Source organism: Klebsiella sp. K47 (assembly GCF_051858335.1).
Lineage (GTDB): Bacteria > Pseudomonadota > Gammaproteobacteria > Enterobacterales > Enterobacteriaceae > Klebsiella > Klebsiella pneumoniae.
On the sequence record NZ_JBPYUI010000012.1, the window covers coordinates 110,558 to 157,640 of the forward strand.

Consider the following 47,083-nt stretch of genomic DNA (forward strand, 5'->3'; position numbering starts at 1 on the left):
CACGCTATTGCTGTTATCAAGGATATAGCGGGCGACCTGTTTCAGGCGTTTGCTTAATGTATCGTAGCGACGCCTGATTTCATCCTGCAGGATGGTCAGCTGTGTTGGGTTATTGGCCATAGAGTGCGCTCTGAGAAAATGGAAGGAATATGGCTTCCAGTGTACCAAATGAAGCGAATTTTTCATTTATTGCGACGAAATACGCGATTCATTTCACGAAGAAACAGAAAAACGCCCGCTCCGCAAGGTGACGGAGACGGGCGTCGGGGGATCAGCGGCGGGCTTCGCGCCAGTAGCCAATGAGCGTCAGGTAGTTGCGTTTCACTTCCTCTATCAGGGCCTCATCGCTGAGCTCACCCTGCATCCAGCGCCGCGACGGCTGGCCAAAGATGGTGCGCCCGACGGCGAAACCTTTGATCATCGGGTGTGCGGCCGCCTCGGCGAAACCGGCGCGCAGTTTGTCGGAAGGCGCGTCAAGCCCGAGGATCAGGATCCCGCGGCTCCACGGATCTTCACGCTCGATAAGCGCGGTGATCTGCTGCCAGCTGGCGCTGGAGAGCGGCGGCAGCTTCCACCAGTCCGGTTTGATCCCCAGCTGATAAAAGTGTTCCAGCATAGTGTGGTAATGGCGCTCGTCTTTGTCCGGGCCATTTTCCGGCAGGATCACCTCCAGCAGCAGTTCATGGCCTGACTTGTTACAGGCCTGCCAGACCTCGAGCAGCAGGGCGTCCTGCTCTGCACGCAGCGCCGCCGGGTCGTCCGGGTGATAGAAGACCAGGCATTTGACGACATGCTCCAGCGGCCAGTCGATCAGCTGCGAGCCGATGTTGCCATGCTCCAGACGCAGCGGTCGCGAGCTGGGCAGTTCGATAGGGCGGCCGATCCACCAGCCCTTGCCGGTAATGGCGTTGAGCGCACGCTGGCCGTAGGTGCCGTCGGCCAGAATGCCGCTGCGCTGATCGAGACCGGCCTCCTGCGCCGCCGCTTCGGCCGCGGCCAACAACAGCAGCTTGAGCTGCGGAATGCAGGCTTCGTCGCGCCCGGTCTCCCGCGCCAGATCGGCCAGCTGTTTGCGATGGTCAAAGGCGAAAATGCACAGCTCCGGCCACTGCTGACGGCGGCCGGTGACCCGGTGCAGGTGGTTGAGGCGCTCGTCGACGTCCGGGCGCGGCACCGATTCGGCGCGCTGCAGGTAGTCATCAAGTTCGACTTTGGTCGGCATCGCCGGCGCGCAGCCGTGGCGGGAGACTACCAGCGCCCCGCAGGCGTTGGCATAACGGCAAGCCTGCTCCCAGCCTTCGTCGTTGAGCCAGCCGCGCAGCAGACCCGACATAAAGGCATCTCCGGCGCCCAGCACGTTGAGAACCTCCACGCGCACGCCCTGCTGCAGCGGCACCTGGTCCCAGCTGTCCGGGATGTCGCCTTCCAGCACCACGCAGCCCATCGGCCCGCGCTTGCAGACGAGGGTGGCTTTGGTGGCATTGCGCACATTTTTCAGCGCGGTCAGGGTATCGGTGCTGCCCCCGGCAATATGAAACTCTTCTTCGGTTCCCACCACCAAATCGAACAGATGCAGCACTTCCTGCAGCTGGCTGGTGACCGGTCCGGACTCAATGAAACGGGTTTCGCCATCGCCGAGCGAGGTGAGCCCCCACAGCACCGGACGGTAATCGATATCCAGCGCGGTGCGCAGGCCGTGACGGCGGGCGTACTCCAGCGCCTTCAGCACCGCGGCGCGGGTGTTGGCGTGCGACAGGTGGGTGCCAGTCACCGCCAGCGCCCGGGAGGAGGCAATATACTCCTCGCTAATGTCGTCAGGCGTTAAGGCCATATCGGCGCAGTTATCGCGGTAGAAAATCAGGGGGAAGGTCTCCTGATCCTTAATCCCCAGCATCACCAGCGCGGTCAGGCGAGATTTGTCGGTAATCAGATACTCGGTATCCACCCCGGCGCGGTTGAGCGTTTCGCGCAGGAAACGGCCGTTGTGTTCATCGCCAACGCGCGCCAGCATGGCCGATTTCAGCCCCTGAATCGCGGTGCCAAAGGCCACGTTGCCGGAGGAGCCGCCCAGATATTTCGCGAAACTGGCAACGTCTTCTAGCCGCGAACCAATCTGCTGGGCATAGAGGTCGACGGCCACCCGACCTATACAGATGACGTCGAGCCGCTTTACTGCTGCATTCATAGCTAGGATTTCCTTTTTGGTGTCTGCTGCCTGGAAGGGTCGGGATCCCGACGTCGACTCCGTGAACAGCCTGAGGGTTATTGGTTACCCTTAGTTTGAGAAATAAATATTTCATTTGCAAACTCGTTCGAAATTAAAAAACCAAAAGTGTGAGGGATCTACCACTCTGCCGCACTGAGCCTCGCGCGAGCGCGGATCGCCCCCTCTGTCGACCCGGGGGAAAATGAAACGCCAAATGGCATCCATTTACCTATGATTTTTAAGGGGATATTGCCGTCTGGTGCGGCAAAAAAGGGCCCGAAAACGTGTCTGGAATGTAAGTGAAACGTATGAAATGGGTAGAGAGTTTGATCCTTCTCGCAAAATGAAATATTTCTTCTGTATTTGTATTTAATGAAAAAAATGTTTGCCTATAATCCACAGGTATTCCAGTGACGTGAACGACGGCCCCGGCGGCATCGGCGCGACGCCACACACAAATACTGAACAATAAGGATTGTGCATCATGGGCAAACTGAGACTGACAACGGCGCAGGCGCTGGTGAAGTTCCTCGATAACCAGTACCTGGAAGTGGATGGCGTAGAGCTGAAGTTCGTGAAAGGCATTTTCGCGATTTTCGGCCATGGCAACGTCCTGGGGCTGGGGCAGGCGCTGGAGCAGGACAGCGGCGATATGCGCGTCTATCAGGGGCGCAACGAGCAGGGGATGGCCCACGCGGCCACCGGTTTTGCCCGCCAGGCCCTGCGCCGGCAGATTATCGCCTGCACCTCCTCCATCGGTCCGGGAGCGGCCAACATGATCACCGCCGCCGGCACCGCCAGCGCCAACCGCATCCCACTGCTGCTGCTGCCGGGCGATGTCTTCGCCACCCGCCAGCCGGATCCGGTGCTCCAGCAGATTGAACAGAGCTACGATCTCAGCATCAGCACCAATGACGCTTTCCGCGCAGTCAGCAAATACTGGGACCGTATTACCCGGCCGGAACAGCTGATGAGCGCCTGCATCAACGCCATGCGCGTCCTGACCGACCCAGCGGAAACCGGCGCGGTAACGCTGTGCCTGCCGCAGGACGTGCAGGGCGAAGCCTGGGATTACCCGGAATCCTTCTTTGCGCACCGCGTGCACCGTCTCGACCGCCGCCCGGCCAGCGCCGCGCAGCTGGCGGACGCCGTGGCGGCCATCAAAGGCAGCCGTAAACCGCTGATCGTCTGCGGCGGCGGGGTGAAATACTCCGGCGCGGGCGAAGCGCTGTCCCGTTTCGCCGAGCGCTACGGGGTGCCTTTCGCCGAAACCCAGGCCGGGAAGGGGACGGTGGTCTCTTCTCACCCCCTGAACGTCGGCGGCGTCGGCGAGACGGGCTGCCTGGCGGCGAACCTGCTGGCGAAAGAGGCCGACCTAGTGATCGGCGTCGGCACCCGCTTCAGCGATTTTACCACCGCCTCGAAATGGATTTTCCAGCACCCGGAGGTGCGTTTCCTGAATATTAACGTCAGCAACTTCGACGCCTGGAAGCTGGACGGCATTGCCATGCTGGCGGACGCCCGGGAAGCGATGACCGCTCTCGACGCGGCGCTGGCGGACAGCGGCTGGCAGGCCGGCTGGGGCGCGCAGATCGAGAGCGTGCAGAGCCGTCAGTTAAAAGAGACCCAGCGCGTCTACCAGGCGGTGTGGCAGGAGAAATCCTTTGTGCCGGAGATCGACGATCATCTCGATCGCGAATCGGTGTATCGCGAGTTCCGCCAGATCACCGACTCCACCCTGACCCAGAGCAGCGTTCTTGGGGTACTGAATGAAACGCTGCCGGCCGAGGCGGTGATCGTCGCGGCGGCGGGCAGCCTGCCAGGCGATCTGCAGCGCGTCTGGCGCAACCGCGCGGAAAACACCTACCACGTGGAGTACGGCTACTCCTGCATGGGATACGAAGTCAACGCCGCGCTGGGCGTGAAGCTGGCGCAGCCGCAGAGCGAAGTCTACTCCCTGGTCGGCGATGGCTCGTTCATGATGCTGCACTCTGAGCTGGTCACCTCCCTGCAGGAGCGGGCGAAGATCAACGTCGTGCTGTTCGACAACATGGCCAACGGCTGCATCAACAACCTGCAGATGGAGCACGGGATGGACAGCTTCGGCACCGAGTTCCGCTACCGTCAGCCGGAAACCGGCCAGCTGCAGGGCGGCCTGGTGCCGGTGGACTTCGCCACCATCGCCGCCGGCTACGGCTGCAAAACCTGGCGCGTCACTACCCTGGACGAACTGCGCCATGCGCTGGACGCCGCCCGTCGCGAAACGGTCAGCACCCTGATTGATATTAAAGTGCTACCGAAGACCATGGTGCACAAATACGGCAGCTGGTGGAACGTTGGGGTCGCCCAGACGGCGCTCTCTGAGCGGATCCGCAAGGTGGCGCAAATGATTAATGAAAAGCGCGCCCAGGCGCGTGATTACTAAAACGAACATCCACTCTGAATCCTACAGACTTACGGAGAAAACCATTATGTCGCTCAAATTAGGTGTCATCGGCGCTGGCGCTATCGGTAAAGAACACATCCGTCGCTGCACCCAGGTTCTGCAGGGGGCCACCGTTGTGGCGGTGTCTGATATCAATGCCGACAACGCCCGCGCGGCGGTCGCGCTGCCGGGCGTGCAGGCGGAAGTCTACGCCGACGGCCACGACGTGATTAACGCCAGCGATGTCGATGCCATCCTGGTCACCTCCTGGGACCCGACCCACGAAGAATACACCCTGGCCGCCATCGCCGCCGGTAAGCCGGTGTTCTGCGAAAAACCGCTGGCGATGACCGCGGAAGGCTGCCGCCGCATCGTCGATGCCGAAATGAAGGCCGGCCGCCGTCTGGTGCAGGTTGGCTTTATGCGCCCGTACGACGAAGGCTATCTGGCGCTGAAAAAAGTGATCGACGATGGCGATATCGGCGCACCGCTGATGCTGCGCTGCGCCCACCGCAACCAGTCGGTCGGCGAGAACTACACCACCGATATGGCGATTACCAACACCCTGATCCACGAGCTGGACGTGCTGCGCTGGCTGCTGAACGATGACTACCGTTCCGTGCAGGTGCGCTTCCCGCGCTCCACCTCGCACACCCATGCGCGCCTGAAAGATCCGCAGATCGTCTCCTTTGAAACCAAAAAAGGCACTCTGATCGACGTCGAGGTGTTCGTGAACTGCCAGTACGGGTATGACATCCAGTGCGAAGTGGTCGGCGAGACCGGAATTGCCCGTCTGCCGGAGCCGTCTGCCGTCCAGATGCGCAAGTCCGCCAGCCTGTCGACCGCCATTCTGACCGACTGGAAAGACCGCTTTATCAAAGCCTACGACGTCGAGCTGCAGGCCTTTATCAACGACGTCAAAGCCGGCCAGCTGCACGGCCCGTCGGCCTGGGACGGCTACGCGGCGTCGGTGGCGGCGGATGCCTGCATTAAAGCGCAGGGAACCAGCGAGCCGGTTGAAGTGACGCTGCCTGAGTGCCCGGCATTCTACAAACGTTAAGCGCGTTTTGCTGACGGAACTTCTTTGCACAGGTAACGACGATGAAAATTGCCTTTGATGTGGATGTCATTAAGGACCTCGGGATCACCCGCATGGTCCATCAGGTAGCGGAGTGGGGCTACAAGTACATTGAACAGTCGCCGCACCCGCAGATTAACCCGTTCTACAAGCACCCGCGCGCCAGCCGGGAGATCATGGCGGAGTACAAGCAGGCGCTGCGCGATACCGGCCTTGAGCTGTCGTCGTTTATCTGCGTCTACCGCTGGTCCGGCCCGGACGAACTGCGCCGTCAGGCGGCGGTGAAAAACTGGAAACGGCTGGTGGAAATTGCGGTGGAGATGGGCGTTCAGGTGATCAACACCGAGTTCTCCGGCGATCCGAATCAGCCTGAGATCTGCGATGAAATGTTCTATCGCTCAATGGAAGAGCTGTTGCCGATTTTTGAGCGGGAAGGCATCCGCGTGGAGATCCAGGCGCATCCCTGGGATTTCTGCGAAGAGAACAATGAAACCGTCGATATCGTGAAGTCGTTCCGCAGCGATAACGTGAAGTACGTCTACAGCGTGCCGCACACCTTTTTCTACGACAAAGGCGTCGGCGACGTGGCGAGCATGCTGCGCTATGCCGGGAGCGATCTCTCCCATGTCCTGATTGCGGACACCCGCAACCATACGAAACATTGCCGCTATATCGTTAACCCGCCGGGCGTGGATGCCGTGGTGCACCAGCACGTAGGCGTCGGGGAAGGGGATGTGGATTTCGACGCGCTATTCCGCACCCTGCGCGAAATGAAATTCGCCGAGCAGACCTTCAAGGTCGGCGGGGAGCCGATTGTCGCCACCTCGCTGTTTGGCTACCCGGAAAAAATGAAATACCAGGCAGTGGAAACCCGTGAACTTATTGAACGTGAATTGCTGCGCCAGTAAGGCGCAGCGGCAGGAGCCCTACTATGAACAAAGATAACGTCAAACTGGCTATCGCCCCGATCGGCTGGACTAACGATGATATGCCGGAGCTCGGCAGCGAAAACACTTTCCAGCAGATCGTCAGCGAAATGGCGCTGGCCGGCTTTACCGGCAGCGAAGTCGGCAGCAAATATCCGCGCGACCCGGCGGTCCTCAAGCCGATGCTGGACATCCGCGGCATTCAGATCTGCAACGCCTGGTTCAGTACCTTTTTCGCCAACGGCCAGCGGGAAAAAACCATTGATGAATTCGTCAATCACATGAACTTCCTTCATGCGATGGGGGCGAAAGTGATTGGCTGCTCCGAGCAGAGCGGCAGCATCCAGGGGCTGGATAAACCGATCCTCGGCGATGCGAAGCCGTGCTTCAGCGACGAAGAGTGGCAGCGGGTGACGGAAGGCTATAACACCCTCGGCCGCCTGGCGGCGGAGAAGGGGATGCAGGTCTGTCTGCACCACCACATGGGCACCGGCATTCAGACCACCGCGGAAATCGACAAATTTATGTCGCTGGTGGACGAGCGCGTCTTCCTGCTGTTCGACACCGGCCACGCCTGGTATTCCGAAGGCGGCGAAGCTCCGATGCTTGCGATCCTCAAAAAGTATCTGCCGCGCATCAACCACGTTCACCTGAAAGACGTCCGTCCGCCGGTGATCGACCAGGTGCGCCGCGACGGCCTGTCGTTCCTCGACGGCGTGAAAAAAGGCACCTTCACCGTCCCGGGCGACGGGGTGATCGATTTCCGTCCGGTGTTCAAGCTGCTGGACGATTTTGGCTATAAAGGCTGGATGGTGGTGGAAGCCGAGCAGGATCCTGCCCTGGCCAATCCTTTCGAATACGCCGTCAAAGCGCGCAAATATATCCGCGAAACGGCAGGGATCTAATCGTTGTGACATTTTCAGGCCATACCGGGTATGGCCTGCTTTTTTCCTTTCACAACCGGACTCAGGGCTTAACCACAGCGCCGGACAGTTCCCTCTCCCTCAGGGATAGGGCCAGGGTGAGGATGACGGGTAAAGCGTCACTTCACTTCCGCCAGCGCGGTCTTATCCACATACGGTTTCATCAGCGCGTCGGCTTCCTTCTGTGCCGCCTGCACCGCCGCTTCCGGCGTCACTTTGGCATCGTTAACCACCGCCGCCAGCTGGTTCTCCATCGCCTTACGCACCGCCACGGTCTCCCAGGTGGAGTACCACGGATGGGCGTACTTCAGCTGCTCAAGGGCGATCGCCGCCCGCGGATCCTGCTGCAGATAGGCCTTCATCTCCGGCGTATCGTATGACGCCTTGCGCGGCGAGAAGTAGCCGGTGAAGCGGCTCCACGCGCCGTTCACCTCGGGGCTCACCAGATAGGTCAGGAACTGATACGCCGCTTTCTTCTGCGCCTCGCTGATGCCTTTAAAGCTCACCAGGCTGGCGCCGCCGATCGGCACCGCGCGCTGCTCTTTGGCCGGCAGCATCGCCACCCCAAGCTCAAAGTCTTTGCTGTTCTCGCGCATAAAGCCCAGCGCGCCAGTGCTGAGCATCGCCATCCCGAGCTTGCCGGAGAAGAACGCGGCGCTGATCTGCTTCGAGTTCAGCACCCCGGACGGCATCACCTTGTCCTTGTAGATCAGATCCTGCCAGAAGCGCAGAGCGCCGATGGCGGTCGGCGAGTTGTAATAGACCTCGCCCGGATAGTCTTCGTTAAAGTATTTCCCGCCGTTGGCGCGCACCAGCGCCGAGAAGATCCAGCCGCCGTAGTCGTCGTTGGTCGACGGCAGCATGATCCCCCACTGGCCTGTGCTCTCGTCGGTCAGCTTTTTGGCATCGGCCAGCAGCTCGGCCCAGGTCTGCGGCGGCTGTTTGATCCCGGCCCGATCGAACATCGTCTTGTTGTAGTAGAGGATCGGCGTCGAGTTATGGAACGGGATCGCATAGGTGGTGCCCATCACCTGGGCGTTCTTATGCATCGCGGGCCAGAATTCCTTGTGCAGAAAATCGCCAGCCTTTTGATCGCCATATTTAAACAGCTCGTCCATCGGCAGGATCTCATCCTTCAGCGCCAGATCGGTGGTGAAGTTAGCGGACATGATCACCAGCGCCGGCGGCTGGCCGGCCTTCTGCGCCGATTCGGCTTTGATCTTGGTGGTGTCGTAGTTGCCGGTGAAGATCCCGCGTACTTCGACATCCTGCTGTGAGTCGTTGAATTGCTTAATGACGCGGGTCATCTCCATGGTCAGCTTGCCGTCCACCGGCGCCGGGAACATGAAGTCTATTTTCTCTTTTGCCAGCGCCGCGCCGCTCAGGGCAAGGCTGAGGCCAACCGCGACTACCGTAAGAGGTTTAAACATGATTACACTCCATCAGTAAATTATGCTGGGTCTCAGCATGAAAAAGATGCACATCGGCAGGCGAAAAGCCGATCGGTAGCGACTCGCCTTTCTCCGGCACCGTGCCGCGGTGGCGGCGGCTAAAGCGCAGGGTGCCGATCGGGGTGCTGACGTGGAGCAGGTAGTCGGCCCCCATCAGTTCTCGTTGCAGAACGGTGGCCGGCAGGCGCAGATGGCCCTCCTCCACGCGGTCGGTAATATGTTCCGGGCGAACACCCAGCCAGACGCGGGTCTGATCCCGGTGGCGCGGCGGCAGCGGATGGCGCTGTTCTCCCAACAGTACTTCACCGTTGGCGCAGGGCAGCGACAGGAGGTTCATTGCCGGCGAACCGATAAACCCGGCGACGAACAGGTTGGCCGGGTTGGCGTACAGATACTCCGGGCACCCGACCTGCTGCACGTGGCCGCCGTTCATCACCACGATGCGGTCGGCCATCGACATCGCCTCGGTCTGATCGTGGGTCACATAGATGGTGCTGGTTTTCAGCTGCTGGTGGAGGGCCATAATGCTGTCGCGCACTTCGCTGCGCAGGCGGGCGTCGAGGTTGGAGAGCGGCTCGTCCATCAGGAACAGCCGCGGATTGCGCACAATCGCCCGGGCCATCGCCACCCGCTGGCGCTGGCCGCCGGAGAGCTTAGCCGGTTTGCGGTCAAGCAGCGCCTCCAGCTGCAGCATCTGCGCCACTTTATCCACCCGCGGCTGCCAGCTGCTTTTCTCTTCCTTGCGCACCTTCATGCCGAAGGTGATGTTGTCGCGCACCGACAGATGGGGGAACAGGGCATAGTTCTGGAAGATCATTGCGAAGTTGCGCTCGCGCGGCGTGGTGGCGGTGATGTTCTCATCATGCAGCCAGATTTGGCCTTCGCTGACCGGCTCCAGCCCGGCGAGCAGGCGTAGCAGGGTGCTTTTCCCGCAGCCCGACGGGCCGACCAGCACCACGAATTCGCCTTCGTGAATATCCAGCGACAGGGCGCTGAGCGCCGGTTTGCCGTCGAAACGTTTACTGATGTTTTGCAGACTGAGCATGGCGGTTAGCGCTCTTCCGTTGGGCAACTGATGTTTTCGTCGTACAGCCACGGCCCGGCGTAGTGGGCCAGCGAGTGCTGGTAGCTCACCCACTGCTCGCCGACCTGGCGGTGCATCAGACACGAGGCAGGAGAAAGGTCGTAATAGGGCCGGGTATCTTCGTGGCAGTACGGCACCTGATGGACGGTGCCAGGGATAGTGGAGATCAGCGCCTGGCGATACTGGGTCATGGTCAGGCTGTGGTTATGGCCGCAGAAGATGCGCGTCAGCGACGGGAAACGCTCCACCAGCGCCAGCAGACGGTGGCCGTTTTCGCAGGCGATCGGGTCCATCTGCGCATTGCCCAGCGGCAGCGGCGGGTGGTGCATAAAGATCGTTGCCGGTTTGTCGCCGCCCTCGAACAGCTGGGCCTCCAGCCAGCCGATGGTCTCGTCGGTCAGCCAGCCTTTTGACGTGCCGGCGTGGCTGGAGTCAATAAACAGCAGGCGGGTGGCGAAGTCATCCACCGCATAGCGCATATTTTGCGGATCGTTGCCCAGCTGCGGGCACAGCGGGTGAAGATGCTCGAGAAAATGGGCTTTGTCGTCGTGGTTGCCGGGGATCAGATACAGCGGATAGTTCAGGCTGCCGAGGATCTGGCGGGCCACCTGATACTCCTCCGGGCGGCCGCAGTTGACGATATCCCCGCTCACCACCACCGCGTCCGGGCGCTCGCGCAGCGCGTTAAGCTGGGAGACCACGTCGGCGTTGGCGGCATTGACGTCGATAAAGCCGTACAGCTTCTCGCCGCGGCTGCGGAAATGGGTATCGGAAATGTGCGCTAACAGCATGAATCACTCCTTATTTGATCCCGGAGAAGCCGAAGCTCCGCAGGAACTGTTTCTGAAAAAGGATGAACGCCAGCATCAGCGGCAGACAGACCATCAGCGTCCCGGCGCCGATGGTGCCCCACTGGCCGCCGGATTCGGCGCCCATGGCGAAGGAGACCAGCCCGACGGTCAGCACCTGCTTATCGGGATCGTTGAGCATCATCAGCGGCCACAGGTACTCGTTCCAGTGGTAGGTAATGCTGACGGTGGCGAAGGCCAGCACCGACGGCCAGGACATCGGCAGCAGCACGCGGAACAGCACCTGCCACCAGCGGCAGCCCTCCATCAGCGCCGCCTCTTCCAGCTCTTTCGGAATGGCGAGGAACGCCTGACGCATCAGGAACACGCCGAACGCCGAGGTGAAGTAGGGCATCATCACCCCGGTGAGGGTGTTGAGCAGGCCGAAGGTTTTCAGGGTCAGCATGTTCGGCACCATCATCACCACCGGCATGATCATCAGCTGCACCAGGAACAGGAGAAACAGCGTCTGCTTGCCGCGAAACTCGTGGCAGGCGAAGACGTAGCCGGCGGTGGTGATGGTCAACAGCTGCACGAAGAAGGTGCCAAAGGTGAAGATAATGGTGTTGGCGTACAGGCTCAGCCAGTCGGCGCTGTTCCAGGCGTCGCGGAAGTTATCGAGAGTCAGCGGCAGGCGGGGCAGCAGCGACGCCATATCGTCGCCGAAGGTGGTAGCGCTGAACGAGGTCGCCAGCATCCAGATAAACGGGCTGACCCACAGCAGCGCCAGGCAGCACATTAATACCGTCAGGGTAAAGGGCGACGAGCGGCGCAGGCGCAGCCACAGCGGACGGGCAGCGGCGGGCGTGCGGACCAGCAGCGGCGAGATGTCAGCGCTCATAGTGGGCTCCTTTCTCCAGCAGTTTCAGGTTAATCAGCGAGAAGGCGAACAGCCCGGCCAGGGTCAGGAAGGTGGCGGCGGAGGCTTTGCCGAGGTCGTGGGTATCCCAGGCGAGATTCTGGATGTAATAGAGCAGCACGGTGGTGGCGTTGTCCGGCCCGCCGCGGGTCATCACCGCCACGTGGTCAATCTGGGTGATGGAGTAGATCAGCGCGGTGGTGATCACAAAGCTCAGGGTCGGGCGCAGCAGCGGTAGCGTGACCTTAAAAAAGACCTGCGTGCGGGTAGCCCCCTCCATCAGCGCCGCTTCCCGCGTCGAGGCCGGAATGCTCTGCAGCCCGGCGAGGAAAAACAGCATGTAATAGCCGGCGAACTTCCATACGCCGATCAGCGCCAGGGCCAGCAGCGCGCTGTTGCTGCGCCCCAGCCAGTTGTTGTTCATCGGCCCGAACAGCTTCGCCAGATAGTGATCGAGCAGGCCGAGGCCGGGCATAAAGATAAACAGCCACAGCGCGGCGGCGCTGACCATCGGAATAATCATCGGGAAGAAGAAGGCGGTGCGAAGCCAGCGGTTGACGCGATGGTTCTCGCTCAGCGCCACCGCCAGCAGCAGGGCGAGGGTCACCCCGGGCACCACCGTCAGCAGGATATAGAGCAGGTTATTGCCCAGCGACTGCCAGAAGACGTTATCGGCAAACAGGCGGGCGAAGTTATCCAGCCCGACGTACTGCGCGCCGTCGCTGGCCATGCGGGTATCAAACAGGCTGTCATACACCGAACGCCCCAGCGGGAACCAGGTAAACAGCAGTAAAAACAGCAGGGAAGGCGACAGGATCAGCCAGGGAAGCCAGGTCTTTCTCATGGTGACGCGCATCTCGTTCAGCCATTTATCGAAGCCCGGATTGTGGGAAGCAATGACTACAGAGGCATGGCGGGGAGATGACGGTTTGATGAAGCGACGGGGAAAACGCCGGGCGAGCGGGCCGCCCGGCGGGAGAGAAGGATCAGAAGTCGGCTTTCAGCACCGCGCGGTAGCGGGCTTTGCCTTCACGAACGTGCTTCAGCGCTTCGTTAATCTGCGACATCGGGAACAGCTCGGTGGTCGGAGCCACTTTGCTGCGCCCGGCAAACTTCATCAGCGTGCGCAGTTCGGACGGGTTACCGGTCGCCGAGCCGGAGATGCTGCGGTCGCCGCCGATCAGGGTAAAGGCCGGTACCGGGAACGGCTTCATCACCGCGCCGACGGTGTGGAAGTTGCCGCCGTAAGCCAGGGCTTCGAAGTACGGCTGCCAGTCGAGGTCCACCGCCACGGTGTTGATGATCAGGTCGAACTGACCGGCCAGCGCTTTTAAGGCTTCCGGATCGCGGCTGTTGACCACGCGATCGGCGCCCATCGCCAGCACTTCCTGCTCTTTGGCCGGGTTGGAGCTGAAGGCGGTCACTTCCGCGCCCATCGCCCGCAGCAGCTTAATGGCGATATGGCCGAGGCCGCCGATGCCGATCACCCCGACGCGGCTGGTGGCGGTCACGTGGTGGGTCAGCAGCGGTTTAAAGACGGTGATGCCGCCGCACAGCATCGGGCCGGCGGACGCCAGATCGATGCTCTCCGGCAGGGGGATCACCCACTGCCAGTCGGCGCGCAGCTTATTGGCGAAGCCGCCGCGGTTGAGAATGGTCGGCACCGAGCCTTCCAGACAGTTGATCTGGTTGCCGCTGATGCAGGCGTCGCAATGGCCGCAGCTGCGCGCCGTCCAGCCGATGCCGACCTTCTGGCCAATCTTCAGCCCTTTATCCTGCGCCGCGCTGCCCAGCGCCGCCACCCGGCCAATCACCTCGTGACCGGCCACCAGCGGGTAGCTCGACATCCCCCATTCGTTGTCGATCATCGACAGGTCCGAATGGCAGATCCCGCAGTACTCCACTTCAACTTCGACATCTTCCGGCTGCAGCTCGCCGGCATCGTATTCCCACAGTGACAGATCGGCGCCCGCTTCTTTGGCGGCGTAGCTTTTAATGATGCTCATGTTCATTTCCTTGGGGTTGGCGTGATAACCCAGAAAGTGTAGAGCATGGTATTCCCCGGCGCTTGGCAATCGGAGGGGTCGCGAAGCGGGCGGACCAGCCGCCCGTTAAGGTCAGCGGCTGGCCAGCGGCCACTGATTAAGGCGGATGCCGCGCTGCGGGGCGTTCTCGGCAAAATCATCCAGCACCGCCCGCACGTCCGGGTCGAGATAGCCGACGCTGTCGTGCTCGACGATCACCACGCTCTTTTCCGGAATCTTCGCCAGCAGGGCCAGCAGATGCGGATTGTGCATAAAGGTCAGATTCTGCTGGATGCGCAGCACGTAGTGGTCATCGTAGCGCGCCAGCTGCAGCGAGTGGCGATGGCTGCGCCAGAGGCTGAACGCCATCTGGGTGGCAAGACCAATCCCGATCCCCGCCAGCATGCCGAAGGCAATAATCCCGCCGATGGTGGCGAGGAACGGGACGTACTGCGCCGCACCCTGGCGGAACTGCTCGATGAACAGCCGCGGCGTCGCCAGCTTATAGCCGGTATACAGCAGCACGGCGGCGAGGCTGGCGAGCGGGATTAAGGTCAGCAGGCCGCTGAACCACAGGCCGCAGATTAACAGCAGGACGCCGTGGATAAAGATCGACAGCTTGCTCTGCGCGCCATTGCTGACGTTCACCGAGCTGCGGACGATCACCGCGGTGATCGGCATCGCCCCCAGCACGCCGGAGAGCAGATTGCCGACGCCCTGGGCGACCATTTCGCGGTTCGGCGAAGGCGGCGGATTTTGCGGACGCAGCTTTTTCAGCGCCTCCTGGCTGAGCAAGGTTTCGAGGCTGGCGACCAGCGCCAGGGTTACCGCCACCACCCACACCGACGGATTGCGCCACGCGCTCCATGCGGGAGACTCCAGCTCGCCCAGCAGATCGCCGAGGCTGCCGAACGCCGGCAGGGTAATACGCGGCAGAGCGGCCAGCTGCTGCGGCGCAAAATGGGTCAGCAGCAGGGTGGTCACGCAGCCGAGCAGGACGGCGATCAGCGGCCCGGGGATCCAGCGCAGGCTCTTCACCCGGCGGATAAGCGGCGAGCCCCACAGCCAGAGCACGAGCAGGCCGCCCGCGGCGACGGCAAACGCAGTGACGGAGAAAGCGGCGTTGCCCTGAACCACTTCGGCAAGTCCGGTCTCTTCCGCCGTGCCGAGCGCAACGGGGATCTGCTGCATAATCAGCAGGATGCCGATCGCCGCCAGCATGCCTTTGATGACGCTGGCGGGAACCAGCGAGATAAAGCGCCCGGCCCGCAGAATGCCGAACAGCAGCTGCAGCACGCCGGCCAGCACCAGCGCCATCAGGAAGAGGGAGAAGGAACCCAGGGATTCAATAGCGGCGACGACGATGGTGACCAGTCCGGCGGCGGGGCCGCTGACGGCGAAGCGGGAGGGGCTGAGGGCGGTGACGACCAGGCCGCCGATGATGCCGGTCAGCAGGCCGACGAAAGGCGGTAAGCCGCTGGCCTGGGCGATGCCGAGGCACAGCGGCAGGGCGACAAGGAAGACGACGATGCCGGCGAGAGAGTCCTGACGAAGCGTGTTCATGGGGCATGCTCCTGCGGTGAGAGGTGTTCGACGAGGGTGGTTAAATGGCCGGAAGCCAGATCGTAGACGCAGCCGTGCAGGCTGATCGGTCGCCCGCTGGCGAGCACCGTCTGCACCGGTTCACTCTCCAGCAGACGGGCGAACTGGGCGCGAACGTTGGCTTCCACCAGGGCGTCCAGCGCATGACGAGAGCGCTCCGCGTCGGTGCTGGCTCTGGCACTGGCGCCGGGGGAGGCCGCAACACAACATTCATCAGCGATCTGCGCAATTTCGTGATGCAGGGTGTGGCGCAGCTGGCCGATGCGGCGAGCCAGCGCCGAGGACTCCTGCGCCAGCGGCAGGGTGGGCAGAGAGAGCGCCGCCTGCACGCCGCCGCAGCCGTAGTGGCCGCAGAGCACCACCCGCTCCACCTCAAGGTAGTGGAGGGCATACTGCAGGACGCTCATGACGTTGTCGTCGGCGGGATCGAGCATGTTGGCGATATTGCGGTGGACAAAGAGCTCGCCGGGCTGACTGCCGGTGAGCACCTCGGCGGGCACGCGGCTGTCGGAGCAGCCGATCCACAGCGAATGGGGCCTCTGCCCGTCGATCCATTTTTCGAAATAGTCCGGATCATGCTGACACTTCTGCAGCGCCCAGCTGCGGTTGCGGGCCAGCAAAGGTTTTAACGTCGTCACAAGTATTCTCCTGAGTTAATTCATCGAGTGAATATGTCCATCAAGACTCGTACAGCGACTAGTAAAAATAGTGTTTACCGGAACCCTTCACGCCTGAGGAAAATCCTGGAATAAACGGCAAAAAGAAAACTTTTCATTAATGTAAAGTTATAAAAATATTTATGAAATTAATATTTGGCTGCGGAGTGGGTGAATAACAAAAAGGCATTGGCTAAAACTTTCTGGAATATATGGGAATTGTGGTGGGTGGGGTTGGGGTCGCGGGGTTGTGAGAGGAGGGTTGCCGGTGGCAGTCGCGCCCCGGAACGGCGGTAAAAGCTGACGCCGCGCAGGATAGCGCTGTTTTTTTCAACACTTAGCGCATTGACGACACGCTGTCGCTTGCATGGCCGCCACCGACAGGTATAATCCAGAACGTTTCCGCATCCCCTTCAGTGCCGAAGTGGCGAAATCGGTAGACGCAGTTGATTCAAAATCAACCGTAGAAATACGTGCCGGTTCGAGTCCGGCCTTCGGCACCATTAGTACTTCCAATACCATCCGAGAAAGTCAAATTATCCCTTAAAAATCAATGATTGCAGCGTTTTTTACGTCCTGAGTCGTCCGAGGTTGTCCGTTGTAATCCGGATGCCATTGGGGGCATTTTAACTTCGATTAGAAATGTGTCCCAAGTAAAGCTCAACGCCAGACAGGTCGAGACCGTAAAACCAAAAGACAAAAACTACAAAATGGCCGATGGCGGTGGTTGTATCTCGAGGTTTCGGCCAAGGGTTCTAAATACTGGCGCATGAAATAAAGACGCCCCTCAGACAAAAAAGAGGATCGCCTCGCTTTTGGTGTTTGGTCTACTGTGACGCTTGCTCAGGCAAGAGCAAAGCGCGATGAAGCTAAAAAGCTGTTAGTGCAGGGCATTGATCCAAAAGCCGAACAGAAAGAAGCTCAGGCCGAGAATTCGGATGCATATACTTTCGAAACCATTGCTCGCGAATGGCATGCCAGTAACAAGCGATGGAGTGAAGATCATCGATCGCGTGTTCTTCGCTATCTTGAGCTTTATATCTTCCCTCATATCGGTTCGTCCGACATTCGCCAGCTCAAAACCAGTCACCTGTTAGCCCCGATTAAAAAAGTTGATGCCAGTGGTAAATAAGATGTCGCTCAGCGCCTACAACAGCGCGTCACGGCCATTAGGCGTTATGCCGTACAGAACGATTACATCGACTCAAATCCAGCAAGTGATATGGCCGGTGCGCTATCGACAACCAAAGCGCGACATTACCCCGCTTTACCTTCAAGCCGGTTCCCTGAGTTTCTTGCTCGTCTTGCTGCATATCGCGGTCGGGTAATGACGCGGATCGCGGTCGAGCTTTCCTTACTAACTTTTGTGCGTTCCAGTGAGTTACGTTTCGCGCGTTGGGATGAGTTTGACTTCGATAAATCTCTCTGGCGAGTACCTGCAAAACGAGAAGAAATTAAAGGTGTGCGTTACTCGTATCGTGGCATGAAGATGGAAGAGGAGCATATCGTTCCGCTTAGTCGGCAGGCTATGGTGTTGTTGGAACAGCTTAAGCAAATCAGTGGTGATAAAGAGCTTCTTTTCCATGGAGATCATGACGCAACTAAGGTCATGAGTGAAAACACGGTAAACAGTGCTTTACGGGCTATGGGTTATGACACAAAAACTGAAGTTTGTGGACATGGGTTTAGAACAATGGCTCGTGGTACGTTGGGTGAGTCAGGGTTATGGAGCGATGATGCGATTGAAAGACAATTAAGCCACACTGAACGTAATAATGTCAGAGCGGCTTACGTTCATACTTCTTTTTATCTTGATGAACGGCGTATTATGATCCAATGGTGGGTCGATTATCTTGATTATATTAAGGGTAAATATGAAGCCCCTTCTGAATATGCTAAATCGCACAAAGTAGTCTTGAATTTATTTTTTATGTCATGACGATTTATTAACTGCGTACATAACTAATCGTCATGACAAATCTTTAGTGTGGCTCACTCTTCCTTCATCGATAAAATTTCATCATGAAACTCATCTGTTAATAATTGTAGTGGAATAGGGAACCTGTTTCTTCTACAGCCGTTTATAATTAAAGGCCAATAGCCTCTATTGTAACAAGAGATGTCATTTATGAAATTGTGACTCTCGAGTTCACAAAAGAAAGAATTGTAAGTCCCACTAAATGTTTTATCTAATATACAGTTAATTATAGTGTAACCATTATGATTTCTCTTGCTGTAAATAGTGCTTTCAGAATCGCTTTCTAGATAAAAGTATTGCATATTGCAATGTTCTAAAGCATGGCTTTGAATTTCTCCAATCGCGTCAACCTTATCTTCAAATCGATGAATTGATGAAAAAATAACAAGTGTAGGATAAAGGATTGATGCTAAAGTGATTTTTTTAAACTCATCGTCATTAATATTGTTAACTGTAGTGTGTAGATCATCATAGTCTTCTGTATTACTAGGGTAGTACCTTTTCATTACTAGGGAATATTGTATTCTATCTATCATGTTATATAGCCAGAAATTGATAAATGTTTTATTATTATCATCTAGTGAAAGTGCGAAGAGACAAATTCCTATTTCAATAGCTTGGCTATCTTTTAATGGAGAATACAATGTGCTATTGTTTTCGATGAGGTCCTTAATAACTTTTTGTAGTAAGCGAAAATCTTCAACTTCTTTTATGGTGTCATCTTCATTCTGCCATTTTTTTCTAATGGACCAACATAGCCAAGATCCATATGCTGATAATCTTCCAACTAAATCATATAATTTAAGGTTGACTGAAACTGATGATGAAGGATATACACCCGCACTCAAGATCCTATCTTTTTTTGCCGGGATACTAATTTTTTTTGTAAATTCTTTATGGATATCAAGATAGGTTGAAATTAATTTTTCAAATATTTCTTCATATTCTTTATATTTCTTGCTTTTTACTTTTGTTTTTCGAATTAGGTCCCATGAAGTGAGCAGGATATCTTCTGAAGCCATCAGTGCGGGTAATAAATTATTTTGCATTCGGCACCATGATGTAACAATCCAAAGAGAAATGCTCATTTGTCTGAGTTTAACTAGGTCATTAGTGGAGGTGTTAGCCAAAATCAGTGATAACAGTTTATTGAAGTTTTGGTTGGAAATACTGCTATCGTCTAAGAAAGCAAGTGATTTTCTCAACGAAAATCGCATGGTTTCTGGGAAAATGTTCTCATTAAAAAGGTATTTTATAACGAGTTCTGAAAGCATGTCGCCATTCCATTCTTCAAAGGAAACTCTTTTATTTGTATTGCTGTTTATATAACCAGAAACAGATTGTCTAACATTTTCTCTTATGTTGCCGCCAAAACAAATACATATCTTAATGGGTAGGTGATCATATTGTTTAGGTATTCTAGATGGAATGTAGCTATCTATGATTTCGTTAAGTGATGGTCTGAGAGATTGTTTTGATGCACCATCCCACTCTTCATGAGTCAAATCACCAGATTTAATTGAAAATAAATATATAGCTTCTTGATTATTTTCCACCTTTCCTACCGCTGCAACATCTACACCATGCTGCAAAGTTCCTCTACGTGGAACAGAATAAACGTTAAGGCCCATTTGGCTTACTAGGTCTGGAATAAGTGCATCGAGTTCTTCTCTTTCTCTTAATGCCGACAAATATTGTTTGATGATAATTTTCATTTTTCTAAACCTTCTTTTTTTAACCTAGAGAGTTGCATTTCCAAACCTAAAGGGTCATGGATTAATCCTGAGGGAATCTCATGGGAAAATTTATGTGTGGAAAGTTTTATTTCTTGTCTTTCCTCATTCGCGTCTTTAGTATTATTTTTTATTACTGAACCGTTGCCGTAAAGGATTATTATTTTGTTACTGCCAAAAAGGCTAGAGAAAAAAGATTTCTTCTCTGCTTCATCATGTATTTCTTTCATGTTTTCATACTGAATTGACTGGAATGCTCTAATCTCATCATTTGAACATCTCAATTCATTTATATATTCAATTCCCTGCCAGTTCTGGTCAGTTTCTGAAATTGCATATTTGCATTCATTTATGAAAGGATTTTCAGTTGTAGATTCGTAGTCTTCTATTAATTTGCGTACTTCACTTGGGTAGTTTCTAACTATTACTTCTCTAAATATACTGAAATTATCGTTGGAAGGGTTATTGTTAAAAATTTGCATTGTAAGGGTGATAACTTTATCTGGATAGGAAAATAATAAGTGATTAATCCTTTTTAAAATTGATAAATAATCAACTTGGTCGTTTGTGTTATTGATATCAAGCTCAAGGTTTTTGTTTTTTATTTCTAAGCAAATTTTTGTGGCTACGTTGTTGAATTTTATGTCTGATGCGTTAAATAATTTTAGTAGTAGCTTGCTGTATAATGTTCTATTTGTGGCTATGTGGTAAAAAGTTGACTGAAGATTAGAAATGAGTTCTTTGTCTGCGGTTTTTATTATCCAGAGAAATATATCCTCGGCATCATTATAATTATATTTGGTTAGTATGTTAACTAAAGAAAAGTCTAAGGTGGAGCTAAAGTTAAGTTTCTCCTTAGAGAAAAGTACATCTTTCAATTTAATTTTAATTGTATCGGGTGTGCTTTCGTGGTAACCGCCCATGATGAATAATAAAAAATCCCCACTGATGAACTCGTGAGTATCATTTTTTAATAAATTTAATAAAGCATCGCAAATTTGTATGCTATACTGACTTAAGTAAATCATGCACTCAAAACAATCTTTCTTTATTTCGTTTGAAAGACCATCTGTAATGTTAGTTATTAGGAAAGGTAAGACTATCTGGCCTATCTCTTGAGTTGAACTGTTTATTTTTTTTATGGATTGTATTGTTGCTTTTGTTAAATATTCATCGCTATTTTTTATTAGGATTTTTATACCATCAAAATATTTTACTTTTGATATATTAAGTAATTCCCCTGACATTAATGGGATGAGGTTAATCAACTCCTTCTTGTTTTTTATAATGTCGGACACTGAGTGTTCAAAACTATCGGCTTTAAAGTTGTTTTTTACAAATATACTGAAGGTGTTGAAGGTTAAATAATTATTTAGATCTACTTCCGCTGTGGTTAAAATATAGTAAAAGTAATCGAGTGTCGTTTTTTCAAAATTAAGAAGATTGCATATGGCATGTAAAATAATGTATTTGTCATCCGGGGTAAGAGGTTTTTTATTATGGATGAGTTCTGTGATTTTTATGTTTTCATTTTTGCAAAACATAAAAAACTTTTTGTAAACATGCTCATCTTCTTTTTCTTTCAAAAACAAGAATGAGAATATGTTTCCTTTGTTAATCTCACTTTTGAAAATGTCGTTCATTCAACTCTCCATCATGCTTTCGAAGAAGTTAAGGTTTAATGATTGCTATCAGAGTGTTGATAACAACTAATTTTATAAGTTATATATCAAATATGGAGCATTATCTACATTTAACTTAACAGTTTTAACTTCAAACCATTATGTAATGACCACCTTATCGTATTATTAGATTTCAATACAAGAACTCCACGCCTATTAGTCAAAGCGTAGCGCGCACAGCCCCGCCCGCCTGCCCGCTTCACTTAATGCATAGGTTTTCATGCACTGCCGATTTGTCCACAAGGCCCGTGAATCACGGGGGGCGGGATTAAAATTGATGCATGGGTCTCATGCGTTTTCATGCAGCATAGACATGCACTCTCAACATCAACGGGAAAGTCAGAAAATTGACATAAAAAGACCGGCACTTAAGCCGGATCTCGGAACGCTTGAGTAGTCAGACAGGAATTTGCTGGCGCTTGGAGAGCCTGGACGTCGCGCCATATTTTCCGAGCGTGTGAGATGACTTCTCTGATGGCTCGTTTGCGGTTTCAAACAATATAAGCTCGCCGATGACAACATCGTTGAGTTAAAACTCGCGATTTATGAGCACCCATTTAAACCGCAGGGAGGTTTTAACGCCTTGAGGTTGTTGCTCTTCTTCAACAGCGCACTACAACCATCATACGTTATGAGATGAAAAACAGGTTTAGCGATTTTAACTCCGCACAAGTGATGGCTGGGGGGCTTCCGGTAATAGACCACATCTTCCAGGGGGGGAGTCTGAGCTACTTAACAATAATGCGGCGGTATGTGACTTAAATGGGTGAGTTGAGGAAAAATAGGTCTGTGGTGGAGGGAATGATTGAGAAAGCTTTAATAAATAACCATCTAGAAGTAAAGATGGCTATTTATTGCCAGGATTCAGCGCGTTTTTTAAAGTGATATATTTCATTGCAGCCAATAAATAGGAGGCTTTGAAAGTCACATCTTGGTAGTCTTTAGCTAACATGCTTCCATCTTCTTCAAACCGCTCAACAAATGCTGCGACTTCTTTGGGGCCAATACGGCTGGTATTATCTTTTCCATTTCGAACAAACAGCTTTTGTTCTTCAACGTACAGCGTAAAAGGTATATTTCTTGACTCAGTGTACAGCTCAACTGGCTGGGAAAAAGACTCCAACAGTAAATGGTAAAAATCTCTATAAATCATGATGATTGCTTCCTTAGCTATAAGCTTTCAATAATTTACCGATTATTTGGTTAATCGCTATGAGCCGTTACTACCTCTTCACAGGGAAAACAATGGAAAGAAGTTTGCCACTCACCTTTCACTAATCTACCCGTTTCAAGATCAAAGGGTACACACCATACAGACAAATCTTCATCGAAACGGAACACCGGCAATGGTGTGGCAAAATACTGATGACGCGGATAAATGAGCATCATATTTCCTTTCCCTCCAAGATACTTTTGTCCATAGGCGAACATTTGGTACAGGTCAGGCTGGCTGATTTCATACTTCCTCAGACTGTCATCAGCTCTGCTATCTAATAGTTTCCATTTAGCATCCAGAACCACCGTCTGCCCGCCTGTGATAAGAAAGTCTGGTTTTAGCAAGAACCATCGTTGAGAAGACTTTTCACCAACAGGTACATGCTCCAACAAGTACTGGCTCTTGGTTTGTTCTATGAGCCGGTGATCGTGATGCAATGCCCCAGCCAGACCGCATCCTACCCAGCCCTCATATAACTTCTCCATAGGAAATAACAAAGAGATTCCCTGATGCGATCCAAGTTGAAAATCTGGATTCATCTGTTCAAGAATGAGCTGGCACCACGGTTTTATAGCGCGATATCCGAAGAGATATTTATCATCGCTCCATTGCCTCATTAGCTGTGTTGTACTGCCACAAATAGGCAATATGTCTTCCAGTTGATGGCTTAGAGAATTTGCCTGCCTCCAGCTCTGCCCTTGCCTGGCCATTTTAAGCGACCAATCCAAAGCCGTCCGTAGCAGACGGTTCTCGATGCGCTGAGGGGAGAACTCGGCATAGCGCACATGAAAACGAGTGCCTCTGCCCGGAGGCATTCTCATTTGCGCTGTGACATTCAATTGACCGCGGATGAACGCACTATGTTCATCCTCAATGAGATGATAATCGAAGCGAAGTCCTTTGCGTACTAAATCAGCAAGATGCCGTAAAAACTCACTGATTATCCATTCATGTAGAGGCTGATCGCTACGTTGCAATGCAGCCTGATTTGCCTCACGAGGCGTAATCCCTAAAGAGGCGCTTAGCATTCGGCGCAAAAGCTGACGTAGAGGGACTACCTCAGTTGGCGCTTCAAATGTGGTTTTTGGCAGAATTTCAATTGACTCGCCATTCGGGGATTGTAGATAACCAACATAGCTTCCCAAACGCAAAAACCGCTTCCCTTCCCGACTGAGAATTTGCGAAGAACCACGCCACTTGTGTTGCAATTGCTCAAGCCAGGAAAAGGTTGCCTCAGAAACTATTCCCAAATCCATACTCGCTGGTTGTGAGTTATCACAAGTCAGCAGGGCATATTCCCGGACCTTGATCATCATGCCACAATACCCTGATAAGCTTCTGCCGACGCGAAAGCATGTTCATTGATACGAAAGCGTCTGTCAGACAAACTATCCGCAATATCTTTCGGGAATAGTGTAGAAAGTGATGGTAGTTGTGCTGACTGCTGTAACAGAATAAAACGATTTTCTTTCGCTTTTACCGAGTCATTAAGCACCCAACCGATACGCTCATAATCATCAAAGAAATACTCTCTCAGCAAGGGAATGATTTTGTCATGGAAGATGCTGGCCAGGCAGGCTTCGCGGTCGGCGTTATTGTCTAATTTCTTTAGTGGCATAAAGTAAGCATGACCAATCATATGCTCACTATCCAGTAGCGCTTCGATACGCTGATTAATACGCGTTAGCAACTGTGCGGCATCAACGCCATACGCAGTGATCCCTGCTAACAACTCCGGTCTTGCAGGCATTTCTGTAAAGCTAAAACGGCGCCTTAACGCCAGATCCATCTGAATTAACGACTTATCAGCAGTATTCATAGTGCCAATCACATAGACATTTTTAGGCACGGAAAACAGCTGCTTAGAATAAGGTAATACTAAAGTGCGGACATCTTCGGCACCCTGTCGCTTATCGGGTTCCAGCAGAGTAATTAATTCACCAAAAATGCGGGCAATATTACCGCGATTTATTTCATCGATGATGAGCACGTGCGGCAATGCTTGATTATCAGTTGTTTCAACCGGAGCCAGTAGTTGAGACAGTTTTTCCCTGTCAATTGAGGTATCCCTCAACTCATATAATGTCATCTGTGAAAGTGCTTTTAAAAAAAGTTGTTCTTTCGGTAAGCTCGGCGAATAGGTTCGTAGCCAGTTGACCTTACGCATTTGATGATAGCCGACGCGTTCATCATTAGGTAGAAATTGATAATCGCCAGCGATCTCGGCAATGGCTCTAAATTTATGGTTGCCATCGGAAATAATAACTATATCACCATTTTGCATGATATTTTTAAACATATTGACCGCAGTCAGCATGTATTCACTTCGCTCAACCAGACTATCACTCGCTTCATCGATGCGCAGTCGGATATCAGCAGCTGTCGTGCAGCCACTAAAATCAAGATTATCACCCCAACCTAATAGAATATAATTATTCGCAAGGCATTCATCAAAAATATAATCTTCTCCGTCAAGCGTATTCCCGAGAGACATTTTCCAAATCCGTCTCCCATTCAAGGACAATGATTGGTTTGAACTACCACGTGTTTTAACTTCAGCATTCAGGCACAGCTGTTTAAAAATACCATCCACTACTTCGTAGCGAAGCGCACCCGATGTATCATCAGTAGTCGCGCGGATCCCTTCGATAAAGTCTTCATAGGAGAAGCTCTGGTGGAAGGTGGTAAACATAATGCGCTGCTTTTCTACCAACGCCTTATAGCGTTCTTTTACCAACTCCCGTAAGTCATTGCCATGATGTTCGCGCGTAGCCTGTTGGTACCACGCATTATCGGCGATTTTTACCGCCATTTCGGTCGTAGAGTAGGTTTTACCTGTGCCGGGGGGCCCGAAGAGAATTTGGTTTAAGGGATACATTAATGATTGTTCCTTATTTTCGTTGTCTCTTATTAGTCCGGTTTGGGGAGTTATAGCTGGTTGGCCTCCCAGCAAAGTTACCAGCGCCTGTAACGCTTCAACTGACTCAACATCAGCCGCGAAACCATATTGGGATGTACCGTTATCTTTCGGATAACGGCGGTAGCTGGTGCTTTTTACTTTTTCCCAAAGGCAGTGGATACCCGAAATACGATCGATTTCCGCTTTTAAGGCCAGGGTTTCTGGTGCAAGAACCAATGGGCTCTTGTTAACCACACCGTCCTGACGGCGTTTGACATACAGATACTTTCCATTCCCGAGCGCATGCTCAGAAGCATAGCTTGGCTCGAATTTTCCAGACTCAAGACGATAACCCAATTCATTCAACGCCTGGTATATCTCGAGAGAATTCAGCATTTCCTACACCACTCCTTGATGAAAAAGCGTTAAGCCCCTTTCAACATATCAAACACCACCCGAGCAAAGCCCTTGGCCAGTTCAGGGTTAGAGAGATATTGCACCATCATCTCCTGCTGGGCCTCATTGCTGTCCATCACGGCATCATCAATGGCTTTCGGGAAATCGCCCAGCATCGCCTGCTCGCGTGTATTGTTAGCAATCTGGGTCATCACCGCCTGGTTTTCTGACAGCTTGTCGCGCACCGCGAAGGCATAGTTGATCATGTCTTTATCGGTGAGATTATCTGTGACAAACAGCTCATTAAGGCGCGCCAGGATATTCGACAGAAACTCTTCTTTCTTGTCCTTTGGCTTCGCGGTACCTACATCATTACCCGGTTTGATTTTGTATTCCGCCGCATCTTCCTGCAGCTTCAGGTGCTGCTCGTGGAGTTTTGACAAACGGTAATGGCTCATCTCCACGTTGCTTAAATCAATCTCATCTTCTTCGATACGCTGTTCATGCAGCAACGGACGCAGATGACGGGCAAACAGGCTCAGCTTTTCCAGGTCTTTGTCGTCGTAATCGACGATTTGCGACATAAACTCGTAAAAGCGGACAAAGCTACCGAGATCCTTCTTGAAGATATCCAGCTTACTTTTTTCTTTCTCGCAGTCCTTAAAGGTATTTTCCGCATTGGTGATCAGCACAACGTCGCCGGTCTTCTTCGTGCGTTCAAACATCTCTTTAGCCAGCACATACGCATCAATCGCCGAGGTGTAGCGATGCTTCCAGCGCTCCACCGCAGGTTTGCAGATATTGCTAATGGCCGCGTTGGATTTGTTTTTGCTAAAAAACGCCTCGCAGAATTGCTCCACTTCGTTCCACAGGAAAATGCCGCTGGTGCGCAGTTTTTCATAAAGCTCAAAGACGAGTTGCGGATCGCTGACATCGGTCAGTTCCGCAGTCTGGTAGTACGGCTGGAAAGCCCCCAAAATATCTTCGGGTTCGTTGTAGAAATCGAGCACAAAGGTGCCGGACTGCGCCTTCCCTGGATAGGTACGGTTCAGGCGCGACAGGGTCTGCACACACTCCACACCGCCCAGCTTTTTATCCACATACATGGCGCACAGCTTGGGCTGGTCAAAACCGGTCTGGAATTTGTTAGCCACCAGCATTACCTGGTAGTCGTCGGTATCAAACGCTTTACGCATATCCCGGCCCTTCAGTCCGGGGTTCATATTGATCTCGGTGAACTTCTGGTTAAGCAGCGCAAGGCTGTTGTGGTCATCTTCGTGGAATTCCACTTCCCCGGAGAACGCCACCATGGCGCTGATCTTGTCGTACTTTTGCTCGGCGATGTATTTATCGAACGCCAGCTTGTAGCGCACCGCCGCCTTACGCGAACTGGTCACCACCATCGCTTTTGCCTGGCCAGCCAGCAAGTGCATTACATGCTTGCGGAAGTGCTCAACAATCACCTTCACTTTCTGCGACACGTTATGATCGTGCAGCGAGACCCACTGGTTCAGTTTGATCTTCGCTTTCTTGCTGTCCACTTCCCTATCAGGATCGTCCAGCTTTTGCAGCAGTTTGTAGGCTACCTTGTAGTTGGTGTAGTTCTTCAGGACATCAAGAATAAAGCCTTCTTCGATAGCCTGACGCATGGAGTAAACGTGGAACGCTTCCGGTTTATTGGTTTTTGAAGCCGGTTCCTGCGGGTTGGGACGACGGCCAAACAGCTCCAGCGTTTTGGCTTTTGGCGTGGCGGTGAAGGCGTAATAGTTGAGGTTGTTGCTGCCTTTACGCGCGGCGACGGTGGCGTCCAGAATATCTTCTGAAGACATCTCCACATCGTCATCCGTTTCTTCGGTCATCAGCACTTCTTTCAACTGACGCGCCGTAGAGCCGCTCTGCGAGGAGTGCGCTTCATCGGCAATCACAGCGTATTTTCGCTGCTTGAGGCTGACGCTGTTTTCAATCGCCTTCAGGACAAACGGGAAGGTCTGAATGGTGACGATGATAATCGGCTGCGAGTTTTCCAGCGCGCTGGCCAGCTTCTCCGATTTAGAACCATCGCCTTCTTTGTTATTGATACGCCCGACTACGCCGTCCTGATGTTCAAACTGATAGATGGTGTCCTGCAGCTGATCGTCAAGCACGGTGCGGTCCGTCACCACAATCACCGAGTGGAACTGCTTCTCGCCATTTTCGTCGTACAGGCGGGAAAGCTGATGTGCCGTCCAGGCGATAGAGTTCGATTTGCCCGACCCGGCACTGTGCTGAATCAGGTATTTATTGCCAGTCCCTTCCTCCGTGGCGGCGGTGATCAGTTTGTTCACCACGTCCCACTGGTGATAGCGCGGGAAAATCAGGCTCTCGCTTTTGTACTTTAGGCCAATGGCATCTTCTTTTTCTACGATTTGCAGATGCACGAAGCTCGCGAGAATTTTCAGCAGGTTGTCCGGCAGCAACACCTCATTCCACAGGTAGCTGGTGGCATAGTCATTGGCATCTTCCGGGATATCGTTCCCCGCGCCGCCGTCATGGGTGCCTTTGTTAAACGGCAGGAAGAAGGTTTTATCGCCCTCGAGCTTGGTCGCCATAAAAACTTCGTACTGGCTGACGGCAAAGTGCACCAGCGCGCCGCGTTTAAAGGTCAGCAGCGGCTCAGGTTTGTTGGTGCCAGGGTCCTTCGGCAAACGCGTTTTCTTGTATTGCGTTATGGCGTTTTGCACCGCCTGCTTAAATTCAGACTTCAGTTCCAGCGTCGCCACTGGCAGGCCATTGACGAACAACACCAGGTCGATACGCCATTTCTTTGCCTTGCTACCCGTTTCTTCAAATGCGGCGTTCGACGCATGCGGGCTGTAAACCAGCTCCGGCACGATGCGGCAGATATTCTGTTTGTAGCGCGTCAGGGTTTCCGGATTGAGGTTATGCTCCGGCTTAAACTGGCACAGCGAAAAACGGGCGTTATGGCTTTTGATACCATGACGCAGCACGCCGAGCGTGCCGTAAGTGCGTGAAAGCATATCGGTAGCGTTGATATCCGCCTTTTTTAGCTGTGCCACCAGAGCATCAAGGAAATGACGCTCGGTATCGGTAGGATAAATTTTGGCAAACTTCTCCCACTCCTGCGGCTGCGTGGTTTGCACGAAGGTCAGGGCATCCTGCGAGTACAGCGCACGTTCGCGATCGAAGCCGTCCGTTTTGCCACGAACCCAGCCTCGCTCGATCATCTGAGCAATCATTTCATCCTGGAAAATCAGCTCTTTGGTGCTATCTATGCTCATGCGCTGGCCTCCTGTGGCTCCTTAACATCCTGCGTATCCGGGGCAACCCAATCGCGAACGTCGATTTTTCCAGTGACGGCGGCAGAGATCAGGGCGGTGCGGCGCTCTTGGAGAAGCAGAATAATATTTGCCGCTTTTTTTTCAAGAGTATCTAATTGTGGCAATCTAATTTTTAGATACCCTAAAACTGCACCGATCTCTTCTTCTGGCGGTAAACATATATTAATTTTTGAGGCCTGCTCAAAATTGAGTCCCTCCCTATTCCCACCGACCTGACATGCTTCAATCTGTTCCTTAGTTGAGGACGATTTCATAGCATATGAAATAAAGTCACGAATATTTTCAGTGAAACGCAGTATGCATACATGCTGATTCACATTCGCTTCAACAAATGGCGTGGGAACTATACAGCTACGGCCAATCGAAGCACCGGTAATATTAAGCAATATATCACCTTCAAGAACACGAGTTCCTTTCATTTCATTATGTGTTTTAAGATCGATAAAAACGCACTCTGAAGATTCTACCCTAAGTCCATCATCGTAGATATTTTGACTTCTTAAGAAGAGTACTCCCTCATCAAGGTATATTTCTGAACCACCTCTTGGAGTTTTGCCGCTCCCTATTTTTATAGCATGATAACCCAGCCTGGTTACGGTCCAATGCTCCGGTACCTCCCCCAGCCACTCAACACCAGAATCTTTCATCGGCGCATCGGGGTTTAGCCCTTTGGTGACAGCATGGCTAATCACTGCCTGGCGTTTTTCTTTGAGCAGTTCAATTAGTTGCTGTTGCTTCTCGATCAGGTTATCGATTTTTGCGGTTTCGTGATCGAGGAAATTGACAATGTTCGCAATAAAATCATTATTCGATGGCAATGCGACTTTAATACCACCTACCGTATCAGTATTAAGGTTTAACTGAGTTCCCATTTTCCCCAATCCTTTATATGCCTGCTCTCCAGCAAAAACATAGAAAAGGAATTTATTGGGTATTTTTAAGTAAGGAAAATATACGAAACCATCATGTATACATGATCTAATCGCAGTGATACAGGGTTTCCCTACTGTACCTGCGATACTTAAGAAAAGTTTGTTAGGTTCAAGCTTTACGCTCAACGAGCTTCCCAACGCTGACATTTTTTGTGTCGTTTCTAGTAAATAGGTATCCGAAGCCGTCACATCTGCAATCCGTACCCAAGCATAATCTCCGTCATCGTCGAAAAACTTAGGGTCATCAATCGGTCTTGGTGACGCACCTCTTTTTACTTGGCTGAGGTATTTAATATTAATAACGTCCCATTCCCCGGGAACATCCCCCAGCCACTCAACCCCAGAATCCTTATACTCCGGATACGCCTTATACTTAGCCATCAGGAATGTACCTCCTGCAGCAGCTTCATAATCTCGGCACTGACCGCATCCAGATCGGCATCAATCTCTTCGAGCGGGCGCGGAGGCTGATAGACGTAGAAATGGCGGTTAAACGGAATTTCATAACCGACAATCCCTACTTCACCATCCTTCGCATCACGCTTATCGGCGTTGATCCACGCGTCACTCACATGCGGCAGGACTTCAGACTCGAAATAGTTTTCAATCAGGTCGCTGGTGGACACCGCAGGGTTCAGCGGCACGTTTTCGTTATCGCGCAGCTCGCCGTCCTGTTCAAACTCAACAACCTTGCCTTTGTACTCAAACGCGCCGTATAGCGGCTGGGCTGCTTCTTTCAGCACCTTCTTCACCACCGGCTCGGCATCCGGATTTTTCGTGGTGATAGCGTCGATAAACTGCTTGTTCTCTTTCGTATCCAGTTTAACGCCAGCCGCTTTGATGGCCCCTTTCAGGGTCAGCTGGAACTGGTTGAAGTCATTGCTCACCAGCGTTTTGCCACCCGCCTGCGTACCCAGAGCCGTCTGAATCTGCTGTGCCTTTTCCATTAACCCACGCTGCGCCAGCCACAGCTTACTGTCGAGCAGGTCTTTAATCTGCTTCTCTTTCAGCTCGGCAAATTCGGCTTTGATGATGGCGCGCGCTTCGGCTTCCAGTCCGGAGAAATCACCATAAGTATCATCCTGCCATTGGGGCGCGAACTCGTCATACAGACGTTCCATCGGCGCGTTAAACGGCTTCGGCGCAAAGCGCAGTGTCGCAATCGCCTCATCCGTCACCTGAGCGGATAACCGCAGCGGGCGCTCAATGGTCAGGCGGCGATAGCCAAAGTCGGTGCTGTTAAAGATTTTGCTGGCGAAGGTTTTCGGTGCTTCGGTCTTGGCCGTTGCTGGCTGACGACCGCGGCTGGATTTTTGCTCGGCGGCTTTTTCCAGACCCAGCTCTTCCAGGCTTGTGGCATCCACCACCTTAAAATCGCCGAAGGTTTGGGTGATCAGTTTGATATCGTCATCGCCCATCAGGTTACGCTTGGAACCCAGTGATTTACGCATCTTACCGCACAGGTTGGTGCCATCAATCAGCTGAACTTTGCCTTTACGCTCAGGCGCTTTCTTGTTGGAGAGGATCCAGACGTAGGTGGCAATGCCGGTGTTGTAGAACATGTCCGTTGGTAGCGCGACGATACCTTCCAACAAATCGGCCTCCAGAATATAGCGACGGATTTCACTCTCACCGCTGCCCGCACCACCGGTAAACAGTGGGGAACCGTTAAGGATAATCCCGATACGCCCGCCGTTGCTCACGGTGCCATCCACATTGTGGTTGTCGCGCATTTTGCTGATCAGGTGCATCAGGAACAGCAGCGAGCCGTCGGATACACGCGGCAGGCCCGGGCCAAAGCGACCGTTAAAGCCTTTCTGCGTATGTTCGTCGTTAATCTCGCCCTCAATCTTCTTCCAGTCCACGCCAAACGGTGGGTTAGAGAGCATGTAATCGAACTGATCCTGCGGCAGCTGATCGTTAGAGAGGGTGTTACCCAGCTTAATGCGGCTGACATCCTGACCTTTGATCAGCATGTCGGCTTTACAGATAGCGTAGGATTCAGGGTTCAGCTCCTGGCCAAAGGCGCGCATCACCGCGTTAGGGTTCAGCTCGTGCACATATTCCATGCCTGAAGAGAGGAAGCCGCCGGTCCCGGCCGTCGGATCGTAAATGGTGCGGATGATACCTGGCTGCGTCAGGGCTTCATCATCTTCCATAAACACCAGCGACGTGGTCAGACGCACGATATCGCGGGGGGTGAAGTGCTCACCGGCGGTCTCGTTGGAGCTTTCCGCGAAACGACGGATAAGCTCTTCAAACACCAGGCCCATTTCATAGTTGGAAATCGCTTTCGGGCTCAAATCGGTGGTGGCGAATTTCTTCACCACTTTAAACAGCAGGTTGGCATCTTCCAGCAAGCCGACAAACTCGCTGAATTTGAAGTGTTCGAAGATCTCACGGGCATCCGGGGAGAACGCCTGTACGTAGCTTTCCAGGTTGGCTTTGATGTCGTTCTGCCCCATCTTGCCCAGATCCATCTTCGAGGTGTTGAAGAAGGAAAGCTCGCTGGCGCGCAGCAGAAACTTCTCTTTGGCATCTTCCGGCAGTGTGCTGGTTTTTAATTCATCATATTTCGCCACCACCGCATCTTTGGTTTCCGCCAACACACACTCAAGACGACGCAGCAGCGTGAAGGGCAGGATCACGCGCCCGTACTGAGACTGTTTGAAATCACCGCGCAGCAGATCGGCCACCGACCAGATAAACGCAGCCGTTTGAGAAAAGTTAGTATTAGTCATGAAGCCCTCGAAAGAGATTGCGGCCATGGAGTAAAGTGCTCCGGCAAAAAATCGTTTTGGAACGTAGTACGCAAAATAATACCTGCTACAGGGACTATCGCAACCGGAAAGGGATAAAGAAATGACCAGTATCAGGAGGACAATTCCTATCCTCATTTATTGCATCAGAGATATGACAAACAGCATATTAAAAATTGAGAATACCCGTTCAGTAGCCGTCGATATGTAAAGTGGCACGCCATGTTTAGTGATACAAACAATTCTTGCGATCCCACTCGCATCATGGACAATGTTTAACCATGATGAATTTATACGACAAAATCAATTGTCTCATTTAAGTTACGGGATGGGGAATGGACAGTAATACTCAGGGATTCACTTCATATTGGCGTAATACCTTAGCAGATGCCGAGTCTGGAAAAGGGGCATTTGAGCGTAGAGAGGATGAATCATTTACGAAATGGACGAACGTCGATAGGGGGAGGTTGGGTGAAGATATTGTGGAATTATTCTTCAATGGTGAAGACACCCAGGTCAAGACCGTCGAGGTGCTGCTACGGCCAGAGGTATGGATCCGCCTGTTAAAGCATGGCAAGGCGCGGACTGCTGGTGCTCCTGATATTGTTACACCTTTGGTTACCGCTGCACTACTCAACCGCGAAGGCTTTTTATTCCCCACATCACCAGCCACCATTCCCCGTGACCTGCTCGAACCGCTCCCCAAAGGTACCTTTTCTATTGGTGAGATGGCGGAATATGACAAGTACAGAACCACGCATGATTCAATCACTTTTGGTCCCGGTAATGAGGATGAGCTACGTGAGGAGACTGATGAACAACGAGTGGAACGATATGCTCGTTATCAGCAGTGGTGGCAAAAGTACCTTAAAGATTCAGAGGAACTTTTAAAGCATGTTGCTGGCAAATGGCTCGCATCACCTGAGCAATATGAACCAGCTGGCTATGGCTACATTATTAAAGCCAACCAGCCTGGAGGGGGCAGCATCCATATCCTGCCTATGTACGATCATTTGCTGACGTGCAAAAAAGAGGTGCCATTGCTGGCGCGCTTTGCCTCGAAAGAGAAGTCTCCTGTTGAGCCGCTCCTCGCCAGTAATGCCATGTTTAGTGAGCGTCTGGGACACTCCGGTGATAAGTTTCCGCTGGCTGTCGCGCAGCGCGATGCCCTGAGCCATTACCTCACTCAACAGCCCGGGGATATTCTTGCCGTAAATGGTCCTCCGGGTACCGGGAAAACTACTCTGGTTCTCTCCATCATCGCTACTGAGTGGGCGAGAGCAGCTTTAAACAAAACTGAACCACCGGTGGTGGTTGCGACATCAACCAATAATCAGGCCGTTACCAACATTATCGAGGCCTTCGGCAAAGATTTTTCTATCGGTACCGGGCCTATGGCCGGGCGTTGGTTACCAGATGTAAAAAGCTTTGGCGCTTACTTCCCGTCTTCGGGACGAAGAGCCGAGGCGGTAAAAAAATACCAGACGGAAGCCTTTTTTAACGGTGTTGAATCCCTTGAATATGTTGAAGATGCCCGGTGCTTCTTCCTTGAAAAGGCAAGGGCAGCTTTTCCGAATGAGGAATGTCATTCACCTGAACAGGTTGTGGATCTCCTGCATCAGCGTTTGGTTGAACTCTCTGCAGAGCTTGAGCAAATCGAGCCTGCATGGGATGACCTGAACGCAATCCGTCAGGAGCGGCATGCCGTCAGTGACGATCTCGAACAGTATATTCAGGATAAGAGAACGTTACTGCTTAATAGCACAAATGAAATCTCGCTATTAACGCAGGGCAAAAAACAGTGGGAACAATATCGAGCCGGAGAGTCGATCATGTTCACTCTCTTCTCCTGGCTTCCCGCCGTTCGTACTAAGCGTCACTATCAAATGAAGCTGTTTTTGGAGGCTACGTTTGGCGAAAGAATGACAGCATTCCAGGGATCTCAGCCTGATGGAATTGATGCCTTTATCGATGGATTGATTGAGCAAGCTCATAAAGAACAGGCCGGGTACCAACAGCAAATTGATCACGCTGAGGACATTTCCCGACGTGAAAGTGAAGCAGTCATCCGTTGGTGCGAGATAACCCATTCGCTGGGTTATGCAGGCGAGACAGAGCTGAATCTGAGCGAAGCCGATGAGCTTGCCGATACACAGCTCCGTTTCCCAGCGTTTTTGCTGGCGACGCATTACTGGGAAGGTCGGTGGCTGATGGATATGGCGAATATCGATAACCTTCAAGAAGAAAAAGGTCGCAAAGGGGCGAAGACTATTAAAGCCCGCTGGCTGCGAAGAATGAAGCTCACCCCTTGTGTCGTCATGACCTCCTTTATGCTTCCTCATCATATGCTTATCAGAGAACATGTTAGCGGTAAGAAGTATGATAATGGTTATTTATATAACTTCGCCGATTTGTTGATCGTCGATGAAGCGGGGCAGGTGCTTCCTGAGGTTGCTGCAGCTTCTTTCGCACTGGCGAAGAAAGCTCTGGTAATTGGCGACACAGAACAGATTGCGCCTATCTGGAACAGCCTGCCTTGTATTGATATTGGCAATATGGTTGAGGAGCATATCCTTCCAGAAGGTTCTCAGGAAGAACTTACTGAAGCTTATGCTTTGGTGTGTGAATCAGGAAAGAGCGCTGCATCCGGCAGCGTTATGAAGGTTGCACAGTTTAACTCGCGCTACCAGTACGATCCGGATTTGGCGCGGGGGATGTATCTGTACGAACACCGTCGCTGCTTCGATAACATCATTGGCTACTGTAACACCCTTAGTTATCACGGTAAGTTGCAGCCCAAACGAGGGGAAGAAAAAGGGACTATATTCCCTGCAATGGGCTATCTGCATATAGATGGTAAGGGTATGCAGGCCAATGGTGGAAGTCGTTATAACGACTTTGAAGCGAAGACGATTGCTGCATGGCTTGCAGCGCACAAAGAAGAGATTGAGCATCACTACAATAAACCGTTACATGAATTAGTTGGCATTGTGACCCCATTTTCGGCGCAGGTCAGTGCGATTAAATCGTCATTACGTAAGCTGGATATCAATTGTAGTGGCGATGAAAATTCGCTGACAGTGGGCACGGTTCATTCATTGCAGGGGGCGGAACGGGCAATTGTGCTGTTCTCTCCTGTGTATTCGAAACATGAAGATGGCGGATTTATTGATAGAGACAGCAGCATGCTGAACGTTGCCGTTTCACGTGCTAAAGATAGCTTTTTGGTCTTTGGCGATATGGACCTGTTTGAGATTCAGCCCGCTTCTTCGCCGAGAGGGTTGCTTTCAAAATACCTGTTTGCATCCGATAATAATGCACTTCAGTTTGAGTATAAAGAACGCCAGGATCTTAATACAGCGCAAACACAGATCTCTACCTTGCACGGTGTTGAGGAGCATGATGTTTTCCTGAATCAGACTTTTGATGCTATTGGTAAAAGTATTACTATTGTTTCCCCTTGGCTGACCTGGGAAAAATTGGAACAAACCGGTTTTCTAACATCAATGATCCAGGCTCGTGCTCGTGGTATCGACATTACTGTTGTGACGGATAAAAGCTTTAATACCCAAGACGTCAGTTATGAAAAGCGCAAAGCAAAACAGCAGCGCCTTAATGATGCAGTGGAAAAACTAAATGCGCTGGGCATTGTGACTATGTTGGTCAACCGTGTTCACAGTAAAATCGTGATTGGTGATGAAGGGCTGCTGTGCATAGGATCGTTCAACTGGTTTAGCGCTACGCGTGATGAGAAGTACAAACGATACGATACGTCGATGGTATACCGTGGCGAAAGCTTACAAGCGGAAATTAAAACGATTTATTCCAGCCTGGAACAGCGGAAGTTATAGGGGGCTTAAAGCAATGCAGGTATCGAATGTGTTGAATTAATTTAGCGCTACTCAAGGAGGTATAGCTTCAAGATACTATGCCTCCAAACCATGCGGTTGCATTTGGATGGCTTGTTTGGCGAGGGTGGTTTAAATCATCAGATAAACTTATAAAAGGCCACTTTTTTGAATGGCCTTTAGTCTAAGGGGAATTTATGCCGTTGCCCTGTGGTTCCAGGAATCTTTGTAAATGATATTCCCATCGCAATGTTTCCAGGTGATGGCCTCATACCTTAACTGAATCGTCTCGCTGTGCGTACCTGTACCAAAATCAGGAAATAAGTTGGGGGTAATTCCGGTTACTTTTACATTCTCTAATGTAATATTAAAATATTCGCTTTCAACACCTGCATCAAGGATCTGATACATCTTTATGGTTGCCGACTTTAATGTTTGGTTCTCACTCAGCGCTTTGTATAAAAGGGGCGTTGTTTTATCAAAGTCTTTCTGTACCGTAATAGGCGTATGTACTCTGGTTCCTGTTAATCTCCCGGTGTTTCCATCCACAGGAATGGATAGGTGGTGCGTTACCGCTTTTAATTCAATAGCGCCAATACGCCCTGTAACGAGAGAACTACCCGTTATAGGGGAGCCGTTTGTATCGGTTAGCCAAAGATATGCTGGATTTGACATGATTATTCCTTATCTCTATTTATAAATGAAGGTAAACAAAACATTATAATGACCCATAAAAACAGACCAATCATCTTAACCGGCCACGGGTCAAGTAAGGCTATGCAAACAATAGCGCCTATAATTAGTAGCGGGCCTGATAGTAAATTAAAAGCACCGCTTAATACTCCGATCTTTGTTCCCAGAAATCTATTCAACGCAATGGCGATGATATAAGCGCTGCCGATTGTAATCGTTACTGCGATTATTTTATTCTGCCAGTTATTAAACTCAGTCAAGCAAATAAAGCATGTGGTAATAATATAGGTGCAGAGAACTATATCGACGAGTGGCGTGATAATTTTTTTCATATTACCCAGCCTTAGCATTCGTATTTAAATGTTCTTCAACTCTTTTCATAATCTTGTCGAACACGGGTTTGCCCTCGGTGTATCCTGCATGGATGGCATCCACAAAAGGTTGTACCGCATCGGCAAATAAGAAATAAAGCAGATCATAATCGCGGGGTCTTAATAACGAGTATACCTCGGGCGCTTCATTTCTGAGTTTATCAGAGGTCCTGATGGAACGCTCTGCCATTCCACCAAACAAGAGGATAGTACTTAAAAAGGCTATTGGATTCCCTTTCCCCTTAAATACTACATAAGTAAATGACGTTTTTTCTATAACGGCTTTAGCGATGTTCGATGCGATAATATTCGTAGAGATTCTACCCACGATAGAGGTAACTACACTTCTGTATATTCTATCTTGTTCTGATTCGGATAGATATTTATTAAATAACTGAAAGATTAATTTAACTGCATTAACGATATTTTCATAGTTAAGGATGTCGTGTCTTATCGCGGTCATCATACGGATTCTTTCTGTTTCACGTTCATATCTTGTATCCGTATCAAAGATACCGTAAATCAGATAACCATAATCTAAAGGAACAGATAATCCACCATTGATAAGCCCCGTAACTGTATCAGGAGAGATAATGATGTTATATAACTTCCGCGCTATCCCTTCTATGTCTGCCATATAGCTATCCTATGTTTAAATAAATGACTGAGGATGTACATCATTTTTGCAAGAAATAATCGATGGTAATTTACAAGAGAATAAGTAACTTGATAAGTGTTACTATAACCTAATTGTTACAAATTGTATTGCAAAATGATTTTGAACCATTGATTTAAATAAGGCTTAAAACAGCATAGTATATCACTTTACGGTTGATTATTATGATGAATTATCTTGGTGTGAGATGTATTAATTTAATAAATAATAAAGCGCATATAAGTATTCGATAAGTGATTGGATACGCAAAAAATTTGGATGTTAAAATTATTGGTTTATATGTATTTGCTCTGACTTGTTCATGGCAGAAACGAGTTATGACTCATGAACAGGCGGTTTATGTGAACACATCGACAGCATCATGTTGTGCCGTCGATATCCTTCACGAGCAAACATTGACGGATTCACCAGAGTGATATCCGCTTCCGGCGTGAGAGCGGGGGCTACAGCCGATTCTTTGAAAATAAATAAAAGCAGGGCTAATACCAATCGTTTCATTACGTCCTGCCGCGAACTACGGCGGGGGAATAGCGATTGGTTTGCATTATGGAGTGACGACCGCGGAATTGACGATGAGACGTGGGTAGAGGATGTGAAACGTGGTAACTTCCGTTTGCATCCGGGTACGGTTTCCGAGGGTTGTATTACTATCGCCCATAATTCTGATTTTGCCATGATCCGGAATGCGCTTATGAATACTTCGTTAGTACAGGTTCCCTGCATGCGTTCCCTGATGGCTCGCGGTTGGGTGGAGGTTGTTGCCAGTGGCTCTAATAACGCTTGCCCGTAAAATAAGTAAGATCATTTATTTTATATTGCTGTTTTTGGTTCTGGGACGTGCACTTCCAAGGCCGGAAATCTATCTCGATTATGATATCGCAAGGGATATTTGCCACTTCTTGTTCGGGAGTGTGAACGCCGATACAATATATGATACTTTCTTTTATATCACTCTAATGACAGTGCTTTCACTTTCTGGGGTGCTTTACATAGCGACGATAAAACTGTTCAAGATAATAAGGCGAGGGTGAAGTTTTATTCCATCAATATTCCCAGGTTATCAGGCTGAATATCAGTGAGAAATATGTAATCTATGCTCGTTTTCGTCTTCATGTTTTCCTGTTGAAATATCATGTGGTTTTATAATGACAGTGCCTTTCTAGGTATGGATCAGAAATCCTGCAAGCTAGTGTTTATTGTGGTGCGGTGTATGTTATTCTATCCGTTTCGCTTTTGGCTGCAAGCAGGAAAACTCTTTATACCGGCAGTAATAGTTTTGTTCTGTGAATAAAAACCTGCAAATGATGCCTGATATTTTGAACAAAATGATGCATCATACAGATTTCTCTTATGATAAAACCCAGCCTCTGTCGCTAAAACTACGCATAGCTTTTAGTTGAAACGGTAATGGTATTTATATATTCTGAAAATAAGTTGGTTAATTTGCGTAGTTTGCTACACAACCAGTACTATATCCATAAATTATTAAATGGCGTGGGTAGTTTATGGCTCTGCATGGTAAATTTGTCATTAACGACATGTATTATTCTCCATTATCATTCCCCGGCGTTGGTACCTTCCTGGCGTTTTCCGGGAATGGTGCTTACCGTAACCGTGGTGCCTGCGCAATGATACCTAAAGAGGGGCCGGTACCAGCGGGAAAATACTGGATTGTTGACCGTCCGGAAGGGGGGCTCAGATCGCAGGTCAATGCAGGGGTGCGAGATATCTATAACAGTGTAGTTAAGGGTGCTTCATTCAGGCATAGCGAATGGTTTGCCCTGTGGCGGGATGACTGGGGAATCGACGATTACACATGGATTGAGGGGGTTAAGCGAGGCAACTTTCGACTTCATCCTGGCACTTTATCAGAGGGGTGCATCACTCTTCCGCATGATTCAGATTTCGCCATGTTACGTAATGCTCTTCTCAGGACGCAGCAAATAGATGTTCCCTGCATAAGGAAACTGAAGGCATACGGCTCTATTGAGGTGATTGCCAATGGCCAGCCATGTTTTTAATTTACTTATTAAGATAGCGTTGCTCGCGGTGGTGATGATGATTGTTGCGAGAGTTGTTCCGTATAATGGATTAGTTGACTCTATTACGGGTAGTTTTACTTATCAGGGCGCTGACAAGGTTACTCATTTCATTTTGGGGGAGCCTGATTTAGAGGTTTGGCAATCTCTGAGCATCTATATTAGTATACTGATTAATACATTTATCAGCATACCTGCGATGAGTGCCATAATCACGATATATAGTGCTGTGATACATAAATTTAGGTTTACTGATATCCTCAAAACGTTGGGCCATTCCACGTTGCGGCGATTTGCTAAAGTATTCGGCTTTACCTTCTTATTCTGGGTGCTGTTTCGCTTGCTACCTTATCAGTCCGTAATCCCTCAGCAAAAATATTCAAATTTTACGATAGTAGCGATTGTGATCTTTCAGTTGCTTTTAACAATTGTTTGCTATTGGTTTATCACGAAGAAAATCATAACTACAAGGAGTTTGTAAAATGCCCATTCCGGCATACATGTGGCTTAAAGACGATGGCGGCGCAGAAATTAAAGGGTCGGTAGATGTTCAGGATCGTGAGGGAAGCATAGAGATTGTTGGTTTTAGCCACGGCCTGAATATTCCGGTAGATAGCGCCAATGGGAAGATAACGGGTAAGCGCTCTCATTCACCGATGATGATTGAAAAGGAGTTTGATAGCTCCAGCCCGTATCTCTATAAAGCTGTCGCGACGGGGCAAACGCTTAAAAGCGCGGAGATCCGCTGGTATCGTATCAACCACGCAGGGCAGGAAGAATGCTACTTCATCATGCTGATCGAGGGAGTGAAAGTAACAGGCATTAACCCGGGAATGCCGAACGCTAAAATGACAGGGAACTCGCAAATCAACCACATGGAATCAGTTTCCCTTATGTATGACAAAATTACCTGGCGCTATGTTGATGGCAATGTCCAGTATTCGGACGACTGGAACGTGAGAGCGTGATAGGTAAAAGGGGCAAATTATGCCCCTTTTTTGTCATTGACTATGCCGCGCTAATAACCCTGCCTGGACAGATTAAACGTCACTGTTACCGTACAGGTACTGTTGCTATAAACGCTGACACTGATATGTCTCCCTTACTTATCCCGCGTCTCGCCAGCCTCCCAGCTGTAACTCCCATCGGCCGCTAACCTATCGCCCAGCTCCTGATACTCGAACTGATAAAACTCAGCCTGGGTGCCGTACCCGGCGTAGTCTACCGCCGCCAGGCCGACGAACGCCCCGGTAAAGAACCCACCGTAGCTCTGCAATACATAGTCATCGGACAGTACCGCGGCATCCAGCTGAACCGGGATCTCGGTGAAGGTCACGCCATCGAAGCTATATTCATAGCTGTAGGTCTGCTTGCGGACCTTGGTCCGAAACCAGACGTATTCCACGCCGTCCGGCACCTTGATGGCGTTATCTTTCAGGTACGACGTGTATTTTCCGCGGTTATTTTCGCCGACTTCGATGACCTTGCCGTTAATTTCATTCCAGGTCAGGAAGACAAAGCTCCAGTGGCGGTCGTTATAGTAATTCGTTAATCCGGCCATCTGCTGGTAGCTGAAGGGCTCGAATTTCACCTTCACCGCGGCGTCAAAATAGAAGGCCTGCCAGCGGCGGGCAATCAGCGACAGGTCATGCGTATTGGCTAACGAACCCTGGCCGATTAAGGTTAATTTGCCGTCGCCGGTGGTGCCCATTTTGGCCGTAAACGGCACTCGCAGGGTATTCCAGTTCGGGTCGAGCGCTGGCGACGTAAAATCATCCTGTTGGCTATTATCGCTGGCGCTTTCGGTGAAGATGGCGTCTTTCGGCCCTTCGACGAAGGTTTTCCCGCCGTGACCGCCTTCAATACGCGGCCAGCCCTCGTCGTCCCAGTATACTTTCTGGATCGCGGTTTCCCGGCCGAGAGTTGACCAGCCGCGCGGGTCGTAGATGGATTCCCCTGGGCGATTCCACGGCCGGGCGCAGAGCGAGGCGTAATACCATTCGCCTTCCGGGGTGGAGACCAGCGCGCCATGGCCCTGTTTCTGGATGTAGCTGTCCGGGGTATCGACATTGGTTAAGAACACGTCGCCCGGCTCGGTTTCGAAGCTGTCGGCCTCGAGGGTTTTCGACCGAGCCACCACCTCCTGGTGGGTAAACACGGTGCCGCCCTGGGCGGCAAACAGATAGTAGTAGCCGTTCAGTTTATAGAGGTGCGGCCCCTCGACCAGCGCCACGGCGGTGCCGCGGTAGATGGTGCGCGCGGTTTCCGGCATTAACTTCAGCGTTTTGGTATCCAGCTCCGTTAAGGTAATGCCATCGAAGGGGTGATGGTACTCCCGGTGATCCCAGGTTTGCTGGACGATATATTTCCGGCCATCGTCGTCATGGAACAGCGAGGCGTCAAACCCGACGCCGTTCAGCTTGATCGGGTCGCTCCACGGGCCCCGAATATCCTTCGCCGTGGTCAGGTAGTTGGTCATGTCTTTAAAGGCGCCTTCGGTGATCTTCACATCGGTATACACCAACCAGAATTGCCCATCGGCCCAGGAGAGCGCCGGCGCCCAAATGCCGCCGGAGGAGGGGTTGCCCTTCATGTCCAGCAGGGTGGTGGTGGAGAGCGGCGAAGGCAGCAGGTTCCAGTTTTTCAGGTCTTTGGACTCATGTAAACGCACGCCCGGGAACCACTCAAACGTCGAGTTGGCAATATAGTACGTATCCTCGACGCGAATAATACTGGGGTCGGCATTAAAGCCGCGTAATATCGGGTTTTGAATAAGTGACATTTCATTACACCTTTTAAAATGGAAAGTTAAGGATCGGTCTGATTTATAATTTTTTTAACTACACGCGGATCTCATCCAGCTGACGGTTGATGTCGGTCACATGTTTATCGGAGATCGGATAAACCTGCATGATCACCATCGAAATAGCGGCCAGCGCAATTGGGATCCACACCGCGGTCATAATGATCCCGTCGATGGCGCTGGCGCTCTGCACGGCGCCGCTTTCATTAAATCCATACACCGCCAGCAGCCACAGCGGGATAGCGCCGCCGATGGTGAAGCCGATCTTGAAGAAGAGTCCCATAATGGCATTGATAATGGCGGCATTGCGTTTGCCCGATTTTAATTCGCCGTACGCGATAACTTCCGGTACCAGCGCCCACATAAAGCCGGTGGCGGAGGTTAAGCCCCACTGTTTAATAAAGGTGGCGATGTAGGCCAGCCACAGGGCGTCGTGCATCCCTTCACGGGACCAGACGTAGGTCAGCAGTTCGCCGACGATGAACATGGCGAGGAACAGATGGAAGAAGCCTTTTTTACCAAAGATTTTTTTCAGTTTCGGCCAGAACACCGGGAAGGCGATGCCGGGAATAGACGCGACGAGACCCACGGCGCCCATCCATTCGGAATGGCCGACGACGAACTGGTTGAAGAAGCCGTTAACAGTGTTCATGAAGAACATGAAGGTAAAGGCCAGCATAAAGAACATGCCGAGAATAACCAGCGGGCGGTTATGTCTGAGCTCGTGGAAAAGGTCGGTGGTTTTGACGTTGGCGGTCTGCTCGGCGGTCGCGACCACGCGTTCTTTGGTGCATTTGTAGCAGATAAACAGGGCCACCGCGCCGATGATCATATAGATGGCGTACACGCCGAACCAGGCGTAGTTCGCCGACGGATCGGTATAGTTGCCCAGATTCAGCTCAAGGCCGAAAAAGCCGGTGTCTTTCAGGCTGCGATCTTTCGGCGCCGCCATCTGCACAAACATCGGGAACAGGGTATAGACCAGCAGGTTGGCGCTGTTGGCAAGCATCATGCGGGTACTGGTCAGCTTATCGATCGATTCCGGGTCGCGGGTCAGCGACGCATTCAGCGAGCCATAGGGAATATTGACTAAGGAATAAACCAGGTCCAGCGCCAGATAAATAATAAAGGCGAAAGCCACCGAACCTTTCACCCCAGGAATTGGCGCGAACAGTAATGCCGACAGGATCACTAGCGGCACGCCGGCTCGTAACAGCCAGGGGCGATATTTCCCTGCTTTCGAGGTTCGCTTATCCACATAGGTTCCGACCATCGGATCCCAAAACACATTAATGATACGGACAAAAAGAAAAATAAAGCCTGCCGTTGCCGTGCTGATGGTATTTACCGTCAGCATATGCAAAGCCAGAAAACCCCCAATTGTGCCGAAAACCAGGTTTTGCGCAAAGTCGCCCATGCCATAACCAATTCGTTCTCCACGGGTTAATTTATGATATTCATCATGCCGACTGTGCATTATGTTTTTACTCATTCTAAGCAGACTCCGGTTTGTTTTGTGTAGGTGAAACACTTTCTGACACAGTTGACCTGGAAGAATCTATTACGTTTTTAAATTACGTAATTATGTTTTTTTACTTATGTGATCCTCGAAGCAAAGGCCTGTATCGCCTGCTTTGAACCGTTATCCGCCGCTAATTTTTTTGGGCAGGCAGACATTGCGACAAAACCGGCATTTTAATTTGGTGTGGATACCTGAATTCCCCAGGAAGTGTACGCTATACGCGCGCGAAGCGAGATATTTAAAATAGTTTTATTTGCGAGATGGCTCACATTTGAGCATTTTCTCAATCGCCGAGTGAAATAACGTAATTGAGCAACCGACGATGAGAATACACGATGTGTCACAGTTGTTAATTTTCCTGTTTCTCAATTTCGGAGTTCATCATGCAAACCTATTTCGACCAGGTTGATCGCGTTCGCTTTGCCGGACCCAAAACCGATAATCCGCTGGCGTTTCGCCACTATAATCCGGATGAAATCGTGCTGGGAAAACGCATGGCCGATCATCTGCGTTTTGCCGCCTGTTATTGGCATAATTTCTGCTGGAATGGCGCGGATATGTTTGGCGCCGGCTCGTTTGAGCGTCCCTGGCAGGCCGCGGGCGATGCGCTGGAAATGGCCAAACGCAAAGCGGACGTGGCGTTTGAATTTTTCTACAAGCTCAACGTGCCGTATTACTGCTTCCATGATGTCGACGTCTCGCCAGAAGGCGCGTCGCTGAAAGAGTATTTGCATAATTTCGCCATCATGACCGAGGTGCTGGCGGAGAAACAGCAGCAAACCGGCGTGAAACTGCTGTGGGGCACCGCCAACTGCTTTACCCACCCGCGCTACGGCGCCGGAGCGGCGACCAACCCCGATCCGGAGGTGTTTGCCTGGGCGGCCACGCAGGTGGTGACCGCCATGAACGCTACCCACCAGCTCGGCGGCGAAAACTATGTTCTGTGGGGCGGCCGCGAAGGTTACGAGTCCCTGCTGAATACCGACCTGCGTCAGGAGCGTGAGCAGATTGGCCGCTTCCTGCAGATGGTGGTGGAGCACAAGCATAAGATTGGCTTTGGCGGCGCGCTGCTTATCGAGCCGAAACCGCAGGAGCCCACTAAGCATCAGTACGATTACGATGTCGCGACGGTATATGGCTTCCTGAAGCAGTTTGGTCTGGAAAATGAGATCAAGGTGAACATTGAAGCCAACCACGCCACTCTGGCGGGGCACTCTTTCCACCATGAAATCGCCAGCGCCATCGCGCTGGGCATTTTCGGCTCCGTTGATGCCAACCGCGGCGATGCGCAGCTCGGCTGGGATACCGATCAGTTCCCGAACAGCGTGGAAGAAAATACCCTGGTGATGTATGAGATCCTCAAAGCCGGGGGATTCACCACCGGCGGCCTGAACTTTGACGCCAAAGTTCGCCGGCAGAGCACCGACAAATACGACATGTTCTATGGCCATATTGGCGCCATGGACGTGATGGCGCTGTCCCTCAAGCTGGCCGCGCGCATGATTGAGGATGGCAAGCTCGATCAGGGTCTGACAAAACGCTATGCCGGCTGGCAGGGCGAGCTGGGGCAGAAAATTATGAGCGGGCAGATGTCGCTGGATAATATTGCCCGATACGCTGAGCAGCATAATCTGAATCCGCAGCCTCAGAGCGGGCGTCAGGAATTACTCGAAAATCTCGTCAATACCTATATCTTTGGTTAATTTTTGCTGACATGCCCCTGCGGGGGCATGTATTCCGCCGTCTATCCGCTGCCGGGAAATAGCGTTTATTGGTTCGTGCTGTGTTTTTTTTGTCAGTGGCGAAAGGCCACCTGTTTAATATCAGCGAAGGAGGAAGGGTAACGATAATTGTGTAACGCCTCTGTGACCGTACAAAATAAAAAATAACTTGTTCTGATGATAGCGACATATTCTGTCAGCTCAGAATAGGCTGGTTATTGTCTGAATAAAATTAACCTATATTGAGAAACTCATGACAATGATAAAAAAACTTCCATTAACCATGGCGGTTATCGCCACGTTTTTTCCGCTTACCTCTGTAATGGCGCAAGAATTTACTCAGGAACAGATCGACGCCATCGTCGCCAAAGCCGTTGATAAAGCGCTGGCCGACC

Annotated in this window: 34 protein-coding genes, 1 tRNA gene and 2 pseudogenes (1 of these 37 only partly in view); 14 read left to right on the plus strand and 23 right to left on the minus strand. The window is 51.3% G+C overall.

Features of this window, described 5'->3' with window-relative positions; genetic code table 11:
- A protein-coding gene (locus tag RRF55_RS13855) for a MurR/RpiR family transcriptional regulator (protein WP_004152190.1) crosses the window boundary here: on the minus strand, nt 1-120 show its start. It extends 738 nt beyond the left edge of the window; the window shows 120 of its 858 coding nt (coding positions 1-120); its start codon is at nt 118-120; its stop codon lies off the left edge, out of view.
- A gap of 151 nt (nt 121-271) precedes the next feature.
- The gene (locus tag RRF55_RS13860; RefSeq protein WP_015959319.1) at nt 272-2,185 is read right to left on the minus strand and encodes a bifunctional 5-dehydro-2-deoxygluconokinase/5-dehydro-2-deoxyphosphogluconate aldolase; all 1,914 of its coding nucleotides are present in this window, start codon (nt 2,183-2,185) and stop codon (nt 272-274) included.
- A 505-nt stretch (nt 2,186-2,690) separates the two neighbouring features.
- Between RRF55_RS13860 and iolD the strand changes: the two genes are divergently transcribed.
- From iolD to iolE, 4 genes are read left to right on the plus strand one after another with little or no spacing between them, the layout of a single operon-like run.
- Nucleotides 2,691-4,631 carry a 3D-(3,5/4)-trihydroxycyclohexane-1,2-dione acylhydrolase (decyclizing) gene (iolD, locus tag RRF55_RS13865; RefSeq protein ID WP_040089724.1) on the plus strand — a complete coding sequence of 647 codons (1,941 nt, stop codon included), beginning with the start codon at nt 2,691-2,693 and terminating at the stop codon, nt 4,629-4,631.
- Nucleotides 4,632-4,677: 46 nt separating this feature from the next.
- On the plus strand, nt 4,678-5,691 hold the full coding sequence (locus RRF55_RS13870) for a Gfo/Idh/MocA family protein (RefSeq protein ID WP_004186740.1): 1,014 nt from the start codon (nt 4,678-4,680) through the stop codon (nt 5,689-5,691).
- A 41-nt stretch (nt 5,692-5,732) separates the two neighbouring features.
- Nucleotides 5,733-6,617: a sugar phosphate isomerase/epimerase family protein gene (locus RRF55_RS13875; protein WP_032417772.1), complete on the plus strand. Its 885-nt coding sequence runs from the start codon at nt 5,733-5,735 to the stop codon at nt 6,615-6,617.
- Nucleotides 6,618-6,640: 23 nt separating this feature from the next.
- Complete coding sequence (iolE, locus tag RRF55_RS13880) at nt 6,641-7,540, plus strand: myo-inosose-2 dehydratase (RefSeq protein WP_021314295.1); 900 nt, start codon at nt 6,641-6,643, stop codon at nt 7,538-7,540.
- A 137-nt stretch (nt 7,541-7,677) separates the two neighbouring features.
- Here the strand turns inward: iolE and RRF55_RS13885 are convergent, their stop codons facing one another.
- The 8 genes from RRF55_RS13885 to RRF55_RS13920 form a co-directional block, all read right to left on the minus strand.
- Nucleotides 7,678-8,988 (minus strand): ABC transporter substrate-binding protein, encoded by a 1,311-nt coding sequence (locus RRF55_RS13885; RefSeq protein WP_130957661.1) that lies wholly within the window; start codon nt 8,986-8,988, stop codon nt 7,678-7,680.
- Nucleotides 8,981-10,054: an ABC transporter ATP-binding protein gene (locus RRF55_RS13890; RefSeq protein WP_130957662.1), complete on the minus strand. Its 1,074-nt coding sequence runs from the start codon at nt 10,052-10,054 to the stop codon at nt 8,981-8,983. Before RRF55_RS13890 ends, RRF55_RS13885 begins: the two co-directional genes overlap by 8 nt.
- Before the next feature lie 5 nt (nt 10,055-10,059).
- A complete protein-coding gene (locus RRF55_RS13895; RefSeq protein WP_004178398.1) occupies nt 10,060-10,884 on the minus strand; it encodes a phosphodiesterase in 825 nt (274 codons plus the stop codon).
- Nucleotides 10,885-10,894: 10 nt separating this feature from the next.
- Entirely contained in the window at nt 10,895-11,782 is an 888-nt protein-coding gene (locus RRF55_RS13900) for a carbohydrate ABC transporter permease (RefSeq protein WP_050887966.1), read from the minus strand.
- A complete protein-coding gene (locus tag RRF55_RS13905) occupies nt 11,772-12,656 on the minus strand; it encodes a carbohydrate ABC transporter permease (protein WP_004146807.1) in 885 nt (294 codons plus the stop codon). The genes RRF55_RS13900 and RRF55_RS13905 overlap by 11 nt, the downstream gene beginning before the upstream one ends.
- A gap of 130 nt (nt 12,657-12,786) precedes the next feature.
- On the minus strand, nt 12,787-13,806 hold the full coding sequence (gene ahr / locus RRF55_RS13910; protein WP_004178400.1) for an NADPH-dependent aldehyde reductase Ahr: 1,020 nt from the start codon (nt 13,804-13,806) through the stop codon (nt 12,787-12,789).
- 111 nt (nt 13,807-13,917) lie between these two features.
- A complete protein-coding gene (locus RRF55_RS13915) occupies nt 13,918-15,387 on the minus strand; it encodes a SulP family inorganic anion transporter (protein WP_096609292.1) in 1,470 nt (489 codons plus the stop codon).
- Entirely contained in the window at nt 15,384-16,064 is a 681-nt protein-coding gene (locus tag RRF55_RS13920; protein WP_130957663.1) for a carbonic anhydrase, read from the minus strand. The genes RRF55_RS13915 and RRF55_RS13920 overlap by 4 nt, the downstream gene beginning before the upstream one ends.
- 436 nt (nt 16,065-16,500) lie before the next feature.
- Here RRF55_RS13920 and RRF55_RS13925 point away from each other — a divergent pair.
- Nucleotides 16,501-16,585: transfer RNA gene (locus RRF55_RS13925), tRNA-Leu, on the plus strand.
- Between the two features lie 207 nt (nt 16,586-16,792).
- Nucleotides 16,793-18,021: pseudogene (locus tag RRF55_RS13930) on the plus strand (tyrosine-type recombinase/integrase).
- Nucleotides 18,022-18,074: 53 nt separating this feature from the next.
- Here RRF55_RS13930 and RRF55_RS13935 read toward each other — a convergent pair.
- From RRF55_RS13935 to RRF55_RS13970, 8 genes are all read right to left on the minus strand, one after another.
- Nucleotides 18,075-19,775, minus strand: a complete 1,701-nt coding sequence (locus RRF55_RS13935) for a hypothetical protein (RefSeq protein WP_130957664.1) — start codon at nt 19,773-19,775, stop codon at nt 18,075-18,077.
- On the minus strand, nt 19,772-21,436 hold the full coding sequence (locus RRF55_RS13940; protein ID WP_048974537.1) for a hypothetical protein: 1,665 nt from the start codon (nt 21,434-21,436) through the stop codon (nt 19,772-19,774). The genes RRF55_RS13935 and RRF55_RS13940 overlap by 4 nt, the downstream gene beginning before the upstream one ends.
- Before the next feature lie 886 nt (nt 21,437-22,322).
- Nucleotides 22,323-22,628 carry a hypothetical protein gene (locus tag RRF55_RS13945; protein WP_130974883.1) on the minus strand — a complete coding sequence of 102 codons (306 nt, stop codon included), beginning with the start codon at nt 22,626-22,628 and terminating at the stop codon, nt 22,323-22,325.
- 50 nt (nt 22,629-22,678) lie between these two features.
- A complete protein-coding gene (locus RRF55_RS13950) occupies nt 22,679-24,007 on the minus strand; it encodes an McrC family protein (RefSeq protein ID WP_048974535.1) in 1,329 nt (442 codons plus the stop codon).
- On the minus strand, nt 24,004-25,986 hold the full coding sequence (locus tag RRF55_RS13955; RefSeq protein ID WP_048974534.1) for an AAA family ATPase: 1,983 nt from the start codon (nt 25,984-25,986) through the stop codon (nt 24,004-24,006). The genes RRF55_RS13950 and RRF55_RS13955 overlap by 4 nt, the downstream gene beginning before the upstream one ends.
- Before the next feature lie 29 nt (nt 25,987-26,015).
- Nucleotides 26,016-29,264 carry a type I restriction endonuclease subunit R gene (locus tag RRF55_RS13960; RefSeq protein WP_048974533.1) on the minus strand — a complete coding sequence of 1,083 codons (3,249 nt, stop codon included), beginning with the start codon at nt 29,262-29,264 and terminating at the stop codon, nt 26,016-26,018.
- On the minus strand, nt 29,261-30,637 hold the full coding sequence (locus RRF55_RS13965) for a restriction endonuclease subunit S (RefSeq protein ID WP_048974532.1): 1,377 nt from the start codon (nt 30,635-30,637) through the stop codon (nt 29,261-29,263). The genes RRF55_RS13960 and RRF55_RS13965 overlap by 4 nt, the downstream gene beginning before the upstream one ends.
- The gene (locus RRF55_RS13970) at nt 30,637-32,997 is read right to left on the minus strand and encodes a type I restriction-modification system subunit M (protein WP_165452880.1); all 2,361 of its coding nucleotides are present in this window, start codon (nt 32,995-32,997) and stop codon (nt 30,637-30,639) included. Before RRF55_RS13970 ends, RRF55_RS13965 begins: the two co-directional genes overlap by 1 nt.
- Before the next feature lie 353 nt (nt 32,998-33,350).
- On the opposite strand from RRF55_RS13970, the gene RRF55_RS13975 reads away from it, so the two are divergent.
- The gene (locus tag RRF55_RS13975) at nt 33,351-36,866 is read left to right on the plus strand and encodes an AAA domain-containing protein (protein WP_075211307.1); all 3,516 of its coding nucleotides are present in this window, start codon (nt 33,351-33,353) and stop codon (nt 36,864-36,866) included.
- A gap of 192 nt (nt 36,867-37,058) precedes the next feature.
- Here the strand turns inward: RRF55_RS13975 and RRF55_RS13980 are convergent, their stop codons facing one another.
- The 3 genes from RRF55_RS13980 to RRF55_RS13990 are packed head-to-tail and all read right to left on the minus strand — an operon-like array spanning nt 37,059 to nt 38,564.
- A complete protein-coding gene (locus tag RRF55_RS13980; protein ID WP_048974531.1) occupies nt 37,059-37,538 on the minus strand; it encodes an Hcp family type VI secretion system effector in 480 nt (159 codons plus the stop codon).
- A gap of 2 nt (nt 37,539-37,540) precedes the next feature.
- Entirely contained in the window at nt 37,541-37,888 is a 348-nt protein-coding gene (locus RRF55_RS13985) for a hypothetical protein (RefSeq protein ID WP_048974530.1), read from the minus strand.
- Between the two features lies 1 nt (nt 37,889).
- Nucleotides 37,890-38,564: a hypothetical protein gene (locus RRF55_RS13990; RefSeq protein ID WP_048974529.1), complete on the minus strand. Its 675-nt coding sequence runs from the start codon at nt 38,562-38,564 to the stop codon at nt 37,890-37,892.
- A gap of 451 nt (nt 38,565-39,015) precedes the next feature.
- Here RRF55_RS13990 and RRF55_RS13995 point away from each other — a divergent pair, with 451 nt between their 5' ends.
- The 5 genes from RRF55_RS13995 to RRF55_RS14015 all read left to right on the plus strand — a co-directional run bounded on the left by RRF55_RS13995 (nt 39,016) and on the right by RRF55_RS14015 (nt 41,610).
- Entirely contained in the window at nt 39,016-39,393 is a 378-nt protein-coding gene (locus RRF55_RS13995; RefSeq protein ID WP_075211306.1) for a DUF2778 domain-containing protein, read from the plus strand.
- Entirely contained in the window at nt 39,368-39,634 is a 267-nt protein-coding gene (locus RRF55_RS14000; protein WP_048974528.1) for a hypothetical protein, read from the plus strand. The genes RRF55_RS13995 and RRF55_RS14000 overlap by 26 nt, the downstream gene beginning before the upstream one ends.
- 474 nt (nt 39,635-40,108) lie before the next feature.
- Complete coding sequence (locus tag RRF55_RS14005; protein WP_032433425.1) at nt 40,109-40,624, plus strand: DUF2778 domain-containing protein; 516 nt, start codon at nt 40,109-40,111, stop codon at nt 40,622-40,624.
- Complete coding sequence (locus RRF55_RS14010) at nt 40,605-41,123, plus strand: hypothetical protein (protein ID WP_048974527.1); 519 nt, start codon at nt 40,605-40,607, stop codon at nt 41,121-41,123. The genes RRF55_RS14005 and RRF55_RS14010 overlap by 20 nt, the downstream gene beginning before the upstream one ends.
- A 1-nt stretch (nt 41,124) precedes the next feature.
- The gene (locus tag RRF55_RS14015; RefSeq protein ID WP_032433429.1) at nt 41,125-41,610 is read left to right on the plus strand and encodes an Hcp family type VI secretion system effector; all 486 of its coding nucleotides are present in this window, start codon (nt 41,125-41,127) and stop codon (nt 41,608-41,610) included.
- 134 nt (nt 41,611-41,744) lie between these two features.
- Here RRF55_RS14015 and RRF55_RS14020 read toward each other — a convergent pair whose 3' ends face one another.
- A complete protein-coding gene (locus RRF55_RS14020; protein ID WP_130957665.1) occupies nt 41,745-43,424 on the minus strand; it encodes a glycoside hydrolase family 43 protein in 1,680 nt (559 codons plus the stop codon).
- A gap of 58 nt (nt 43,425-43,482) precedes the next feature.
- Nucleotides 43,483-44,922 carry an MFS transporter gene (locus tag RRF55_RS14025; RefSeq protein ID WP_004153321.1) on the minus strand — a complete coding sequence of 480 codons (1,440 nt, stop codon included), beginning with the start codon at nt 44,920-44,922 and terminating at the stop codon, nt 43,483-43,485.
- Between the two features lie 428 nt (nt 44,923-45,350).
- Here RRF55_RS14025 and xylA point away from each other — a divergent pair, with 428 nt between their 5' ends.
- Together xylA and RRF55_RS14035 are read left to right on the plus strand one after the other, a co-directional pair.
- Nucleotides 45,351-46,670 carry a xylose isomerase gene (gene xylA / locus RRF55_RS14030; RefSeq protein WP_019705546.1) on the plus strand — a complete coding sequence of 440 codons (1,320 nt, stop codon included), beginning with the start codon at nt 45,351-45,353 and terminating at the stop codon, nt 46,668-46,670.
- 271 nt (nt 46,671-46,941) lie between these two features.
- Nucleotides 46,942-47,083 (plus strand): annotated as a pseudogene (locus tag RRF55_RS14035) (carbohydrate porin); the annotation flags it as partial.

Bases quoted from the DNA above. Each gene is read 5' to 3' on its own strand.
- RRF55_RS13860 (WP_015959319.1), bottom strand. From the start codon at position 2,185: ATGAATGCAGCAGTAAAGCGGCTCGACGTCATCTGTATAGGTCGGGTG.
- iolD (WP_040089724.1), top strand. From the start codon at position 2,691: ATGGGCAAACTGAGACTGACAACGGCGCAGGCGCTGGTGAAGTTCCTC.
- RRF55_RS13870 (WP_004186740.1), top strand. From the start codon at position 4,678: ATGTCGCTCAAATTAGGTGTCATCGGCGCTGGCGCTATCGGTAAAGAA.
- RRF55_RS13875 (WP_032417772.1), top strand. From the start codon at position 5,733: ATGAAAATTGCCTTTGATGTGGATGTCATTAAGGACCTCGGGATCACC.
- iolE (WP_021314295.1), top strand. From the start codon at position 6,641: ATGAACAAAGATAACGTCAAACTGGCTATCGCCCCGATCGGCTGGACT.
- RRF55_RS13885 (WP_130957661.1), bottom strand. From the start codon at position 8,988: ATGTTTAAACCTCTTACGGTAGTCGCGGTTGGCCTCAGCCTTGCCCTG.
- RRF55_RS13890 (WP_130957662.1), bottom strand. From the start codon at position 10,054: ATGCTCAGTCTGCAAAACATCAGTAAACGTTTCGACGGCAAACCGGCG.
- RRF55_RS13895 (WP_004178398.1), bottom strand. From the start codon at position 10,884: ATGCTGTTAGCGCACATTTCCGATACCCATTTCCGCAGCCGCGGCGAG.
- RRF55_RS13900 (WP_050887966.1), bottom strand. From the start codon at position 11,782: ATGAGCGCTGACATCTCGCCGCTGCTGGTCCGCACGCCCGCCGCTGCC.
- RRF55_RS13905 (WP_004146807.1), bottom strand. From the start codon at position 12,656: ATGCGCGTCACCATGAGAAAGACCTGGCTTCCCTGGCTGATCCTGTCG.
- ahr (WP_004178400.1), bottom strand. From the start codon at position 13,806: ATGAGCATCATTAAAAGCTACGCCGCCAAAGAAGCGGGCGCCGATCTG.
- RRF55_RS13915 (WP_096609292.1), bottom strand. From the start codon at position 15,387: ATGAACACGCTTCGTCAGGACTCTCTCGCCGGCATCGTCGTCTTCCTT.
- RRF55_RS13935 (WP_130957664.1), bottom strand. From the start codon at position 19,775: ATGAAAATTATCATCAAACAATATTTGTCGGCATTAAGAGAAAGAGAA.
- RRF55_RS13940 (WP_048974537.1), bottom strand. From the start codon at position 21,436: ATGAACGACATTTTCAAAAGTGAGATTAACAAAGGAAACATATTCTCA.
- RRF55_RS13945 (WP_130974883.1), bottom strand. From the start codon at position 22,628: ATGATTTATAGAGATTTTTACCATTTACTGTTGGAGTCTTTTTCCCAG.
- RRF55_RS13950 (WP_048974535.1), bottom strand. From the start codon at position 24,007: ATGATGATCAAGGTCCGGGAATATGCCCTGCTGACTTGTGATAACTCA.
- RRF55_RS13955 (WP_048974534.1), bottom strand. From the start codon at position 25,986: ATGCTGAATTCTCTCGAGATATACCAGGCGTTGAATGAATTGGGTTAT.
- RRF55_RS13960 (WP_048974533.1), bottom strand. From the start codon at position 29,264: ATGAGCATAGATAGCACCAAAGAGCTGATTTTCCAGGATGAAATGATT.
- RRF55_RS13965 (WP_048974532.1), bottom strand. From the start codon at position 30,637: ATGGCTAAGTATAAGGCGTATCCGGAGTATAAGGATTCTGGGGTTGAG.
- RRF55_RS13970 (WP_165452880.1), bottom strand. From the start codon at position 32,997: ATGACTAATACTAACTTTTCTCAAACGGCTGCGTTTATCTGGTCGGTG.
- RRF55_RS13975 (WP_075211307.1), top strand. From the start codon at position 33,351: ATGGACAGTAATACTCAGGGATTCACTTCATATTGGCGTAATACCTTA.
- RRF55_RS13980 (WP_048974531.1), bottom strand. From the start codon at position 37,538: ATGTCAAATCCAGCATATCTTTGGCTAACCGATACAAACGGCTCCCCT.
- RRF55_RS13985 (WP_048974530.1), bottom strand. From the start codon at position 37,888: ATGAAAAAAATTATCACGCCACTCGTCGATATAGTTCTCTGCACCTAT.
- RRF55_RS13990 (WP_048974529.1), bottom strand. From the start codon at position 38,564: ATGGCAGACATAGAAGGGATAGCGCGGAAGTTATATAACATCATTATC.
- RRF55_RS14005 (WP_032433425.1), top strand. From the start codon at position 40,109: ATGGCTCTGCATGGTAAATTTGTCATTAACGACATGTATTATTCTCCA.
- RRF55_RS14010 (WP_048974527.1), top strand. From the start codon at position 40,605: ATGGCCAGCCATGTTTTTAATTTACTTATTAAGATAGCGTTGCTCGCG.
- RRF55_RS14015 (WP_032433429.1), top strand. From the start codon at position 41,125: ATGCCCATTCCGGCATACATGTGGCTTAAAGACGATGGCGGCGCAGAA.
- RRF55_RS14020 (WP_130957665.1), bottom strand. From the start codon at position 43,424: ATGTCACTTATTCAAAACCCGATATTACGCGGCTTTAATGCCGACCCC.
- RRF55_RS14025 (WP_004153321.1), bottom strand. From the start codon at position 44,922: ATGCACAGTCGGCATGATGAATATCATAAATTAACCCGTGGAGAACGA.
- xylA (WP_019705546.1), top strand. From the start codon at position 45,351: ATGCAAACCTATTTCGACCAGGTTGATCGCGTTCGCTTTGCCGGACCC.